Origin of the sequence: Pseudoalteromonas sp. ND6B (genome assembly GCF_000764215.1) — a bacterium.
GTDB lineage: Bacteria > Pseudomonadota > Gammaproteobacteria > Enterobacterales > Alteromonadaceae > Pseudoalteromonas > Pseudoalteromonas tetraodonis.
This window is the reverse complement of the sequence record NZ_JQFL01000053.1, coordinates 57,672-111,079: the sequence shown is the minus strand read 5'-3', so window position 1 is coordinate 111,079 and position 53,408 is coordinate 57,672. Positions and strand designations below refer to the sequence as shown.

Here is a 53,408-nt window from a genome sequence, read left to right as displayed (position 1 = left end):
GAGGGGTTGCTCCTAGTACGAGAGGACCGGAGTGAACGAACCGCTGGTGTTCGGGTTGTCATGCCAATGGCATTGCCCGGTAGCTACGTTCGGAACTGATAAGCGCTGAAAGCATCTAAGCGCGAAGCAGGCCTCGAGATGAGTTCTCACTAGACTTTTAAAGTCTCTGAAGGGCCGTTGAAGACTACAACGTTGATAGGCAAGATGTGGAAGTGGTGTGAGCCATTAAGCTAACTTGTACTAATTACCCGTGAGGCTTAACCATACAACGCCAAACGCGTTTTATGTGATAGTTTAAGCGCAGAAGTTAATAGAACTAAAGTAGATTACTTGATTACTCTTTATTATCAGAAATTCCAAATTTTAGTAAGCTTGATAAAATCGACCTTACACCAAATTTGCTTGGTGACAATAGCGTTTTGGACCCACCTGACCCCATGCCGAACTCAGTAGTGAAACGAAACAGCGCCGATGATAGTGTAGCATTTGCTATGTGAAAGTAGGACATTACCAGGCTCCAAATTAAAGAAAGCCCGACTAGAAATAGTCGGGCTTTTTTACGTCTGTAGGAAAGTAAAAATATTAGCTATCAGCCGTCAGCTATCAGTTGCACAGTGTCAACCTGTACTTCGTAGCGTGGGTTGAGTATTACGAAACTCATGGGTAAAAGAACGCACCGACTACCTCAGAGTCCAATTCATCCCATTAAAAAACATAAGTGTACCTTGCTGTGTGGCTCTAGAGCGCTGTAGGCACTACGATATTACCATGGCTCCAAATTTAGAAAGCCCGGCTACTGCGTTGTCGCTAAGAATAACGTATCGGTATCAGGTAGCAAATCCATATAATACCAATCCGCAATAATACTCAATCATTTTGCGGGGCTAAACGTGCCGCTACCTGTGTTAAAAAATTCTCATTTAGAACAACTAAATAGCGAATTTTTTGCCTAGCTATCACCCCGTTTTTCCTGCCTCAAAATAGACAGCTTAATTAAGCGAATTGGTATAAATTGGTAATAAATACTCAAATAAGGGGGTTGCGCCCTTATTCTTGATTGATACATTTCTGATCTTACTTGAAAAAAAACCAATGAGCCCAAAGTCTACTTAATCAACACTTATTTTAATAGAGCCTATCATGTCGTTATTACCTTCATCTTCCAACGTTAAGCAATTCGTATATTTAGCACAGCAAATAAGAGAGCATGAGGGTAATGCTGCAAAAGCCAGTGGTTGTGATCTGTTTACCCTAATGGAACGAGCGGGGCATGCCGCCTTTTTAAATTGGAAATCATTCAATGCACAGCAGACTCTAGTACTCGTAGGGAGTGGCAATAACGCAGGAGATGGCTATATTGCGGCTAGCCTTATTAAGCAAGCAGATAGACATGTAGTGGTATGTGCCGTTGATGAAAATAAAGAATTAACCGACGATGCTGCAAAAGCACAAAAGCGCTGGATTGATGCCGGTGGTGAAATTTGTAACTTTAGCGCTGATGCACTCGATGAGTGTGATGTAATCATTGATGCATTACTGGGCACTGGTCTTGAAAATACGGTACGCGATAATGTTGCCACTATAATTAAAGCGGCTAATGAAAGCACTAAACCAATACTCAGTATTGATGTGCCATCAGGTATAAATGCTGATACAGGCCAACCTTTAGGCATTGCAATTAAAGCCACTAAAACAATTACTTTTGTAGGGGTAAAACAAGGGTTAACAACGGCTGCAGGTAAAGAGTATGTTGGTGAGCTTATCTTTGATGACTTGGCTATTGGTGAGCCATTCGTAGAATTAGCGAGCCCATCGGGTAAGCTTATTAATATCAATAGTTTTAAAGGCTTAGGCCCACGTGCTCTGAATAGTCATAAAGGTAGTTATGGAAAATTACTGTGTATTGGTGGGAATCAAGGAACGGCAGGTGCTATCAGATTAACAAGCGAGGCAGCGCTTAGAGCTGGTGCTGGAATGGTCAGAGTGTATACCCATGAAAGCTCAATTATGCCAGTCAGTTTTGGCCGACCAGAGCTTATGGTAAGTAGTAATAACTTGCAACACGCATTGGAGTGGGCAAGCTGTGCTGTTATTGGCCCAGGCCTTGGACAAGACGAATGGGCGCAAAATACCTTTAATCAAGTCATTGAGTATTGTACACATAATAATATGCCTTTAGTTATTGATGCTGATGCACTTAATTTACTCGCTAAACAAGCTTCACCGAAAATGCCCACGCGGCGTGTACTTACCCCGCATCCGGGCGAAGCCTCTCGATTATTAAAGGTGTCGACTGGGGAGATAGAGTCTGATCGGTTCAGCTATGTTCAACAATGTGCTAAACGTTACTCAGCAGTTTGTGTTTTAAAAGGCGCAGGAACTTTAATAGCCGATGGTAAGCATACTTGGGTTTGTGAAGAAGGAAGCCCTGCGCTTGCTGTTGGCGGTAGCGGTGATGTTCTTACTGGTATTGTAGGGGCATTACTTGCTCAAGGGTTAGATTGTGCTGAGGCGACTTGCTATGGTGTTACACTGCATGCTAAAGCAGGTGATATTGCTGGGCAAAAAAATGGAGAGCGAGGTATGCTACCTAGCGATCTGTTTTGTATAGTGAGGCGGTTAATTAATAATATAAAACCATAAGATAAAAGCATTCATATTAATTTTGTTCTTTTTTTGATAAATCCATTAACCTTCTTATACTTAGTTAACGCTGTTTGGTTGTAACTGAGGTTAAAAATGTTAATACAGAAAAAAATGTATGCGGGAAGCTTATTACTTATCGTTTTCTCTTTGCTCGTTTTAACCGTAATTATGCAATGGGTGATAACGCCAATTATAAAAAATGAAGCTATTTCTGCAGCTAAGTTACAGGCTAAAGTAATCGGAGAATCATTTGCTAAGGATTTAGGAAAAAGTGCAGCATTAACTAAAAGCTTATCTGTTGTTGCTCAAACACTTCCCCTTGATAAAGATCAATTTATTAAAAATTTGGCACCGTTAATTGCTAGTGGTTCAGGCATTGCCGGTGGTGGAATATGGCCAGAGCCAAATATGTTAGATGCATCAGCACAAAGGGCATCTTTGTTTTGGGCTAAGGGCGATAATGGTCAATACACTTTATTAGATGACTACAACCAAGCTGATAGCAGTCCATATCAACAAGAAAGCTGGTATACAAGTGCTGCTAACGCTCAACCAGGCGTATGTGTATGGTCTGAGGCTTATGTTGATGCAGTTTCGAATGTGCCTATGGTAACTTGTTCCGTTAAAATTGAGCGTAATAATCAGTTTTGGGGAGTCGCTACTTTAGATATAGAGCTTTCTCATATTGAAAAGTCACTCCTTGCTGAAAACCAAGCAACCGGTACCTACAGTTTTATTATTGATAGTGCGCAGCAGTTTGTTTCTATTCCTGCATTTAGAGATACGAACTTAGCCATGCTAAATTTTTCACAAGTTGTGAGTAAAGATAGCTCTTTACAGCCTCTAGTTAACGCCTTGAAAAATAAAGATAGACTCGTAGCAGAGTTTAGTTCAGGTGTCATAAAGGGGGATAGCTCAATTCTAGTGACATTTTCACTGCCGGAGCAAAAGTGGCGATCTGGCGTGATAATTCCAACAGCGATTGCAAAAAAAGCAGCTAATACGCTGACATATTATTTGTATGGTTCATTCATTGTGCTCATTGTTATATTTATATCGGCATTATTAGTCTTTGGTAAGCGATTAGTTGAGCAAATAGAGCAGACTTCGGCGCAAGTTAGGTCATTAATGCAAGGGCAAACAGATTCTAAATTACCAATATCAGGGGATGATGAAATGAGTCATCTTTGCGAAGCTATTAATGATTACGGTGATCATCTTATTAAAATTCTTGGGCTGATTAAAGAAGAGGCGGCCTCAGTAAAAAACAATGCTGAATCTATTGATAACTTGAGTAGTAATAGTCAGCAACGCGCACATGAACTAATGCAAGAAAATGAACTGTTAGCCACGGCTATCAATGAAATGTCGATAGCGGCTTCATCGGCATCAGAAGATATTGGTGGCGTTGCAGATATTACCGCTAAGTCATCAGATCTTGTAAACTCTGGATTTAATGTTATTGAACAAAACGCAGAATCTATCCAGCTGTTGTTCAATAAACTAACTGAGTCGTCCAATGCAATATCACAAATCTCTGAAGATTCACAGCAGGTTGGTTCGGTATTAGATGTGATTATGAATATCTCTGAGCAAACTAATTTGCTTGCGCTTAATGCTGCTATTGAGGCTGCTCGTGCTGGTGATTCTGGAAGGGGGTTTGCGGTCGTTGCTGATGAAGTTAGAACACTGGCACAAAGAACGCAACAATCAGCTGGTGAGATTGAAACCATGATAAGTCAGTTACAACAAGCGGCTGCAAAAGGAGTCAGTGTTATTCAAGAATGCCGAGAGTTCTCAGAAGTGGTCAATGATCGTTCAAATACAACACGCACGCAATATGAAAATATAGTTGATGCATTTAACGACATTAAAGGGCGCTCAGCAAGTATTGCCGTAGCCACAGAAGAACAGGCTCAAGTAACCGTCAATGTTAAAAAACTAGCGGAACGGATCCGAGAAATATCAGGACAAAATGCCGCCGATGCCGAAGACTTTAGAGAAGTAAGTAAAGCCTCTAATAGTCAAGCACAAAGGCTATACGACATTAGTCAGCAGTAACTCAATATAAAAAATCCAAGCCTTGCTTGGATTTTTTATATAAATTTGTTTATTAATTTAAAATTATGAGGATTTAAAAGTCTATCTATGAAGCTCGCCAGCTCTTTCTGGTTGATAAGTTACCTCTTTAATAGTTACTGTTATTAACCCACCGCCTGGCTTTGGCCATTCAATTTGATCTCCCTGTGAAAGGCCAAGTAATGCACTACCAACAGGGGCTAAGATTGATATTTTGTTGCCACTTGAGTCAATATTCTTCGGGTAAACAAGCGTTAAAGTAAACTCCTCACCTGTAGATTCAACAACAAAGTTCACTGTTGAATTCATGGTTACCACGGTTGAGGGAACTTCGTGTGGCTCCACTATGTTAGCCCTACCAAGTTCTTTTTCACCCGCAAAACTGTTCGCAGGTAATGATTCCATTAGCGCATACAATCGATCTGCATCCAGTGATGAGATGATTATTTCAGGTTTAGTATTCAACTTAATATCCTTAATCATGTTAAATAAAATTTACTCTGGGTATAGCTTGCAGGAACTCAGTTGCATTGGAATACACTGAGATAATTTTATTGTTGTCTTAGTGAATTTATTTTATCTATATTGCTAAAAACCCAGCCGAAGCTGGGTTTTTATTTGAGCTAGGTGTGTGAGGGGATGATTACATCATGCCGCCCATACCACCCATGCCGCCCATGCCACCCATATCAGGAGCGCCTGCTTCTTCTTTAGGGATTTCAGCGACCATTGCTTCTGTGGTGATCATTAGACCGGCAATCGATCCTGCAAATTGTAATGCAGAACGGGTTACTTTCGTTGGATCTAGGATACCCATTTCAATCATGTCGTTGTATTCGCCAGTGGCTGCGTTGTAACCGTAGTTACCTTCACCGCCTTTCACTGCATTAATAACAACAGATGCTTCGTCGCCTGCGTTTGTAACGATTTGACGAAGTGGTGCTTCCATCGCGCGAAGTGCCACTTTAATACCGTGGTTTTGGTCTTCGTTATCGCCTAGTAAGTCTGCTAATTTGCTAGCAGCACGCACTAATGCAACACCACCACCTGGTACTACGCCTTCTTCAACCGCTGCGCGAGTTGCATGTAATGCATCTTCAACACGATCTTTTTTCTCTTTCATTTCAATTTCAGTAGCGGCACCTACTTTGATTACTGCAACACCGCCAGCTAATTTAGCCATGCGCTCCTGTAGCTTTTCTTTATCGTAGTCTGAAGTCGCTTCTTCAATTTGTGCTTTGATTTGTGCAACACGGCCGTTAATGCCGTCTTCTTCACCAGCACCATCAATGATTGTTGTGTCGTCTTTAGTGATTACTACGCGTTTAGCTGTCCCTAAGTCTTCAACTGTTGCTTTTTCAAGCTCAAGGCCGATTTCTTCAGAAATCACAGTACCGCCAGTTAATACCGCGATATCTTGTAGCATTGCTTTACGGCGATCGCCAAAACCAGGTGCTTTAACCGCTGATACTTTTACAATACCACGCATGTTATTCACTACTAGTGTCGCTAACGCTTCACCTTCAAGGTCTTCTGCGATGATGAGCAGAGGTTTACTTGCTTTAGCAACCGCTTCTAATGTTGGTAATAATTCACGGATGTTAGATATTTTTTTATCTACAAGTAAGATAAATGGGTTATCTAGCTCAACCGCGCCTTTTTCAGCGTTGTTGATAAAGTATGGAGATAAGTAACCACGGTCAAACTGCATGCCTTCTACAACATCTAATTCGTTTTCAAGTGATTGCCCTTCTTCAACCGTAATAACACCTGTGTTACGGCCTACTTTTTCCATTGCATCAGCAATGATTTCACCAATTTCTTTATCAGAGTTAGCTGAAATAGTACCTACTTGTGCAATCGCTTTAGTATCAGCACATGGAACAGAAAGCGCTTTAAGTTCTGCAACTGCAGCAATGATTGCTTTATCAATACCGCGCTTAAGATCCATTGGGTTCATACCCGCAGCAACCGCTTTAAGACCTTCGTTTACAATAGACTGAGCAAGCACAGTTGCGGTAGTGGTACCGTCACCAGCAGCATCATTTGCTTTAGACGCTACTTCTTTAACCATTTGTGCGCCCATATTTTCAAACTTGTCTTCAAGTTCGATTTCTTTTGCTACAGATACACCATCTTTGGTGATCACAGGAGAGCCAAATGATTTGTCTAATACAACGTTACGACCTTTAGGGCCTAATGTTACTTTTACTGCATTTGCTAGAATATTTACGCCAGTTAGCATTTTTGCACGTGCGTCGCCTGCAAACAGTACTTCTTTTGCTGCCATGTTTAATTTCCTCTAAATTCTTAAAATGTGTGTTAAACGAAAAGTAGGTTTAGCCTACAATGCCTAAAATATTGTCTTCACGCATGATCAGGTACTCTTGACCTTCGATCTTTTCTGTTTTTTCAACATATGAGCCAAATAACACAGTGTCACCGGCTTTCACTTCTAATGCTCGAACGTCACCGTTTTCTAAAACGCGACCATTACCTACGGCAACAACTTCTCCGCGAGTTGATTTTTCAGCTGCAGAGCCAGTTAATACAATACCGCCAGCAGACTTGGTTTCTTCTTCTAGACGCTTGATGATTACGCGATCTTGTAAAGGACGAATGTTCATGTTTTTAGTTCTCCTAACAGTTTCTGAACAGTACAGAAAAAAGTGTATCTAATTTGCTTTCATTAATGGGGGTGGAGTGAAAAATTCCAAGAGAAAAAATGATAAATTTTTAATCTTTTCGCTCGTATTCACCATCTATGGTCTTAGGGCGGTTTTCATCTTGCTCGTGATGCATTGATTGATGAGTTTGCGAAAACCCTGAAGTGCCAGTTTGATGCATGCTGGCGCTCATTCTTACAGTTGCTTGACTAGCAAGTCCTGCAGCTAATTTGTTTCGAATAGCAGGGGTAAGGAGTAGTAAGCCAAATACATCTGTCATAATGCCGGGTGTTAATAAAAGTACCCCTGCAATAATTACGCAAATACCGGTAAACAATTCTTTAGCAGGCATTTGCCCTTGAGCCATTTGCATTTGTACGTTTTGTAGTGCGCCCATTCCTTGCTGTTTCACCATTTTTGCACCCACAATGGCGGTTAGTACCACTAAAGCGATTGTTGCAAAGCCACCTATCACGTCACTAACCTGAATTAGTAAGGCAATTTCAATAATAGGGATGATGATAAACAGCAAAAATAAAATTCTAAACATAAGACTCTCTAAAAAAATGACACTTATTAAGGTGCTAATGAAATATAAGTGAGGGTTGTCGGGTCTATTTTCAAGCTAATAAGAGTAAGTAATAAACGTTAATGTTAGTAAAGTTATAGGTAGCGGGTCTAAATCAATTTACTGCAAAGACCCAAAATGTAGACAGAGTTCGTGTCTACACATTATACCCGCTATCAGCTACTATGGGGCTAGACCCCCGTAAACAAGTAAAGGTTCACTATGACAACGCAATTTAAACTTATTTTTACCACTTGCAAAGATAACGATGAAGCCCGTTTATTGGCTATGGCGCTAATTGAAAAGAAATTAGCTGCTTGTGTAAATATTTTACCGGCCATGACTTCTATTTACATATGGGAAGGTGAAGTAGCTGAAGCAACTGAAGTAAAGCTGCTAATTAAAACTAAGGCTGACAAAATGAACGATGTATTTTTAACCTTAAAAGATCTTCACAGCTACGAAGTACCAGAAATACAAGTTGTTGATGTGGCAACGGGTAACTTGGCTTACTTTAATTGGATGGACGAGGTGCTTCATTAATGCGCTTTATTTTATTTTTTTTATTAAGCGTATTAATGGCGCCTGCTTGGGCGGCACAAAATACCCTTGATGATTTTCTAAAACCGACTCAGCACACATTTTTACCGGTAAATGAAGCGTTTGTATTTGATTTTGACCAGCAAGGAAGTACGTTATTTGTTGGTTGGGATATCGCTGATGACTATTACCTATATAAAGATAAAATAGAAATTATTGCCAAAGGTGCCAGCATTGACGTGCCTGAGTTGGGCGCTGGTGAAATAATTGAAGATGAGTTTTTTGGCAAAACTGAGGTGTTTTTTAATTCTCTTAGCGTTATCAGCAAACTAAGTAATGTGAGTGAAGATGGCGTTGTTAAGGTGCGTTATCAAGGCTGTGCAAAAGCAGGGCTGTGTTATCCACCTGAAATCATCAGCATTCCATTAAGTGTACTGGCAAGTGAAACTAATACTAATGACAATACCGCAGCAAGCAGTGCATTTGCAGCACTTAGCCAATCTGCAGAAAAACCAGCAACTGGATCAACACCTGATAAAGAGCTCACATTTACAGAGCAGTTAGCCAGCCAAAGCTTAATGGTTAACTTAGCTATTTTCTTTGCCGTGGGTGTGGGTTTGGCATTTACACCGTGTGTATTTCCGATGTTCCCTATTTTATCTAGCTTAATTGCGGGTCAAAAGAACCTATCTACCAAAAAAGCATTTGCCCTATCATTTGTTTATGTTCAAGGCATGGCGGTTACCTATGCAGCATTAGGGCTTGTGGTTGCTGCGTTAGGCGGGCAAGTGCAAGGCTATTTACAGCATCCATATGTATTAATTAGCTTTAGCTTATTGTTTGTACTGCTGGCTATGTCGATGTTTGGTTGGTACGAAATAAAGTTACCCAGCGGTATGATGAATAAACTAACCCAAGTGAGCAACAACCAAAAAGGCGGTAACTATATTGGGGTGTTCTTGATGGGGGTTTTATCAGGGCTTATTGCATCACCTTGCACTACAGCGCCTTTATCAGCCGCATTATTATTTGTGGCACAAAGCGGCGATTACCTAGTCGGCGGGCTAACACTTTACGTACTGAGTTTAGGTATGGGGCTACCGCTGTTATTATTAGGTACATCGGGAGGTAAGCTATTACCGAAAGCTGGCGGCTGGATGGAACAAGTCAAAACCTTATTTGGTTTTATTATGTTAGTTGTGCCACTTATTTTGCTAGAGCGCATTATAGATATTGAAATTATTATGCTTATGGCAGGCTTATTAGCTATCGCCACAGCGCTTTATTTCCATTATTGGCAAAGCGCTCAAGCACAAGGTAAATTAAAAACCTTATTGTGGTTTATGGCTGTTTTATTAGTGCTTACCGGCTTTAATTTAACCAAAAACTATTTTTGGCCAACACAAGCCGTGAGTTTACAAACAACCTCGCAAAACAATGAGTTTAAACATGTTGCCAATTTAGCTGAGCTTAAACAAGCCGTATCACAAGCAAATAGCGAAGGGCGCATGGTTATGGTGGACTTATACGCTGACTGGTGTGTAGCGTGTAAAGAGTTTGAGCATTACACCTTTCCCGACCCGCAAGTACAAAGTGAGTTTAGCCATTACCAACTGATTCAAATTGACTTAACCCAAAGCGATAATGAAACAATTGAGCTAATGGAAGCATATTCAGTGTTTGGTTTACCGAGTATTTTATTCTTCAATACTCAAGGTGAAGAGCTAAGTGCACAACGTGTTACTGGCTTTTTAAATGCGGATGATTTCGCTAAGCACCTTGCTGCAGTGCGTGCCAGCGCTGAATAACCATTCTATATGGCACAACATGATTGTTAATGTTGTGCCATTATTCCCCCTCAAGATTCGTCCCCAAAATAGAGATTAGACCAGTATTTTGCTGCTATTTACTTCGAAATCACTATAATAGTTGGTTAACGTGAGAAATTGTTGCTATCTTACTTTTTTCAGCTTACTTTTTAGTGAAAAATTAGTTAGTAACCGCTTAACTCATTACTTATAGGATATATCGCGTATTATGGCTGCAAAATTAAAGATTTTAGTTATAAATGGCCCAAATTTAAACATGCTAGGAAAGCGTGAGCCCGATAAGTACGGTTCGCACTCTTTAGAGCATATTATGAGCGAGTTAAACAGCGCTGCTAATAGTTTAGATGTGGCGTTAACGCATTTTCAAAGTAATAGTGAGCAAGCGCTCATTGAACGCATTCATGATGCTTGGCAAGCGGTTGATTACATCATTATTAACCCTGCAGCATTTACGCACACAAGCGTCGCATTACGTGATGCATTGCTAAGCGTTGATATTCCGTTTTTTGAAGTGCACTTAAGTAATGTGCATGCACGTGAAACGTTTCGCCATCATTCTTATTTTTCTGATGTGGCGCAAGGCGTTATTTGTGGATTAGGTGCAATGGGCTATCACGCTGCTTTACATGCAGCGGTGAGCCGATTGCAAAACTCAAACTAAATTTAAACTAACAAACTAATAGGCGGGTCGTTTATGGATATTCGCAAGATCAAAAAACTAATTGAATTAGTAGAAGAATCAGGTATTGCAGAACTAGAAATCACTGAAGGTGAAGAATCAGTACGTATTAACCGTAACAACATGAGTGCCGGTCCTGCATACGCGCAATTTGCTCCACAGCAATATGCTCCAGCACCCGCTCCTGCGGCTGCACCAGCAGCACCTGTAGCAGAGTCTGAAGCACCAGCGGCAGGTCCTACAGGACACCAAGTTAAATCACCTATGGTAGGTTCTTTTTACGCAGCAGCTTCTCCAGAAGCGCCAGCATATGTTGAAGTCGGTTCACAGGTTAAAGTTGGCGACACATTATGTATCGTTGAAGCAATGAAAATGATGAACCAAATTGAGTCAGATAAAGCCGGTACAGTAAAAGCTATTTTAGTAGAAAACGGCGAGCCAGTAGAATTTGATCAACCTTTATTCATCATTGAATAATAGCGCAACGTAAAAGGCCAACTCTCATGTTAGATAAAGTAGTCATTGCAAACCGAGGTGAAATTGCACTTCGTATATTGCGCGCCTGCAAAGAGCTTGGGATCAAAACGGTTGCTGTGCATTCAACGGCGGATCGCGATCTTAAGCACGTATTACTAGCAGATGAAACCATCTGTATTGGTAAACCAGCAGCAACTGAAAGTTACTTAGACATTCCACGCATTATTGCCGCAGCTGAAATAACTGATGCGGTCGCTATTCACCCAGGTTATGGTTTTCTTGCTGAAAATGCCGACTTTGCCGACCAAGTTGAGCAAAGTGGCTTTGTATTTATTGGTCCTCGTGGCGACACTATTCGCCTAATGGGCGACAAAGTATCAGCTATCGAAGCGATGCGTAAAGCCGGTGTTCCATGTGTGCCAGGTTCTGATGGTCCGGTATCGGATGATAAAGAACGCAACATGCAAATTGCTAAGCGTATTGGTTACCCGGTAATTATTAAAGCAGCTGGCGGCGGCGGTGGTCGTGGTATGCGTGTTGTACGCAACGAGGCTGAGTTAATTAACTCGATTGCGCTTACGCAGCAAGAAGCTAAGCAGTTCTTTGGCAACAGCATGGTTTACATGGAAAAATTCCTTGAAAACCCACGCCACATTGAAGTGCAAGTATTGGCCGATGGTCAAGGTAACGCGGTTCATCTAGGTGAGCGTGATTGTTCAATGCAACGTCGCCACCAAAAAGTAGTGGAAGAGGCGCCAGCACCAGGGATTACTGCAGAAGTACGTAAGTTCATTGGTGAGCGTTGTACACGTGCGTGTATCGAAATTGGTTATCGTGGTGCAGGTACGTTTGAGTTTTTATACGAAAACGGCGAGTTTTACTTCATTGAAATGAATACCCGTATTCAGGTTGAACACCCAGTGACTGAAATGGTTACCGGTGTGGATTTAATCAAAGAGCAGCTAAAAATTGCCGCTGGTCAGCCATTATCATTCACTCAAGACGACGTTGTTATTCGTGGCCACGCTATTGAGTGTCGTATTAATGCTGAAGACCCTGAAACCTTTATTCCATCACCAGGTAAAATTACTCGCTTTCATCCAGCTGGTGGTTTAGGTATTCGTTGGGACAGCCATATTTATGCTGATTACACGGTACCGCCACATTACGATTCTATGATTGGTAAGCTGATCACTTACGGTGAAAACCGTGATGTTGCTATTGCTCGCGCTCGTAATGCATTGAATGAGTTGGTAATCGACGGTATTAAAACCAATACGCCATTGCATAAACGCATTCTTGCAGATGAAAACTTCAAAAACGGTGGTACAAATATCCACTACCTTGAGAAGAAATTAGGGCTGTAAAGTCTATGCTAATTAAAAACCGGCTCAGGCCGGTTTTTTTATCTTTAAAAAAGAGGCAGTATCACCTTAAATAAATAATCTGGTATGATTAACAAATATGCGCTTTTCGTAAATTTTGAGGTAATCATGTCGTGTAGTTTTGATTTTCATTTAGTCGATGAAAATGCCACTGTTGCTATGGGTAATAAATTAGCTGCCATAATAGAGCAGGGCGCAGTTATTTATTTGCATGGTGATTTGGGGGCCGGTAAAACGACATTTACTCGCGGTATAGTGCAAGGTTTTGGTCATACAGGTAAGGTTAAAAGTCCCACTTATACACTTGTTGAACCTTACGAGCTTGTGCGTGGCAATGTCTATCATTTTGACTTATACCGATTAGGTGACCCAGAAGAGCTTGAATTTATGGGAATTCGTGATTATTTTTCAGAAACGGCAACTTGTATTGTTGAGTGGCCGGAAAAAGGCGGAGAATTTATTCCTGTTCCCGATCTAAATGCTACGCTAAGTTATGTAGGTGATGAGCGTAAAATTGTTATTAACAGTGCTAGTGAGCGTGGTGTAGCAATTGTCGAAAAACTAAATAATAGATAATAAAATAGTTAAGGCAGTGATTATCAAAATGAGTCGTGGTTTAGTTAAACTTTTTATTTACCTCATGGTTTTTACAGTGAGCTTGCCATTGTGGGCGCAAAACACTATTAATAGTGTGCGTGTCTGGCCATCCCCTGATAGCACCCGGGTGGTGTTTGATCTCGACGATAAACCCGATTTCAGCTACTTTATGCTAAAAAATCCAAGCCGTTTAGTGGTTGATTTAGAAAACACTGATGAGTTGAAAACATTGCCAGGTGTGCCACCAAAACACCAAATTGTTAGTAAGTTACGTTACTCAAAACCTAAAAATAAACACAGCGTGCGTTTAGTGTTTGAATTAAATGGGCCAGTTAAACCGGTTATATTTGCACTAGCCCCCACAGGCCCTTATAAAAATAGATTGGTGGTCGATTTATACGATAAAAGCCAAGCTAAAGGTGCAATTACCCCTGCGCAAACGGCGGCTAAAAAACGCCAATTAAGCCAAGAGCGCGATATTGTAATTGCTATTGATGCAGGGCATGGCGGTGAAGACCCTGGCTCCATTGGCCCTTCAGGTACTTACGAAAAAGACATCACTTTACAAATAGCCAAGCGTTTAGAGCGGATGATTGATGCTGAGCGCGGTATGATTTCGCGTATGGTTCGCAGTGGCGATTACTTTGTAAAACTCAATACACGTACCAACCGCGCACGTCAGAAAAAAGCAGACTTTTTTGTTTCTATTCATGCAGATGCGTTTACCAGCCCTGGGCCAAATGGTGCTTCTGTATGGGTGTTGTCGCTGCGACGTGCCAATTCAGAAATTGGTAAATGGATTGAGGATAAAGAAAAACACTCTGAGTTACTTGGCGGTGCTGCCGATGTAATTAAAGATGCTGCAAATGAAAAGTACTTAGCGCAAGCCTTACTTGATATGTCGATGGATCACTCCATGAAAACCGGCTTAAACGTGGCTGAGGAAGTAGTTAAAGAGCTACGAAAGGTGGCTAAACTTCATAAAAAAGAGCCGCAACATGCCAGCCTTGCAGTATTAAAGTCGCCAGATATTCCGTCTATTTTGGTTGAAACTGGGTTTATCTCTAATCCACGTGAAGAGCGACTGCTTAAAAGTGCCAATCATCAAGAGCGCTTAGCTAAAGCCATGTTTACCTCAATTAAAAATTACTATTTACGTAACCCGCCTGACGACTCACTGTTTGCGTCATTAAAGTCTCAATACCCAACAAAACATAAAGTACGTCCTGGTGAGTCACTGAGCATGTTGGCAGGTCGATATGGCGTGAGTATCAGTAAAATAAAACAAGTTAATAAGCTCAGTTCAAATACGCTATTTATTGGTCAGGAACTTGATATTCCTCAGAGTTAATTTTAAAAGCGCACACATTTAAGGTTGTTATGAGTATTGAAATATTACCTGCGCGCTTAGCAAACCAAATTGCGGCGGGTGAAGTTGTTGAGCGTCCCGCATCGGTGGTTAAAGAGTTAGTAGAAAACAGCCTTGATGCAGGCGCGACACGTATTCAAATAGATATTGAACGCGGGGGCCACAAGTTAATTCGTATTCGCGACAATGGAGCGGGTATTGCAAAGGATGAGCTCACATTAGCGCTCTCTCGCCATGCAACCAGTAAACTAAAGTCCTTAGACGACCTAGAAAATATTTGTTCTCTTGGTTTTAGGGGGGAAGCCTTAGCATCTATTAGTTCGGTATCTCGCTTAACCTTAAGCTCTAAACCCGAAAATCAAGAAGCTGCGTGGCAAGCCTTTGCACAAGGCCGAGATATGGCCGTAGAGGTAAAGCCGGTTGCTCACCCAAGCGGTACCACAATTGAAGTTAAAGATTTATTTTTTAACACCCCAGCGAGACGAAAGTTTTTACGCACTGAAAAAACCGAATTTAGTCATATTGATGAGCTTATTAAGCGTATTGCGCTGAGCCGTTTTGATGTATCAATTACATTAACCCATAATGAAAAAGTGGTGCGCCAGTATCGCGCTAAAACTGATCCCGCTCAAGCGATTACGCGAGTCGCACAAGTGGCGGGTAAAGCGTTTGCTGAGCAAGGATTGCATATTCAATCGGGTGAGACTGGGTTGCAACTACACGGTTGGGTATTGCCAGTTGGATCGGCTAATACTACTCAGTATACCTATGTAAATAATCGTATGATGCGCGACAAACTTATTCTGCATGCTATTCGTCAAGCATTTGAAGAGGTCAGTGGCGAGCAAGAACTTCCCGGATTTGTGATTTACATTGATATAGACCCACGCCAAGTGGATGTTAACGTGCACCCGGCAAAGCATGAGGTACGTTTTCATCAAGGTCGTTTGGTACATGACTTTATTTTACAAGCTATCAAACAAGTTGTGGTGCCACTTCAAGCTGAGTTTGTTAATTCGCCAGCCGCTCACACGCATCAATCACCGGTTACATCGTTTAATCAAGAACACACGACCAATAGTGAACTTTTTGATTATCCTAAGTCGTCATTACAACCAAGTCATTCGCCATCTACAAGTAGTGCCTCTTATGGTGGCAGTCGTCAAGGTGCGGGTAGACAGGTGCGTACTGAAAGCCAAAATTACCATGATGTGAATGCGTTTTATCAGGGCGTGAATGAGCAACAAGCGCAGCACTTTGATACTGCGGCAGCATTTGTACAATCTAATGAGACGCAAGTATCAGATACAGCACTGCGCACTGTCGATATAATAAGCATTGAACAGGGCGTTTGCGTGTTCAATGATGAAAATCAACTTTATTGTTCACACTTTAAATACGCATTAGCGGATGATTGGCATACACAAATAAAAGAGCACGGCAGCCTTGAAGGTAAAGCACTCCTATTGCCAGTGCGTGTTAACGTATCAAAACAAGACACGGCGCTTCTTGCTGCTCAGCAGTCTTGGTTTACCTTACTAGGTTTTGAGTTATTAATAGAAAAGCAGTTTGTTATGGTAAAGAAGCTGCCTACAAGTCTGTACTTATTAGATGTAAGTGCTGCAATAGATGCATTGCTTGAGGGATGTAAGGCTCAGTTAGCAAGTATTGATGAATGGCTACAATGGCAGGTAAATATAATTCCCGCACGGTTCTATGCGAGCAATGCCTTTTTAGAGCAGCAAACGCGCTTACAAAATAATCCGCAAACAATTGAACGCTTGCGAGAAAAAGCAGTTAAAATAGATCTAAACTCTTATCTAACGCAATTTAATTAAGGTATTCGTGTTGAGTAATTTACCGGTCATATTTTTAATGGGCCCAACCGCTGCTGGTAAAACAGCATTGGCAATTTCACTGTGTGAGTATTTAAATACTGAGATTATTAGCGTTGATTCTGCGCTTGTTTATAAAGGTATGGATATTGGTACGGCTAAGCCTGATGCCGACGAATTAGCTCGTGCCCCACATCATTTAATTGACTTACTTGATCCGAGTGAAACGTATTCGGTTGCTGATTTTAGACGTGATGCTATAGAAAAAATTGATAAATTTCATCAACAAGGTAAAGTGCCTGTATTGGTTGGAGGTACAATGATGTACTTCAAAGCGCTAATTGATGGGTTGTCGCCATTACCTGAAGCCGATGCAAACGTTAGAGCCGAACTAGAAACACAAGCTAAAGAGCATGGCTGGCCTTATTTATACAAAGAGCTGGTTAAAGTTGATCCGCAAGCCGCACAAAAGATGAGTGAAAATGATTCGCAGCGAATTAATCGTGCTTTGGAAGTTTACCGTATAACAGGTAAAACGATGACTGAATTGCAAAAGCAAAAGCAGCCAGCATTACCCTATACTTTTCATCAATTTGCAATTGCACCCGATGATCGCAGTGAATTACATCATCGAATTGAAGAAAGGTTTAAAATAATGATTGAACAGGGGTTTGAAAAAGAAGTTTCGACCCTATATCTACGTGAGGATTTACATCCCAATATGCCTTCTATTCGTTGTGTAGGTTATAGACAGATGTGGGATTACCTTGCGGGTGAAATTGATCATGATGAAATGATTTTTCGCGGCATTGCAGCCACACGTCAATTGGCTAAACGTCAATTAACGTGGTTAAGAAGCTGGCCTGATGTTACATGGTTAACAACAGGTGATGAAGAAAACTTGCATCGTGTAGTAAGTTCGCTAAGCTAGTAGTAGTTGGACAAAATTTATCTTTGTTAAATCAGTTCAGCCACTTAATTATAATAACACCTAGAACGAAGGAATAATAACATGGCAAAAGGCCAATCGTTACAAGACCCATTTTTAAATGCACTACGCCGTGAGCGCATTCCAGTATCAATTTTTTTGGTAAATGGCATAAAATTACAAGGTAAAATCCAGTCATTTGACCAATTTGTAATTTTACTGGAAAACACTGTTAACCAAATGGTGTATAAACATGCAATTTCTACAGTTGTACCTGCACGCGCAGTCAACTTCCAAGGTGTTCAGGGAAATGAAGACACTGAAGAACCTGAAGCTGGAAACTTTTAAATTAGGAGCGTAATGCTTGTTTGACCGCTATGAATCTGGCGAACAGGCAATTTTAGTCCATATCGACTTACCTAAAGAGGGGGATCGTGAAGATCTCCACGAATTAGAAATGTTGGTATCTTCTGCTGGTGTTAGTAGTTTGGCGGTTGTGCAAGGCAGCCGTCAAGCACCACATCCGAAGCTATTTGTCGGTACCGGCAAAGCAGAAGAAATAGCTGAAATTGTCAAAATCCACAATGCCGATGTTGTCATTTTTAACCATCAGTTAAGTCCGTCTCAAGAACGTAATTTAGAGCGTGTTTGCCAATGTCGGGTGCTTGATAGAACCACACTTATCCTCGATATTTTTGCTCAGCGCGCACGTACTCACGAAGGTAAACTTCAAGTTGAGTTAGCGCAGCTTCGTCATATGTCGACTCGTTTAATCCGAGGTTGGACCCACCTTGAACGCCAAAAAGGCGGTATTGGTTTACGTGGTCCTGGTGAAACGCAGTTAGAAACCGATCGACGTTTATTACGTGCACGTATTAAAAATATACGCGCCCGTTTGGCTAAAGTTGGCGTACAACGTGAGCAAGGTAGACGAGCACGTACTCGTAATGAAATCCCAACGGTTTCTTTAGTGGGCTATACTAATGCGGGTAAATCAACCTTATTTAACCGTATTACAAATTCTGATGTGTATGCCGCTGATCAGTTGTTTGCAACACTAGACCCAACCTTACGCAAATTAGATATTGGCGATGTTGGTTCGGTTATTTTAGCCGATACTGTAGGGTTTATTCGCCACTTACCGCATGACTTAGTGGCTGCATTTAAAGCAACGCTGACAGAAACGCGAGAGGCTGATTTACAATTACACGTGATAGATGTAGCCGACCCTCGTCGAAAAGAAAATATTGAACAGGTACAAGAAGTACTCAAAGAAATTGAAGCTGATGATGTACCGCAATTACTTGTATACAACAAAATTGATGCGCTGGATGATGTAACCCCACGTATTGATCGCGATGACGAAGGCCAACCTATAAGGGTATGGTTATCAGCAAAAACAGGTGAAGGTTGCGAGCTGCTAAGTGAGGCTATTAGTGACCTACTAGCTAAAAAGATGTTGAGTGAAACTTTAATACTGGCTCCTCAGTATGGACGTTTAAGAGCATCTTTATTTAACTTAAGTGCAGTACATAACGAACGTTTTGATGAGCAAGGTAATTGGTTGCTAGATGTGCGATTACCTATGATTGAGTGGAATCGTTTGATTAAAGATTTTGGCCCAGAGATTGAAAGTTTTATTAGCTGCGACTAAAAACTGAAAGATTAATGTCGGTTTTAGTATAAGAAATGCATAAGATTTGTTAGATTTAACACAATTTCCGAATTTATTTAGATAACAATGGAGTATAGCTATGGCCTGGAATGAACCGGGTAATAATGGCAATGACAAAGATCCGTGGAATAACAAAGGCGGACGTGATCAAGGCCCACCTGATTTAGACGAGGTGTTCCGTAAATTCAGTAACAAGTTTAACGGCTTATTTGGCGGTAAAAAATCCGGCAATGGTAGCGGCGGTGGACTTGGCGGAGCCGGTATTTCATTTGTACTTATTATCGCTGCCATTGTGTGGGCGTTAAGCGGTATTTATACGGTGAAAGAAGCTGAGCGCGGTGTCGTTCTTCAATTTGGTAAGTTTGACCGAATTGCAGATCCAGGCTTGCGTTGGAAAATGACCTTTGTTGAGACGGTTATTCCAGTCGATATCGAAGCTGTTCGTTCGTTATCAGCATCAGGTTTTATGCTAACTGAAGATGAAAACGTAGTAAGCGTTGAGTTTGAAGTACAGTATCGAGTAATCGACCCATACTTATACAAGTTTAGTGTCACTAACGCTGACAGCAGCCTTGAAGAAGCATTAGATAGTGCGCTGCGTTATGTTGTTGGCCATTCAAAAATGGACCAAGTACTGACTAACGGCCGTGAAGTTGTGCGTCAAAATACCTGGGATGAGCTAAATCAAATCATTGAACCTTATAATTTAGGTTTAATCGTAACTGACGTTAACTTCAAGGATTCACGTCCGCCAATGGAAGTTAAAGATGCGTTTGATGATGCAATTGCAGCCCAAGAGGATGAACAACGCTTTATTCGTGAAGCCGAAGCGTATGCCCGTGAAATTGAACCGCGTGCGCGTGGTCAAGTAACGCGTATGACGCAAGAGGCTGAAGGTTACCAAGAGCGTATTACTTTAGAAGCGCAAGGTGAAGTGGCTCGTTTTGAGAAATTACTTCCAGAATACCAAGCAGCTAAAGAAGTAACACGCGAGCGTTTATACATAGACGCAATGCAAGAAGTATTAGGTAATAGCTCTAAAATATTGGTTGACGTTAAGGGCGGTAACAACATGATGTATTTACCACTTGATAAAATCATGGAAAAACAGGGTTCATCAACACGCGTTGCTTTACCTAGCTCAAGCGATATTAACGATTTACGTAACAAGGTAAATACGTCACGTAACAGCACTGTTAATAGTGGTAATGATCGCTTTAACAATGATCGCTTCAACGACGGGAGATAAGCATAATGAAAAACTTTAGTTTAGTAATCCTATTAGCTGCCATTGTAATGTGTTTCTCGTCAGTATTTGTGGTTTCTGAAGGCCAAAAGGCGATTGTACTTTTATTTAGTAAAGTACAAAAAGACAGCGATGATCAAGCGGTAGTTTATGGTCCAGGTCTACATCTAAAAGTGCCATTTTTTAGCCAAGTGCGCCGCATTGATGCGCGTATTCAAACGCTAGATGGCACACCGGATCGCTTTGTAACTAGCGAGAAAAAAGACTTAATTGTTGATTCGTTTGTAAAATGGCGTGTTAACGACTTTAGCTCTTTTTACCTGCGTGCACGTGGTGATAAGCAATACGCTGAAACACTGCTTAAGCAAAAAGTAAATAATGGCCTACGTACTAACTTTGGTACTCGTACTATTCGTGAAATTGTATCGGGTGAACGTAGCGAGCTGATGGAAGAAGCGTTAGTACAAGCCTCTGAAAGTGCTAGTGAGCTGGGTATTGAAGTACTTGATGTACGTGTTAAGCAAATTAACTTACCTCAAGAGGTGAGTAGCTCTATTTACCAACGTATGCGTGCTGAGCGTACTGCCGTTGCTAAAGAGCACCGCTCTGAAGGTCAGGAAAAAGCAGAAACGATTCGTGCAGGTGTTGACCGCCGTGTAACAGTAATGCTTGCTGATGCAGAACGTAATGCGCGTTCTGTTCGTGGTCAAGGCGATGCTGATGCTGCTGCGATTTACGCTAGTGCTTATAATAAAGACCCTGAGTTCTTTAGCTTTGTTCGCTCTTTAGAAGCTTACAAGCAAACTTTCAAAGGAAAGCAAGACGTGATGGTGTTATCACCGGATAGCGATTTCTTCCAATACATGAAAGGCGCGAAAGCTCAGTAATCACAGCTTTAGTTAAATTTAAAAAGCCCTGCAATTGCAGGGCTTTTTGTTATCTGAATTTTAATCTTATAAATCACTGTTATTTATGTGATTATTAGCTAAACACTGATGTTTACTAAGGGCACGAGGAAAAAATAAGCTAAACGGGGTGAACTTTGCTTTAGTTTTCTGGTAAAATCTCGTCCTAATTTTCTCTAAGTGAATTTGCAATGGGTAAAAACGTTGTTGTACTAGGCACCCAATGGGGTGACGAAGGTAAGGGTAAGGTAGTTGACCTCCTTACAGATAAAGCATCTTTAGTAGTTCGTTATCAAGGTGGTCATAACGCTGGCCATACCTTAGTGATCGACGGTGAAAAGACAGTTCTACACCTTATTCCATCGGGTGTATTACGTGACAATGTTAAATGTGTGATTGGTAATGGTGTTGTTTTATCACCAGAAGCGCTAATGAAAGAAATTGGCATGCTTGAAGAGCGTGGCGTACCAGTACGCGAACGTCTTTTAATCAGTGAAGCATGTCCGCTAATATTGCCTTTCCATGTTGCATTAGATGTAGCTCGCGAAACAGCGCGTGGCGATAAACCAATCGGTACAACGGGTCGTGGTATCGGTCCAGCGTATGAAGATAAAGTAGCACGTCGTGGTTTACGTGTTGGCGATTTATTCAATCCTGAATTATTTGCTACTAAGTTAAAAGAAGTATTGGAATACCACAACTTCACATTAGTGAACTACTACAAAGTAGATGCAGTAGATTTTCAAAAAACGTTTGATGACGCAATGGCTGTTGCTGACATCTTAAAAGCAATGGTAGTTGATGTAACTGAGCTTTTAGATCAAACGCGTAAAGCCGGTGACAACATCTTATTTGAAGGTGCACAAGGTACATTACTTGATATCGATCACGGTACTTATCCTTATGTTACATCTTCAAACACTACTGCTGGTGGCGTTGCTACAGGTGCGGGTTTTGGCCCATTACACCTTGATTATGTACTAGGTATCATTAAAGCGTACACAACACGTGTAGGTTCAGGTCCTTTTCCTACAGAGCTTTACGACGGTCTTGATAAGCAAGACCCAGTAGGTAAGCATTTAGGTGACAAAGGTCATGAGTTTGGTGCTACTACTGGTCGTTTACGTCGTACTGGCTGGTTAGATGCAGTGGCTATGCGCCGTGCAGTTCAAATTAACAGCATTTCAGGTTTTTGTTTAACTAAACTTGACGTTCTAGACGGTTTAGAAACACTTAAAATCTGTACTGGTTATAAGCTTGAAGATGGTACTGTGACTAACGTTACGCCATTAGCGGCTGAAGGTTACGATAAAGTAACACCAGTATACGAAGAAATGCCTGGTTGGTCTGAAAATACCGTGGGTGTAACATCGCTTGAAGGTTTACCTAAAGCAGCAATTGATTACATTAAACGTATTGAAGAAATCACGGGCGTCCCTGTTGATATTATCTCTACAGGTCCAGATCGTGTTGAAACCATGATACTTCGTAGCCCATTTGCATAATTGGGTTTATGTTGAAAAGAAGCTGCCATGTGCAGCTTTTTTTATGCCTATAAAAAAGCACACCTATTAATAGTGGAACGATCTTTGTATATTATTTGGTAAGTTTATTTTTAAAGTGGTTAATATGCATTTATCTTCTCGTTGCTCAGTGTGGTCATTATCACTACTTACACTTTCTTTATTTAATATAAGCAATAGCTTAGCTGAAGAAAGCCCTGCAGCTGTGCCGCTGTATACCGAATCTGAGTTAATAGCTTTAATTAATGAGAACACTCATCTAGCCCGCGTGAAGGCAGATAATTGCCAGTTAGTGCAAGATATAGAAGCACGAGCCAATAAAATGGCATTGCCGTCGTATCAATTTTTATACGGTGATATGCTTGCCTACAAGGTGTGTGTTGAGCGTGATGTAGCTCTAGGTGTGTATTACATGAAAAAAGCGGCTGAGCAGGGCTTAGCGGCAGCATTAGAGCAACTAGGTCGCTACTACGATGTTGGGCAGTTAGTCCAAAAAGACAAAGCCATGGCAATAACCTACCTCCGTGAGGCCTCAGCGCAAGGTAACTTAAAAGCGCAATTACGATTAGTGGGCTTGTTTAATCAAGGCTATGGTAGTCCAAGAGACTTTGAAGATGCTTATCGTTGGCTGTTTAACACCACGGTAGCCGATAAAGCGACACATAAAAAAATAGAGCGAGCATTAACTAAACTTGCTGAAAAAATGCCAGCTAGTGTCGTTACCCGCGCGCGCTTACCTATGTAACCTAAACTCTGGCTAGAGAAAATAAACCTAATTATGACTATGATTTAATATGTTAGTAAATCTTTTAATCAGAGTTCAGGTTTGTAAATAAAAAAGCGAGAGTGCTTTTTTAGCACTCTCGCTTTTTAGTTATTACTCGTCTTTTTTATTGTCTTTGGCTTTGTTATTGGCCGGATCTTTTAATAGCGATATTTTAGGCGGTTGCAATGCAACTACTCGTTCACCCTCTTGTGGTGGCTTTTCCATATCACTGGTAAAAGGCCTCATTTTCACTGGTGCGTCTTCATCACTGTCTTTATCCCCTTTGAGAATAAACAGTGGGATCGCTTCAGGATTCATTTCTAAATACTGCTGCCAGCTAAACTCTTCAGATATACGTGTTGCACTCACTTTACCGCCTTTGGCAATAACACTGCTTAAGCGTGCATATGCGCCGTTTTCACCAAACAGAATTTGTCGTGATAAAAACGTCGCACTGTCTTTATTTGCTTTAGCATGTGATGAAGAGGAACGTAGTGAAAATACATTTTTTTCATTTAATAAATGAGAGAAGTACTGCACCCCTAATGCGTTGTGGTGGCGATTAGGTGAAAGCGCTAAAACACTGCGAATCGTGGTTAAAGGTAAATAACGTTCAGCATGCTCCGATTGCGGGTTACCGTAATAACAAGGAAGGCCATCCATGCGCGCCATTCTACAGTTCTCCCAAGCAGGATCTGATAGATGAACAGGAATATTTTGCTCTTTTAAGCCACGTGCAATTGCACGCGATACATGGTTTGCACCAATGATTAAAATAGTATTAGGGGATGGTTGACGCACTCCAAGTAGTTTCGCAACAGGGATAGCCGTTAAGCTTTGCAATACCACAGTAACAATAATAACAGTAAATATGAGTGGCACCATTTTTTCGGCATCGGCCACTCCCGCTTCCATCATACTCAGCGCAAATACTGAACCAACGGCTGCTGCAACAATACCGCGAGGTGCAATCCAAGCAAGTACTAGGCGCGATTTCATCGGTAAGTCTGTACCAAAGGTTGAAATAGCAATACACAATGGGCGGGCGATAAATAGCACAATAGCTAAAAATATAAATACGTCGCTGTCGAGCATCATTAAATCAGAGAGTTGTAGTCTTGCGGCCAATAAAATAAATAAAGTCGAGATTAAAATCATTGACAAATCTTCTTTAAACTCGAGTACCGAATCTATTTCCAAGTCATCTTGATTAGCTAACCAAATGCCAAACACCGTCACAGCCAGTAAGCCTGACTCATGGCTTATGTGGTTTGAAATAGAAAAGCTAATTAACACTAACGCTAAAATACCAAACTTATGTAGCTCAAATGGCAGCCATTCTCGGCGCATTAGTTGCGTCGTGATCCAACCCGAAACCACACCAATACTTAAACCAACGCCAACGGTTTTAACCAGTGCAACGATAGTGTGGCTAAGTACTTCACCCTGACCAACCAGCATTACGGCTTCAAACACTAACACTGCAAATAAAGCGCCAATGGGGTCTATTACTATGCCTTCCCAGCGTAAAATACGATCGATATCCTGGGTAGGTCGCATCGAGTTAAGTAATGGAGCAATAACGGTTGGTCCCGTAACAACAAGCACTGCGCCAAGTACTGCAGCAACTCGCCAATTTAACTCGAGTAACCAATAGGCGCTAAAACTAATAACAATACAAGTTGTAAGCATACCAATAGAGCAGAGGTTTCTGACGACTTTACTGATCCCTTTAAGTTCTCGAAAATGTAAAGTTAAGGACCCTTCAAATAAAATCACAGCGACACTCAAAGAGACCACAGGAAAAAGTAAATCACCTAATAATGCATCAGGGTCTAATACGCCACTAAATGGCCCTAATAAAAGCCCTGTAAGCAATAAAAACAGAATAGCGGGTACTCTAAACGCCCAAGCGACCCATTGGGCTAACACTGAACACAGTGCAATACCGGCTATATAAATTGCTGACATAGAGTAAAAACTCCTTAATTTTAATAATGTTTAAAAGTATAACGGTTACCAACCAGTAATACAGTGGGTATACACGTGTAAATTAAATTTAGCTAATAAATAATGTTTATTTATTTAGTGTTAACGTCTTTTGTGAGAGTGTTATCAAAGTTATAGTCTCTATAATTACTATTTATAGTAGTCTAACTTTATGATATCTATTGCAAAATGTGCATGCCTTGTCTGTTATGACCTATTTAGCTTTAATTTTAGCCTTGATCTAAGCGGCTATTTTAACGTATTATACTTCGTGTTCGAATAATTAGTTATCTAATAAAGTTTGTTGTTTAAGTAAGTAAACGTGTTAGATATAAATATCTTAAGTCTCTTAGTGATTGTTTCAGCGATGTTTTATAATGTTCGAACATAAAATATCATTTACCGAACTCTTTGGTATAGTTTTGCTCAAGGTGTTTATTTGCTTAACGCATATAAATTAAAGTTTGAGTTGAATTATTACCTTTCAATATTTAATCCCCATCGTGGCGGTTAAATCTCGGTCCTTAAGTCATCACCCTATCTGTTGGTGTACCAGACTTAAGAGGCTCTATGTATGTTGTTAATAAAAAAGCCGCACACAGCTTTTTACAGCGATACATAAACAACACTTTATATTTTTTTAGTTAGTACAATCCAATTTTATTGGGTTAATACTATTTATTTTTTGCATCTCAATTTAAAACAATGGTTTTAGAGACGGTGTACGCGTGTGTAAAAAAAGTGTGGGCAATGATAAACAAATTCGACGTTATGTTTTAAACATAGCGACCTGGTTTCATTCATCAGTGTGATGAATACAAATAAAATGGAAAGTTGAGCATTTATGCAAAAGTTAAATTGGCGACGTATCGTACTTAAAGTTGGCAGTGCCTTAATTGCACCCGATCAAAATGGCTGTCGTTCACGCTACTTGTTAACCATCGCACAGTTTATCGTTCACTGTCGCGCACGTGGTATAGAGGTTATTTTAGTGTCATCAGGCTCTGTAGCGGCAGGCTCGCATTTATTTCCATCAGAGAAGCCGCGCTCAGTTGTTATGAAAAAAGCCATGGCAGCAGCAGGGCAAACAGAAATGATGGCCATGTGGGATCGTTTCTTTGATTTTCCTTCGGCGCAGCTACTATTAACTCATGGTGACCTACGTGACCGTGAGCGCTATCAAAGTATTCGTGAAACTGTATTTACCTTGTTAGAACACGGCGTGCTACCTATCATTAATGAAAATGATGCGGTGACAACAGATGATTTAAAAGTGGGTGATAACGATAACTTATCAGCGATGGTGGCAGCTGCCGCTGACGCTGACGCATTAATGATTTTTTCAGATGTAGATGGGCTGTACGACAAAAACCCAAATCTGCATGACGATGCCGTATTATTGCCTGAAATAAAATCAATTGATGATTCTATTTATGCTATGGCAGGATGTGCTACCAGTGCAGTAGGCACCGGTGGTATGAAAACCAAGATTGAAGCGGCAGAAAAAGCCACATCACATGGTATTGCAACGTATATTATTAACGGCTTTAAAGAAGAAACCTTTACTCGTTTATTAGCGGGCGAAAATCCAGGTAGTGTGTTCTTGCCTTATGAAAAACCAATGCAAGACTCTATTCACTGGATGACACATACCGCAAATGAACAAGGTGAAGTGGTTGTCGATGGGTCATTTGATGATTCGCTAGAAGGCGAAGACGGCTGTTTACGAGGCGATGAGATCAAGGAAGTACATGGCGAGTTTGCTGTGGGCGATACTATCTTAGTTCGCAGTGAAGATGGTACGCGTTTAGCTAAAGCCACAGCAAATTACAGTAGCTGCTTGTTAAACTTTATTGCAGACAACGAGCAGAGTGAATTCAGCGAAAAAATGCAGGATTCAATTGGACCAATTATTTCAGAAAAAGATATCGCATTATTGGAGAAGTCATGAGTTTAATTACGGATATATCACGCCAAGCAGCAAAAGCTGCACATACACTTGCTTTACTCGATACCGAGACTAAAAACAACGTGTTAACCGATATGGCAGCGGCATTAAGAGATCAAAAAGAATTTATAATCAAAGAAAACGAAAGTGACCTAAGCGCTGCGCGTGACAATAATTTAGCAGCGTCAATGATAGACCGTTTAACATTGAATGATGAGCGCATTGAAGCGATGGCTGAAGGTATCGAAGTGATTGTTTCACTTGATGATCCGGTTGGCCAGTTACGTGATATCACTGAACGTCCAAATGGCATTAAAATTCGAAAAATGCGTGTACCACTGGGCGTGGTATGTATGATTTACGAAGCACGACCTAATGTAACGGCTGACGCGGGTGCATTGTGCTTTAAGTCGGGTAATGGTGTTATTTTGCGCGGTGGTAAAGAAGCGCTTAAAAGCTCACAAGCCATTGCTAGTGTAATGCACAGCGTGCTTACTAAACATGGTTTGCCAACGGCGCTAATTTCAGTTATTCCAGATCCTGACCGTGCTTTACTAATGGAATTAATGCAGCAACGCGACAGTATTGATTTAATTATCCCACGTGGCGGTGAAGGGCTTATTAACTATGTAACAGAAAACAGTACAATTCCTGTTATTCAGCACTTTAAAGGCGTGTGTCATTTATACGTAGATAAAGATGCAGACTTAGAAGTGGCACTTAATCTACTACTTAACGGTAAAACTCAACGTACTGGCGTATGTAATGCCTTAGAAGGGTTAGTAGTACACCAAGATGTTGCTGATGAGTTTTTAAACCTGTGCGCGGTAGTGCTTCGCCAAGAAGGCGTAAAAATAAATGCCGATGCCAAAGCGGCTGAGTATTTTGATAATGCCACTGTGCTTGCAGATAACGAATTTGGTGAAGAATATTTAGATTTAGAAATTGCTATTCGTATAGTGCCAAGCTTTGATGCAGCCGTTGAGCACATTGCTCAATTTGGCTCAAATCATACCGAAGTTATCTGTACTAAAAACGATGCTGCGGCAGAGTTATTCCAACGTAGTGTGGATGCATCGGTTGTTATGGTTAATGCGTCATCACGTTTCTCTGATGGCTCACAACTAGGCTTAGGTGCAGAGATTGGTATTGCAACGACTAAGCTACATGCTTATGGTCCTATGGGGCTTGAGTCATTAACCACTGAAAAATATTTAGTTAATGGTGTTGGTCAAGTTCGCGAATAACTTACCCAACCTAATAAACGATAAAAATGCCGGGCTTTTGCTCGGCATTTTTGATCTCGATTTAGCAAAATCAAACAACTAAGCAAACATAAAGATTAAAACAGGGCAAAAAATTATTAACAGAGGAATTTATTTAGAATATAAAAATAAGGATATTACTTAGGGGAGAGAGTAGGAAAGTGGTGGAGCTAAGCAGGATCGAACTGCTGACCTCCTGCGTGCAAGGCAGGCGCTCTCCCAGCTGAGCTATAGCCCCACATTCCTAATTTACATACAATGTAAATGCTTAAGTGCTGAGTCTCAAGCGGGGTGAACTTTAAATATTTTTACGTTTTTGGTCAAGTATTTTTTCACAAATTTTTCCGTTTTAACTAATTTTTGTTAAACTCGAGCTAAATATTTACTAAAACGACAATACATAATGAAAAAATACGCGTTAGTTTTCATGATTTTCCTTTTTGGTTGTGCCAGTTCAGTAGATGAACCGCCCTACGAAATTAATAATAAACAATTTTATGACACCCTTGATGAGCAAGGTAACAAGCTTTTTGCTTATGTGGTTTCTGTAAAGGCTAAAAGTCGTGAGCAAATTAATATTAATAAAAAACTAACCCGCAGTGATGTTCAGCGTTTTGCTGAGCAAGAGCATTTTGAAGAGTCGAGTGTTTTAAAATTACAATTAGAAGATCAAGCGGTAGAGTTTCTTAATAAAGAACTAGCACAGCGTAACTATTGTGCAGATAAGCATGAAATAAACGAAGTACTATGGCGTGATTTAAGTGTGCAATTAAGAGGGCGTTGTTTGTAATATGTTAGCGGATAAACAAAAACTAGCGGCAGTGTTAACCCAACTAAATATAGAATATGACGTAATAGAACATCCAGCGCTACATGGCAGTTTAGATGCCGATGAACTGATGGTAAATCGCCCAGGAACACGCTTAAAAAACCTATTTTTGCGAGACAATGAAGGTAAGCGTCATTTTTTAGTGATCACCGCGCATGATAAACAGTTGGATTTAAAGTCACTTGCCAAACAGCAAGGGCTATCGCGCTTAGGCTTTGCCTCTAATGAGCGCTTGGCTAAGTACTTAAAGGTTGCACCGGGTTGCGTGTCAATGCTCAGCTTAATGAACGACAAACAGCGTGATGTAACGCTTTGGCTTGATCAAGATATTTGGTTTGGCGATTTATTTCATTGCCACCCGTTTGAAAATACCCAAACATGGTTATTAACTAAGCCTGATTTACTGCGTTTTTTTGACTTTACTGAGCATCAGCCGCGGGTGATGTTTTTGCCATCGCGTTGAGCCCACAAAATAAGCCCCAGTCCACACAAACATACAGCGAGTAATGTTGCCATAAACGCCGTTTGTCCATGAGTTTGATAAACCACCCCTGGTAATAACGAGCCCAGTGCGCCGCCGCTGTAATAAAATGATACATAGCACCCGTTGGTAACGCTTGGCGGTGCGTGACTGATTTTATTAACCAGTGGTGCCGCTGTGGAATGAATCACAAACATAGCGCCGCAAAAGAGTGTGAATGCAATTAAAAACAACAACAGTGAATGACTCATTAATAACACAATACTGAGGTTATAAAACACGAATACCGCGGCCAACAATCGCCAGGCTGAAGTCATTTTTTTTAATAGCCAAGGAGTGAAAATAGAAGCCAAAGCACCCACCAAATAGCCACTATAAACAAAGCCAATGTCGCGCGTGTTATTAATTAAAAAGGTATTTTTTAAAATAAAAGGCAAGTAGTTTAATAATGCTGCAAAGCAAAAAAACATACAAAAAATGGCACCATAGAGCTTAAGTGCAGAGCCCTCTTTAAGTTGTTTTATATAATCTAATGGTGATAAAACCTCGGTTGATTTAACGAGATTAAAACGTTTATGGGGAATACTTAACGCTAGAATAATCAGCATGGCTGCTATTAGGTAATAAAAACTCTGCCACGACCAAACATCGCTAAAGAGCGCAGCCAATACACGACCAAAATAACCACCGACAATCGTACTACCTATATATAGCGTCATATTTTTTTGTAATGTATCGGCTTGATAGCTCATACCAATAAAGCTGGTCATGGCAGTCAATGCGGCAGGTAAAGTCAGTCCTTGTAAAAACCTTACCAGTAGAAGTAATTCAAAACTCGGGGCATAAATAAATAAGATACAACCCACACCCAGTAACAACATAGCGAAGCGTAATATCAATAAAGGGTTTCGCTTAGCTAAAAACAGTCCATACACCAAAGGGGCAATAGCTAAAGGCAACATAGTGGCCGTCATTAAGCTGCCTGCAACAGCAGGAGCAACATTAAATTCAGTAGCAAATAAACTTAATAATGGCTGTGGTGCGTATAAAACAAAAAAAATGAAAACTGAACAGATGAGTAGGTGAGGTAAGCGCATTAACTGCCATATACATTGCTTATTAGTTGAGCTGCATTATATACAAAACTGCTAGGGTTTTCATAAATTAACCTTTATTGCGCTAAATCATGCTTTGTTTTCAGTAGTTTGTTAGATTAATACCAATAGCGCTGTTATTTACGCTCGTTGGTGATTAAAATAGCATTAATATTCGTTTTTAGTGGGAACACGCCATGGGGTCACTACAAGAGCAATTGCTCCAAGCTGGTTTAACAACATCACATAAAGCTAAAGTTGCTAAATCAGAAAAGCGCAAGCAACAGAAAAAGCAAAAGAAGGGAGCGACGAGCAACCCGAACGATTTACAAAAGCATATTCAGCAAACTAAGTTGGAGCAGCAGCAAAAAGCTGAAGAGCTCAATAAAGCGCGCCAAGAAGAATTAAAGCAGCGCGAACAAGTCGCGCGTGTGAAGCAAATTTTAGAGCATCATAATCAAGAGTCAATTCGCGGTGAGCGTACCTTTAACTTCACTTATGAAAATAAAGTGAAAGGGCTTGATGTGAATGAGCAAACGCAAAAGGCGCTCTCGGGCGGGCGTTTAGCTATTTGTGTGTTAGAAGGTCAGTTTTACGTATTAGAAGATGAGCCTGCGCGTAAAGTGGCTGAGGTGGATGAAAAGTATATTGTGTTTCATGTTGAGCCTGAAAATAAAGCCAAAGATGAAGACGATCCGTATGCTGATTTTGAAGTGCCAGACGATCTTATTTGGTAAGCCTATTAAGTATCTGCTCAGTTAAAGCAAGCTAGTATGTGTTTTATGAGGGATACACGTATTTGTTCTGATTGATCGTCAAACCTTACCAAGGACGTATGCTTTTTAAAGATTTATTGACTACAATAATCACAACCGTTTTTTTAACCGTAAAAAGAAGAGTAAATACAATGAGCAAGATAAAAACACTTTTATTAGGCGCGGGTATTGGTTTAGCCGCAAGTTTTTCATTTTCAGCAGCCGCTGCAGATGGCGCTGCACTTTACACAGCTAAAAATTGTCAAACATGTCATGGTGCAGAAGGTAAAGCACCTATTATGGCGATGTACCCTAAACTAAATGGTCAAAACAAAGAATATTTAGTAGCGCAAATGAAAGACATCAAGTCAGGCGCTCGTAACAACGGTATGTCTATGGCGATGAAAGCGATGGTTGCGACTGTGACTGATGAAGAATTTGAAGCGATTGCCGATTACCTATCAAAAGTACAATAACCGTTAACGCTAATTAAAAAGAGCCACACCTATGTGTGGCTTTTTTATTTGGTGATTGCCATCATGCTAATACTCATTTAGACTTCTAAACATCTACAATCACTAGCGCTATGCTGTGTTTTAAAAGGCTTGTTATGTTTGATTTACCCCAGCTCAATTTAAAAAATAAAGTATCAGAACAAGAGTGGCAACTACGTGTTGATTTAGCCGCATGTTATCGATTAGTTGACCATTTTCGTTGGGGGGATTTAATTTATACGCACCTTTCTGCTCGCCTACCGGGCACTGATCATTATTTAGTGAATGCCTTTGGCTTAACGTTTGATGAGATCACTGCATCTAACTTAGTCAAAGTAGATTTAAATGGCCGCATTATTGACGATACACCCTTTAATATTAACCCTGCAGGGTTCACTATTCACAGTGCCATTCACGAAGTACGTGAGGATGCTCATTGCGTTATACACCTGCACACCAAAGAAACGATTGCAGTTGCAACACAAAAAGAAGGGCTGTTACCGCTAAGTCAGTATTCGATGTTTTCATTGCCGTCTCTGTCTTACCATGGCTATGAAGGTTTAGCGGTGAATGACGATGAACGTAAACGCCTGCAAACAGATTTAGGCACCACCAATCATATGCTATTGGTCAACCACGGCGGTTTAACAGTAGGCCCGACGGTAGGCGATGCGTTTATGCGCTTTTATGACCTTCAGCGTGCCTGTGAAATACAGTTAGCCATTCAATCAAGTGCGCAAGAAGCGACTGCTGTGCCTCAAGCTATTATTGATAACATTTATAACCAAGCGAACGTCGTTCACAGCGGCAGTACAGGGGGCCAGCTAGCATGGCCTGCCATGTTACGAAAAGCGTATCGTCTTGATCCTAGTTTTGCAAAATAACCCACTGAAGGTTAATAAGGAATTTTTATGAAAGTAAATCGCGTTGAAGTCTTTGATATTCATTGCCCTGATCGTCCTGCATGGACGCCGGTATTTGTTCGAATTCATACCGATGAAGGTATTAGCGGTGTGGGTGAAGCAGGTCTTGCGTACGATTTAGGACACAGTGCCGCTGCTGCGATGATCAAAGAAATGGCCGATGCCTTTTTAATTGGCCATGACCCGTTTCAAACTGAAAAACTATGGTCGCGTATGTTGCGTGAAAGTTTTTGGGGTCTAGGTGGTGGGCCGGTGGTTTACGCAGCAATGAGTGCGATTGATACGGCACTTTGGGATATAAAAGGTAAAGCATTAGGTTTACCGGTTTATCAGTTGCTTGGCGGTAAAGTTAACGACAAGCTGCGTACTTATGCATCACAGCTGCAGTTTGACTGGGACAGTGAATTTAAAGCGCTGGTACAGCCACAAGAATATGCAGAAGCGGCACTAAAAGCGGTGGCGGAAGGTTACGATGCGGTGAAAGTCGATCCAATTCAATACGATAAAGACGGTAACACCTATTACGACCGCACAAATATTATTTCTCGCCCAGAGATGAAACTATACCGCGCACGTATGCAGGCTATTCGAGAGGCCGTGGGTGACGAAGTAGATATTATTTTTGAATGCCACAGTTTACCGGGTGCGACATCGGCAATTCAAATTGGTGAGATTGCAGAAGAATTTGACTGTATGTATTTTGAAGAGCCGGTGAATTACCTAAACCATTCATTACATGCAAAAGTGGCTGACAAAGTGGCTGTGCCTATTGCAGGCGGCGAGCGCTTGTATAACCGCTGGGGTGTACGTCCTTATTTAGAAGATCAAAGTATTGATGTACTACAGCCAGATATCGGCTTATGTGGTGGCTTTACCGAAACTAAAAAAGTATGTGATTACGCTGATATTTTTGATGTGCGTATTCAGGCACACGTATGTGGAGGGCCGGTTGCAACGGCGGCATCATTGCACTTAGAAACAGCGATCCCTAACTTTTTAATTCACGAGCATCATACTTACGCGATTAAAAAGTGGAATAGAGAGCTATGCTTACAAGATCCACAACCTAAAAATGGTTTTTTTGAAGTATCTGAAGAACCAGGTCTTGGGATTGAGCTTAACGATGAAATTGTAATGCGCTCACAACGCGTAGAAATAAAATAGTTTACTCTGTTGAGAAATAGCCGGTAAGTGAGTTGTCACTTACCGGCTTTTTTATCGCTGTGGGTTTATTTTACAAAGTACTTGTTTTAGTTCAATGGTTGCTTTGCTATCAAGGTGGCGAACAAAACAGCGCTCTCCCTTAGTCACGAGCTCAAATTGATCTGGCATATTAAGTTGCTTGCCCAAAATAGGGTTGCCCTGAGGATCTTTATGATTAAGTTGCTCAAGGGTAACCGTGCTTGAGGTGACAAAAACATCGTCTGCTAATTGAACCTGCGAGCTATGCAGCAGCTGCGCAATTGCGTCGGCTACTTTAGCGCTATTAGGCTCAATTAGTAACGCATGTTGCAATTTAGGTGTGGGCTCTGAGCTTTGTGCTAAGCACCCACTTAAAAATAGCGAAATTGCAGTTATTGCTAATAAAATCTTCATTGCTTATCTCATGTTATCGCTAAGAATAATATTCTGTTTAAGTACAGTCTGAATTCGCGCGTCTTTTACTTCAGGCATATCGGTGGCGATAGTGGGCGCAAAACCGAGAACACTATTTATTGAGCTTGGGGCTGGGCAGCTGCCGGTTGCTCTATAACTAAGTGCGGTATTAAGTAAGCCTTCACTTGCATCACCTAAGCGTTTGCTAAAGTCATCGGCAACAGCACAGCCAGCAATAAGTACGGGCTGGCGCGCATTATCAATGGTATTTTGCGGTGCAAAGCCATCTGAATATTCACCAAAACCTTTGTTATTTTCGCCAGTAAATTGAATGGTAAAATAAGTAGTGTCGCAGTTATCGGTTGGGTAAAAGCCATACGGTTTACCACAGGTGCCAGCCCCTATCTGAATGATTTCAACATCGGCTCCGCGCAGCCCGTTAATTATAGCCTCACTGGCTGAGCAGGTACTGCTGGTGGTGAGTACAAATACCCGATCTAAATTTAACGTTGGTAATGGGGTGCCTGCAGCTATTGCAGGGTTATTTTCAAACCCGACAAAACGATTTGTAAAGGGCATGGGGGTCAGTGTTTGCCCTGTGATAGGGTTGGTATTGGGATATTTATCGTTAAAAATAGTGCGTTCAAATATTTTGCCTTGGGTATTGCTACCTGCCACCATGTAGCCTACTTGGCTGGCCATTTGTAACAAACCACCGCCGTTATAGCGCACATCAATGACTAAATCTTTAATGCTGCTGGCAGCGAGTTGGTTAAAGGCGTTGTAAAGCTGCGTTTCGGCTATCGCGTTGTGGCTATTAAATTGAAAGTAACCCACATCGCCGTTTGCTAAATCAGTACGTACGTTCATTACTGGTTGCGACTCGATATTTTGAGATGTGAGCGTAACAATGCGATTTTCATTAGTGCTGATATCCCTAAATACAAATTCGGTAACTTTACCTGTTTGTTCTGGGAATAAACCTGCGTTAATAATAGCTACCTCGCTTGATGAGGTCGTGTTAATAAAATCAACACCATCAACTTCTAAAAGCTCAAAGCCCCTAATAATATTTTGATTACTAGCAGGGGTATTTGGCTCGGTATAGCTAACAATTGCTTGGCGCGGCGCACTACCAGCGATTATTTTTATATTAAAGCCATAACCAAAGCTTAGGCCTGATTGATTTTGTCTTTGCCACTCATCGGTTGGCAAACTAAAGTGAAAGTTATCTTTTTTCGCACCCGACTCAGTCAGTTGCTCCGTTTTTAAAGTATTAAAGTAATCAATGACGCCTGACGTTAATGCCGGATTAGTATCAATAATTTCGTCGTACCATAAGTAGGTTTCGTTACTCCAAGAGCGTAGCCAGTTTTTTTCATTAATTGCTTGGCATTGACCTTTAAATTGCCCTGAGCTAGCAAATACACCAGAAGCCCAGCCGCTATTGTCTGTTGTTGGGTTAGTCGCATTGTCGCTACTTCCACCGCCACAACCTGTTAATAAAGCGGCTAGCGAAAAAGGGAGTAATGTGTATTTGAGAGAAGATGAATTAAGAATGGCCATACGCATGCTCGTTTTTTAAACTGTTGAGCTAAATATAGCGGTTTTTATTTAGAGTTGATAGAGGCGCGCTGCATTTTTGTAACTCAAGTGTTGCCATGTAAGATCATCGCTACATAGGCTTCGATAATGATGCCATAACTCATTGTAGTTAATGTTAATTTGGCACACGGGGAAGTTGCTGGCAAACATCACTCTTTGCATACCAAAATGCTTTAAAATATGTGTTAAACACTGCCTTTGCTGCTCGCTATTAAGCATAAGCAATTCAAAGCCTGAAAACTTCATCGCAACATTAGGCTGTTTTGCAAGTAGTTCAATTGCAGTTGCCCAGTTTGTAAGGTTGTGTGCAAGCCCTGCGTGATTAATGATTATTTGTAAGTCACTAACTTGGTTGGCATAAGAAATAAGTTGCTCGGTGATGTTGAAGTTTTCTATTTCAAATTGCGCTTCAAAATGCAGTTTTAAGTGGCACAAGTGGCGCAGGTTATCGAGACAATGAGGGTTCAATAAGCGCGTGGCATCATGACCTTCAGTGATATCTCTAATGCCGACAAGGGATGAATGTTTTAGATGTTTAAGTGCTAGTTTAAATGCGTTATTTGGCTGGTTAATTGTTGCAAAGCTAATCGCTTTGTAAGGTAGCCTTTTTATATGCTTTGCTAACCAGTTTAATTCATTAATAGGTTGCTCATTATCAAAGCCAGCTTCTATATGCACTAAACCAACGAGTTCAAAGTCCGTACTTTTGATTAGTTTAGCAACGCTAATCGGTTGTTTTATTTTATCTAAGTTAGGCCAAGCGGGTGGGTTAGCACCTTGCAGCCAGGTGTATTGACCCTCCAGCAAATTAAAAAAATGCACATGCGGGTCAATAATTTTAGTACTCATTGCGCTGTGTAACCGCCATCAATGCGTTGCAAACTGCCGGTAATAAAGCTGGCTTCTGGACTTACTAAAAAGTTTACCAGTGCTGCAACTTCATCGGCTTGGCCTAAACGATTAAGGGGTTGTAAAGCAGCTTCTTCGGCAACAATATCTGCCTTATTTGCGCCACTTTTTTTGCAGTATGCATCAATCGCATTATGAAATAACGGTGTTTCTATGGTGCCAGGACACACGGCATTAGTGCGAATATTAAAGCTTGCGTAATCTAAGGCGGTGGTTTTAGCCATCGAAGCCAGTGCATGTTTAGTCAGGTTATAAGCAAATGAGTTTTGTTTGCCAATAATGGCCTGATCTGAGGCAATTAACACAATAGCGCCATCTTGTTGTGCTTTCATGGCTGGTAATACGCTTTGTATAGCCGCGTACGCACCTTTAACATTCAGTGCCATTAACGCATCGAATGTCGCTTCATCGGTTTGCTCAATTGTGGCACTTAGGTGCTTGCCAGCATTTGAAACAAGTACATCAATGCGTTGTGTTTTTTCAATAATAGCCTGTATACACTGGCGTACGGCGGTTACATTACTAACATCACATTGATGAAAAACACCACTCTCACTGGGTTCAATATCTAGGTTATGAACCTGATAGCCGCTCGTTAATAATCGCTGAACCACAGCAAAGCCAATGCCTTTAGAGCCACCGGTTACTATTGCAACTTTTGACATACTTGTTCCTTTAATTAGCAATTAATGTGCGTGGCCGCAACCACCTTCAGCATGAACATGGCCGTGAGAAATCTCTTCGTTTGTTGCTTCTCGAACTGAGACAACCTCAACATCAAAAGTCAGCGTTTTACCAGCAAATGGGTGGTTTAAATCACAATCAGCATTAAAGCGGCCTACTTTTACAATGGTTACTTGGTGGCGACCTTGGTTTGATTGCACCATAGCAGTCATGCCTGGTTTCCATACTTTTACATCACCTTGAAGGTGCTTAAGCGGAATGCGCTGAATTAAGTCATCAACACGCTCACCGTATGATTCACTTGGAGATAACGTAACGCTAAATTTATCACCAGCGGCTTTACCTTCAAGTGCGGTTTCTAAACCTGGAAGCATGCCTTCGCTGCCGTGAATATAACTTAATGGCGCGTCGTTTAGGCTGCTTTCGATTTGTTCACCCGCTTCGCTTAGGGTGTAATGAAATTCAACGGCCGAATTTTTACTGATTTGCATGCTTGTCTCTTTGAGTTTTAAATTAATTAAAGGCAATTTTACGCGAAATACTGCGCTTTAGAAACTTAACGTGGATGATTTAATGTATTTTGTAAGTCGAGTAACAGGTCTTTTTTCGCCGGTGTAGTTTTTGGCGTAGCGGCTTGAGGTATAAATAAAACCAACTGAGTACCAGGTTTTAATACGCTTGAGGCAGATAATTTATTCCAACGCGCTAAATCGCTATGAGCAACGCCGTATAACTGACTTATATTCCAAAGGTTGTCACCGGGTTTTACGTGGTAATCTACCTCGATGGTTGGAATGATTTGCTCTTTTTGTTCTAGATAAGGGCTTATTTTATAGTTAATAGTGAGTGACTCAGGCAAAGTTTGCGGCTCCCCTAAAATAAGCTTTTCGCCAACGCCAATAAAGTTATTTTGCTTATTATTGAGCTGTTTTAATACTTCTAAAGGCAGGCCAAAATGCCTAGCAATACTGTACAGCGTGTCATTTTTTTTAACGATGTATTCGCCTGCAAAATTGGCTTTAAAAAAGCGGTTTTTTAATAAAGCTTGTTGCTCTATAGGTAATAACAGAGTGTGTGGTCCATGGGGAGAGCTTTGATTTTTTAAATAACCCCGATTAAGGGCATGCAGTTGTTTGGCGCCCATGCCAGAGAGCTTGGCCATAACTGAAAAATCAAACTGTTTTGCCACATTTAGCGAGGTAGTCAGTGCTTTATAAGGAAGCTTTGGCCGTTTAAATTTTGCCTTAGGGTGTTTCACTAAATAGCTCAGTGCTAATAGTTTTGGTACATAGTCAGCGGTTTCTTTTGGCAGTGTTAGTGCCCAAAAGTCAGTTGATTTACCTCGTTTTTGGTTGCGTTTTATAGCGCGCTTAACTCGGCCTTCACCGGTGTTATAGGCCGCAAGAGCATGCAGCCAATTACCATCAAAACGTTTATGTAAATAGCTCAAGTAATCAAGTGCCGCATCGGTTGAGGCTAATACATCCTGGCGTCCGTCGTACCATTGATCTGATTTAACCCCAAAATGATGCGCGGTTGCTGCAACGAGTTGCCACACACCCACAGCGTGTTCGCTTGAGCGTGCGGTAGGTCTAAAGCCACTTTCTACAAACGGTAACAAGGCGAGCTCCATCGGCAAGCTCTTTTGCTCAACTTTTTTTACAATATGGTATAAAAAAGGCTCTGCACGTCGAGACACTATTTTTAAATAATTAGGCTGTTTTAAATACCAGTTAATGCGTTTTTTTAACGCCTGATTTTGCTCAACCGGTAAATGTAAGTTATCAGCAATATGTGCCCATAACTCTGTGGGTTGAGCTATTTCAGAGGCTTTGGCTGTGGCTTTTTTATTAATGACTTTGTGAGTGTTTTTAGAGGTCGGCGTATTTGATAATGCCGGTTTTGACTCTACAGGTGTGGGAACTGCAGGCGCAATGATCTCTGGCTGAGTGGTTTTACAGCTGCATAGCAATACAATGGCAAAGCATAAGATCAAGTGACGCATTTTGTTCCTTTTTAAAAAATATATTTCCATATTTTAACACAATCCATTGTGTTCAGTTATTGACTGTTTTAGCGCGAAGTAATCCCGATTGCAAAAATAAGTGACTTGATTTTATATCAAGTGGTTCTTGTTGATAAGGTTTTAGTGCCTCAATAGGGAAGTTTTTTTGTAATTGCTCAATACTAGCTTCAGGGTTGTTTTTAGCATGCTCCGTAATCGCTTCTAAAAACGTGAGTGACTGTTTTAGTTTAACTTTATCGACTAAATCGCCATGCCCAGGAATAAAAAGTGACAGCGTATTATTATTTATATATTTTTTTAATAACCGTTGCCATTGCTTAAGCTCGCCATGCCCAGGGTAGGGTAACCAATCGATGATATCACCACCAATTAAGGTTTTACCTTTGTCGGCAAGTAGTGTTAAATCGCCATTAGTATGTGCCTGGTGCGGGTTTATAGTGAGTGTATAGCCACCTAAATCTAACGTTTTAGATTCACTAATACTCATTTTTGGTGGTGTTAATTGATAGTCTTGCCAGCGAAATAAGCGCTTTTTAGCGCGGGTAAGCTTTTCTCGCCATTGAACTTGCTCAGCATCGGGTAAGGTGGCTAATCGTTGATAGCTCAGCTCAATGCTTTTCTCGAATCCCTCTAGCTTGTCTGTTAAAGCTTGCTGGTAAAGCGAAAAGTCGTTAGCGACTTGTTGGTGAGTAATAAGTTTTGCGTCTGGGAAGTAATGCTGCATAACCGCCATCCCCAGTAAGTGATCGTCATGAAAGTGGGTTGCAACTAAATAACACAAAGGCGTCTTTAGACGTTGTTTTAGCTCAGTTACCAGTTGTTCTACCGCCGCAAAGTTACCACTGGCATCAACGAGTAATGCACATTCACTGCCTTCAATTAATACTTGGTTAGAGTCGTAAAAACGAAGTCTTTCAGGTTGCTTAAGAAATTGAATATTAGCTGACAACGGTTGCCACTCAATTGCTGCCTCGCTTTTTGTTTGCATAAACAAGCAAATTAAAGGCAGTAAGCACTTACCTATTTTTTGAGCTTTACTTAAAAATGGTTGCATCTTTATCTCTAGCTGTATTTTTGACGGTAAAAACAATAAAAGCGCAAAATGCGCTTTTATTTAGTGTGCTCAGAGTTCGAGCTTAAGTACTGACTCAATTTATCAATGAGTTGATCTTGATATTCAAGCTCAACTGATTTTTGAGTTTTCGCTTCAAGCAATTCGTGGCTTAAATTTAAGGCAGCCATAAGTAATGCTTTTTGATCGTTTCTGACTGTTGAACGTTGTTTCATTTGTTCAACTAAATCATTCAGATTTTTGGCGGCCGCTTTTAGTGCCTCTTCTTGCCCCGCAGGACAAGCAAATTGCTGCTCTTTACCAAGCAATTCAACAGTGACTCGCTGGTTTTGCAGCTCAGACATTAGCTTGCCTGTTGCGCGCTTTGTAATTTATCTAACAATGATGACAAGGTGGTACTTGCATCTTTTTGTTTTTCTTCATTTTCAAGGGCTTCTAACTGCAATAACTCATTTTCATCAAGTAGCTTGCTATTTTGCTCTTTAAGCTCTGAAATATCAGTTTGTAACTGATTATTACGGGTAATTAGTTGGTCGATCAGTTGTTCGAGTTGTTGAAGAGTGTTGTTGTTCATAAATGCGCTCATATAACTGTAATTAATGTCATGCAAATGTAAAGCAAAGTGTGTTTATTTGCCAGCATTTACGCTGGTTTTAGGTGATTTTTATTCTATGTTAAGGGATAATTCACGCTATTGGCTTTTTCATTCAGAAGCGGTTCACGTAAACCCCCGCTTTTGCTGGTATCGATTGTCAAAGTAGTGTGCTTATGGTTCACTGATTTTATTAAATAGCGTATGGTGAAAATAAATAATGCTTAGTTACAGACACTCCTTTCATGCGGGTAACCCTGCCGATGTACTTAAACATTTAGTGTTAGCGCAAGTACTGGGTTATCAAACAATTAAAGATAAGCCGCTTGACTATATTGATACGCATTCGGGGGCTGGTTTTTTTGAGCTTGCTGCACCTGACGCGCAAAAAACCCAAGAGTACCAAGATGGCATTGAAAAACTGTGGCAACATACTAGCCAACACAGTGCCTTAAATGACTATATTGAGCTAATAAAATCATTTAATGAGAGCGCATCGCTGGCGTTTTACCCGGGCTCACCAAAAATAGCCGAGCACTTTTTACGCCGTCAAGATAAGGGCTGGTTTTTTGAGCTGCATCCGCGAGATTTAGTCTTACTTGAAGAAAACATGCAAGGTAAGCGTTCTATTCGGGTACGCGGCGAAAATGGGTTTGCAGGCTTAATTGGTTTGTTACCGCCAGCTTCGCGCAGAGCCTGTGTGTTAATAGACCCACCTTATGAAATAAAAGACGATTACAATACGGTAGTACAAACCATTGTTAAAGCACATCAACGCTTTGCAACAGGGACTTACATGATCTGGTATCCGGTTGTGGACAGAGAACGTATTGATAATATGGAGCAGGGTTTAATTGACGCGGGCATTAAAAATATTCAATTATTTGAATTAGGTACTGAAGCAGATACAGAAGTACATGGTATGACCGCCTCTGGAATGATAGTGATAAATCCACCCTGGAAATTAAAACAAGTAATGGATGACGTGTTACCTGAACTAGTAAGCTTGTTGAGTAAGCCAAGTGGCTTTTATCGCAGCGAGCAGTTAGTTGCCGAATAAAAATAAATAAGCCTAGGGTCTGTTGACCTTTGCGGATTAAAATTTGTTCAAACTAGGGGCGGTTTAATCGCGGCGCGAGGTTTGTAACCTAGTGGGCTAAGTAAAAACCGAGCAAAGCTTCCGCGCCCTGCTCACGCCCTTACCTACATCCATGTAGGCAACAAAGAGTAAATCGCCCTTAGGCAGAACTCTTCGGGCAGCGCCTGTTTGGCATTGATGCTGCGTTATCGCCTATTTATGGGGAATAACCACACCACATAGGCTCTGCCTTGCCTAAATACCAAACAGACTGCTGCAAATTTAACCTTGAAAGATCAACAGACCCTAGTTTAACTGGGCTTTATACTGTTCTGCTTAGATGCGGGGTATTGTTACGCTTAATTAAAAGTAAACAGCGTTAAAGGTTGCAAGTTGCTTGCCTGCCTCATTTTGTAATACTAATTTTTCACCGTTAATTTGCCATTGCGTTGCTGCTTGCAGCACACCCGCCATGGCGCTTTCTTGTTCCATATTGTCATGACACATTTTTTGCGTGGTTGCTAACTGCGTAAAAGTAACCGTTTGCTTCGATACTTCATAACCGCCATTAAAGTTATTGCACCCTAAAAAACCGTGCACAGTGTTGTCACTATTAAATTGAATAAATGGCTCTTTAGTATTCACTTCAACGGGATTGCCGTCGATTGAAACGGCTTTGAAGTAGGTATTTACTAAGTCAACGTCTGGCTTTGGCGCTACTTTTGAAACAATAATTTCTAAAGGCTCTGATGAGGCCGTATTAGCAAAAGGCGAGTTACTTGTTGTGCTGGTGTATAGTAAGTTTCCTTGATTATTAATGGTTGCGCGCACGCTGTAGCGATGGGCTGGATCAATTTTTTCAAGGTTGTATTCAAGCTCTACTTTATACGGAGGTGCGCCTACTAAATCAATTACCTGCTCAGAAATAACGGTTGCTGCTACATCCATTTTTGACACATCAACCAAGGTAACGGTTAGCTGTGAATTAGGCGCTAATAGGCTGCGATCTAGGTAGCTAACTTGTACTGGTAGAGAGGCTGTTGTTTGTTTCACAGCGCTATTTTGCTGTGCGGTGTCATCGTTACATGCGCTAAGCATAAGTGTGCCACTTGCTAAAAAACATAGGCCTGCAACCGACTTTAAGATTGAGTTTGGCTTTGGTGAGAACATAACAGTTCCTAGATATAATTACGGATATAAACAGTAGCATACGGCTAAGTTACTTAATCATCGCTTAACTTGTAAATACAGCCAATACAGAAAGTTGAGATATAAAAAAAGACGCTAGGCGCCTTGATTCGTTACTTATTTTTTAACGTATTTAGTTAAAATTACAATACGTTGTCCATCAACACGCCCTTCAATATGTTCTGGGTTGCTGGTTAAGCCAATATTACGCACAGCAGTACCGCGTTTTGCAGTTAAGCTACTACCTTTCACATCTAGATCTTTTATTAACGTAACGGTGTCGCCAGCTTGTAGCACTACGCCATTACTATCAATGTGTTTAATATCATCATCTTCAGCAAGCGCTTGCTGAGCCCATGTTAATGTGTCTTCTTCAAGGTAAATCATATCAAGTGCGTCTTGTGCCCAGCCATTATCGGCTGCTAGTCGTGTCAGCATGCGATAAGCAACAACTTGTACCGCAGGTGTTTGACTCCACATACTGTCATTTAAGCAATGCCAATGGGTCGGGGTTAAATCGCTATTGCCTTCAATTTGATCTTTACATGTTTGACAGGTGTAGATACATTTATCTGAATGAGCTTCGGTAACAGGAGGAACTTCGTATACAGTTAGGTCGTCTGTTGCTGCGCAGAGTTCACATTGGTTACTGCTACGTTCTATTAAGGCTTGTTCAATGCTCATATAAGGGACTCTTTTTTGTGAGTTTATAAAAAATTAATAATCGCATTATACCTTATAACCATAACCTTTGGGTATGCTTAGAGCAGTTGTAAACTCAAAAACCCTATAAAAAATGAGGATACTAATAATTCTGCTCTAGGGTTATAAATTTAGTCTTATTTGTCTGTTTTTAATCTAATTAAAATTGCAGCAAGTCTTTAAAGTTTCACTATACTGGTTAAATAATAAAAAATAATGATGACATCACTGTTAAGTAGGAAGATTAATGCCAAATAATCTAGAGGTAAAAAATTCATCTATTTTGGTTACTCAATATATTGCTAGGCAACCAATTTTTGACGGTGATAAAAGTATTTTTGCTTATGAGTTGCTCTATCGCGATTCAGTTAATAATGCTTTTCCTGTAGGAACAACTGACGGGCAAGCCACTGGGCGACTTTTTTTTAATGCGTTAATGCTGGTTGGGGTGGAAAAGCTGGCGCTTAATCAGACCGTGTTTATAAACCTATCTAGCGAAGGGCTTTTAGAGGATTTACCTACATTATTGCAGCCTGAAAATACTGTAATTGAAATTGTTGAGCGTACTGAAAATATCGAGCTTGTTACTCAACGAGTAACTGAGCTAAAAAAAGCAGGGTATGTATTTGCGTTAGATGATTATGACGCGCATGAAAAATGGCAACCTTTGCTCAGTTTGGTTGATTATATAAAGCTTGAAGTAGAAGAGCCTATAATAAAAACCACCATGCTACTTAAAAAGCTCAAACGCAATCACCCTGAGGTTAAAATAGTGGTAGAGCGAATCGAAAACTATGACGAATTTAGGCAGCTTAAAGAAGCTGGATGCGATTACTTTCAAGGATTCTTTTTTGCACGGCCAGAAATGCTCAGTTACGGTAATGTTGAGCCGTTAAAAATGGCGGTTTTTGATTTATTGCGCTGCACATCTCGTCCTGACTTGGATTTTAATGAAATTAATCAACGTATTTCTAAAGATGTGGGTTTAACCGCACGTGTTCTCAAACTAGTTAATGCTCGCTCTGCTAATAAAAATTTAGTGATTACGTCAATTCCACAAGCGGTTGTGTATTTAGGGGAAGATTCTATTAGAAAGTTTGTACGAGTACTGGCGCTGAGCGAGCTTGGCTCAGACAAGCCTAGTGAACTTACTCGTTTAGGTTTATGTAGAGCGCAGTTTATGCAATTGATTTTAGAGCCCGGCGGAAAGATTATTGCAGAGCAAGGCTATTTAGTCGGCTTGATGTCGGTGCTTGATGCTATTTTAGATATGGAACTGGAAGCTATTGCCAAAGAGTTTAGTTTAGGGGCTGAGTTATCTGGTGCACTTTTAAGTTTTGATGGCATGATGGGGAACTCATTACATTTAATAAAAGCAGTAGAAGAAGATAACTGGCAATTGGCTAAAAAGTTGCTAGAGACTATTCGCCCTGCATCAGACATAGAGCTGGTGTATACAGCCATGTTAGATGCGCGCCAATATGCGGATGAGTTATTAGCCACCATTATTGAACAAGACTAACGCAAAACGTTTGGGTATGATTGGCACATATTGATTTTACTTAGTATTACACCATGCGTTTACTTTTACCTATCACGACTATTTTAATTGCCTTAGCTTTATTGATCCCCGGGGTGACACAGCCGGTGTTGAGTATGGAAGGCAAAATTGATAAATCTAAACTTGCTCAAGCCGGTATTGAAATGCTGGCAGATGAAGGAAATCAAAACACCCGTAATATGCTAATGATGGTCTCGAGTATGTTGGGATTAGACAAACTTGAAGGTGAGATCAGCGCTTATCAAAAAACGCGTAGTATTTGGGGCACCGTTAACGAACTGGCCAATAACAAAAACTACTTAGTGGCGATATTAGTGGCGTTTTTTTCAATAGTGATCCCAACTATTAAGCTGCTGCTTCAATTGTTTTATTGTGCACTGAAGGAGACTTCGTTTAAGTACAAGCTTGGTAAAGTGATAATTGGCTTAAGTAAATGGAGTATGGTGGATGTGTTTGTTATTGCATTAATCGTGGCTTACATGGCTGGTAATGCAAACGCGAACTCAGAAGACTTACTTAATATGCATGCTGAGTTTGGTACTGGTTTTTGGTATTTTACCGGCTATTGCCTGTTCGCCATTGCGGCTAGTAGCTTGATAAAGCCAGTGGTAAAAACCAGTTAATGATTGAGTTTTAAACGCAGTTACCATAAACTTTAAATGTCTATTTATTATTAGGTTAATTCATTGCAACGTATTTACTGTATTTTACTCACGCTAACTTTGTTACTCACTTTTGTGGGTCAAGCCGTTGCGTCTGTATCTATGGTATGTGATGTGCCGCATATGAACATGGCAACCCATGCATCGATGCAGCATAGTGAAATGGCAATGAGTGACGACGCTGATACAACAACCATGTCTATGGATTGCTGTAGTGAGCAAAGCACGTTAACCCAAGATTGCAGTTGCCCGATGAGTGCTTGTAATTCGCATTCGGCCTTGCATGTAAACTCGCTATTTATAGCTTCCAAATTACCCTCTGAAAAAGTGCACCTTGCTGTCATGCAGCGCCAACCTAATTTTGCACGATCTCTTTATCGTCCTCCTATGCCTGCATAACCGCAGGATAGGTGTATTCAAAATCTAGCCATTTAGCTTTTTGTCATCTATCTGCTTAAAAATTTAATCGTTTTTTATTTTTTAAATTTAAGTGGAGCAAGTGATGAGTCACTTCGCAGTATTAAAAGCCGTTTGTGTGAGCAGCTTATTGAGCATTAGTGTCTCTGTACACAGTGCTGAACTGAGTTTAAATGGGGCAATTAACTATGCCTTAAACCATGAGCCTTGGCTTAAAGCCAGCAAACAAAAACAAGCATCAATTGAAGCAAAAAGTATTGCCGCAGGTACCTTACCTGATCCGGTACTCACGCTAGGGTTAATGAACTTACCCACTAATGGTTTTGCTTTTGATCAAGAAAATATGACCCAATTTAAAGTAGGAATTAGCCAATCGTTAAGCCGAGGCGATAGTTTAGCACTTCAACAAAAGGCACTGTCTCAGTCGGCTGCGGCAGAGCCTTGGCTTCGTAAAGATAGACTCGCGCAGGTAAAAACCACAGTGACCGAGTCATGGCTCAATGCGTTCAGAGCGCAGCGAACTATTGCACTTATTGAGCAGGACAAAGCCTTGTTTACTCAGCTAATCGATATTACCGAATCAAGTTATGTAAGCTCGGTGGGTAAAACACGCCAACAAGATATTATTCGTGCGCAATTAGAGCTAACCCGCCTTGAAGATAAACTAATGCAACTTGATCAACAGCTACAAGGTGCTAAAAAGCGGTTAGCACAATGGTTGCCCATCGACATGCTAAGCCAGCCTGTTGGTGAGGACTTTTCACAGGTTTCAGCGTTAAAAAACTACACGGAGTTAGAGTTTCAGCAATTAATGGCATTGCTATTAAAGCACCCCGCTATTATGGCGATTGATGATGCAATAGAGGCAAAGCAAACTCAAATCAGTGTGGCTGAGCAAGGCTATAAACCGCAAATTGGTGTGAATATGGGATATGGTTATCGTGATGATATGCCAATGGGGGGCTCGCGAGCAGACCTTTTCTCTGTGGGAGTGAGTATCGATTTACCGCTATTTACCGATAATCGCCAAGATCAACTCGTTAATGCCGCGATTGCTGATAGCGAAGAGGCAAAAACACAAAAATTAATTGCTCTTAAAAAGCTGCAAGGAATGTACTTTAAGGAAGTTAGCCAACTAACACGGTTAAGTCAGCGAGCAGCGCTCTATAAAACTAAATTATTGCCGCAAATGGCCGAGCAATCCCAAGCGACCCTGAATGCTTATACCCGCGATGATGGTAATTTTTCGGATGTGATGCAAGCGCGGATCAGCGAATTAAATGCCAAAATAGACGCACTGAATATTCACGTTGATCAAAAAATTATTATTGCACGGTTAAATTATTACGCCAGTGCTGATGACGCCAGCTTAAAGAACTTAACACAGCAGGAGCTAACCTATGAATACTAATTTAAAATTGTCATTGGTGGCTATATGCAGTGCAGCGCTGACGGCCGGGGTGTTATTGAGCTTGCCAGCTGAGCACACTATGCCAAGCAATGACAAAACCAGTAGTAAAAAAGAGCCGCTTTATTGGGTGGCACCAATGGACAGTAATTATCGTCGTGATGAACCGGGTTTATCACCTATGGGTATGGATTTAGTGCCTGTTTATGAAGAGTCAGACAGTGATGCAAATGAAGGCCCCGGCAGTGTTAAAATTTCACCTACCGTGATTAATAACTTAGGTGTACGCACGGCATCGGTGGAGTTTGCAGCGCTGGAAAATGAAGTCAACACGGTAGGCTATGTACAGTATAACCAAGACCAGCTCATTCATATTCATCCGCGGGTAGAGGGCTGGGTAGAGACATTATATGTGAAGGCAGCAGGCGATCAGGTTAAACAAGATGAGCCACTTTATACCTTGTATTCACCGCAATTAGTCAATGCCCAAGAAGAGTTTGTTTTAGCGTTAAAGCGCAATAATCCGGTGTTAATTCGGGCGGCTAAAGCACGTTTAAAATCGCTTAATGTGTCTGAGGGTTTTATTTCACGCTTACAAAAAAGTCAGCAAGTGCTACAAAATATTACTTTTTATTCTCGCCAAGGTGGCGTTGTTGATGAGCTTAATATTCGTGAAGGGTTTTACGTTAAACCAGATACATCAATGATGAGTATTGCTCAGCTTGACGAAGTGTGGGTTGAGGCTGAGGTATTTGAACGCCAAGCTGAGCTGATCCGTGTTGGCTTACCGGTAACCATGACACTCGATTATTTAAGTGGTCAACGTTGGCAAGGGCAAGTGGATTATATTTACCCTACTTTAGATGCTAAAAATCGTACTTTACGAGTGCGTTTGCGCTTTAATAACGAAGGTCATCAGTTAAAACCAAATATGTTTGCGCAAGTGAGTATTCATAGCCAAAAAGCTGAAAAGCAGTTAATTGTGCCTAAAGAGGCGGTTATTCGCACTGGTAGCCAAAACCGCATTGTAATTGCGCTTGGTGAGGGGCGTTTTAAATCGGTTGAAGTAACCTTAGGGCGAAGCGATGCGACTCATACTGAGATTTTATCGGGTGTTATGGCTGAAGATGAAGTGGTTACTTCAGCACAGTTTTTAATTGATTCAGAGTCGAGTAAAAGCTCTGACTTTAAGCGTATGCAAGCACCTTCGCACAGCACAATGGCAATGAGTGATAGTGACCCAAGCATGGCTACTGTGAATGGGATTATCAACAGCATTGACCCTAGCACGCGGGTTATGAATATTAGCCGTGAAGCGATTGAAAAGTGGGGGCGCGGACCTGCAACTATGGACTTTGTGTTAGCAAAAAATGTAACCATTGAGACGTTTAAGCTAAATGATGAAGTTACATTTACCTTTAGTATTGAGCAAGGTGAGTTTGTGATCCATACAATGACTTCTGTGCATGCTATGCACAGTCAGCACGAGTAGGAGTGGTTATGATTACTGCAATTATTCGCTGGTCTGTTGTTAATCGTTTTTTTGTACTGTTACTGACCGCAATACTTATTGGTGGCGGCTTGTATGCTGTAAAAAACACCCCAGTAGATGCCTTACCCGATTTATCTGATGTACAGGTTATTGTTAAAACATCTTACCCTGGGCAAGCGCCGCAAGTAGTGCAAGATCAGGTCACATTTCCTATAACCACGGCGATGTTATCGGTACCAGGGGCGCAAACAGTACGCGGTTTTTCGTTTTTTGGTGACTCCTACGTGTACGTTATTTTTGACGAAGACACCGATTTATATTGGGCGCGAAGTCGTGTTCAAGAATATTTAAGTCAAGTATCTGCGCGTTTACCCAATACGGCAATTGCAGAGCTAGGCCCCGATGCCACAGGAGTTGGTTGGGTGTATTTATATGCACTCACTGATACCACAGGTAAGCATGACATAAGCCAACTACGCAGTTTACAAGATTGGTTTTTAAAGTTTGAACTGCAAACTGTGCCCGGTGTATCCGAAGTAGCATCGGTAGGTGGCATGGTGAAACAATACCAAGTTAACGTACAGCCCGATAAGTTACGTGCCTATGGTATTCCGCTAAGCCTTATTCAAACTGCCATTAAGCAAGGCAACCAAGAAATGGGGGCATCAGTTGTTGAAATGGCAGAAGCCGAATACATGGTTACCAGCACTGGCTATGTAAAAAGTGTGGCTGATTTAGAAGCGATTCCTCTAGGTATAAACGCTAACGGTACTGCACTGCAGTTACGTGATGTTGCTAATGTGCGTTTAGGTCCGCAAATGCGCCGTGGTGTTGCCGAGCTTAACGGCGAAGGCGAGGTGGCTGGTGGCGTAGTGGTTATGCGCTTTGGTGAAAACGCGCAAAAAACTATAGAGCTCGTCAAAGCTAAATTGGAGTCACTTAAAAAAGGCCTGCCTGAGGGGGTTGAAATTGTACCTGTGTACGATCGCTCTCACTTAATAAAAGACGCAGTTGATAACCTCACCTCTAAATTGACGGAAGAACTGATTGTAGTGGCTTTAGTGTGTGTGGTGTTTTTATTCCATGTACGCTCATCGCTGGTGGCTATTATTACCTTGCCCTTAGGCATACTCACCGCCTTTATTATTATGTATTGGCAAGGGATTAATGCCAACATTATGTCGTTAGGGGGCATTGCTATAGCGATAGGTGCCATGACCGATGGTGCGATTGTGATGATTGAAAACATGCATAAACACATGGAGAAAAAACCGCTGACCGATGAAAATCGTTGGCAAGTGGTGATTGATTCTGCCAGTGAAGTAGGGCCTGCATTATTTTTTAGCTTATTAATCATTACAGTTAGCTTTATGCCGGTGTTTATTTTAGAAGCTCAAGAAGGGCGAATGTTTGCGCCATTAGCTTACACAAAAACCTATGCAATGGCGGCATCTGCCGGCTTAGCAATTACCTTAGTACCCGTACTGATGGGGTACTTTATTCGCGGTAAGGTGATATCTGAAAATAAAAATCCGGTAAACCGTTTATTGGTAAATAGTTATAAGCCACTGTTAAACACAGTCTTAAAATTCCCCAAAAGCACCTTGTTAGTGGCACTGATTATTACTTTAGTGGGCTTTTATCCGGTAAATAAAATAGGCAGTGAGTTTATTCCACCTCTTGATGAGGGGGATTTAATGTATATGCCAACCACTTACCCTGGGATTTCTATTGGTAAAGCGCGCGAGCTATTACAGCAAACCGATAAGCTGATTGCCACTGTGCCCGAGGTAAAAACCGTATTTGGTAAAATTGGACGAGCGGAAACGGCAACCGATCCGGCACCACTGACCATGATTGAAACCTTTATACAGTTTAAGCCTAAAGAACAGTGGCGCGAAGGCATGACCACCGAAAAGCTCAAACAAGAGCTGGATGCTTTAGTAAAATTTCCAGGACTCACAAACGCTTGGGTAATGCCTATCAAAACGCGAATAGATATGCTGGCTACAGGGATTAAAACCCCAGTGGGTATAAAAGTCGCGGGGCCGAATTTGAGTGAAATTCAAAAAATTGGCCAACAAATAGAAGTGCTGCTTAAAGATCTTCCTGGTACGGCGTCGGTTTACTCAGAGCGAGTGGCAGGTGGGCGTTATATTAAGGTCGATATTAACCGCGAAAAAGCAGCGCGTTATAGTTTAAATATTGCAGATGTGCAGCAAGTGGTCGCAACCGCTATTGGCGGGATGAACGTGACTGAAACGGTTGAGGGTCAAGAGCGCTACCCGGTTAATATTCGTTATCCGCAAGCGTATCGTGACTCCCCAGAGGAGTTAATGCTACTGCCTATTGTAACCCCTGCTGGGCAACGCATTGCACTTGCCGACGTGGCTGATGTATACATTAGCGATGGCCCTCCTGGCATAAAAAGTGAAAATGCCCGTTTAAATGGTTGGAGCTTTATTGACATTAAAGATACTGACATTGGCAGCTACGTAGAAAGTGCTCAGCAGTTACTAAACGAGCAGCTAATTTTACCCGCAGGGTATTCTATAACTTGGGCAGGGCAATATGAATACATGGAGCGTGCCAAAGCCAAACTGAGTTATGTGTTGCCGCTTACCTTAGCCATTATTGTGGTACTGCTTTACCTGAATTTTAGAAGCTTCACTGAAGTATTTATTATTATGGCGACATTACCACTGGCGATGATAGGGGGTATTTGGCTCATGTACTTAGAAGGCTTTAATTTCTCTGTTGCTGTGGGGGTCGGCTTTATTGCCCTTGCTGGGGTGGCCGTAGAAATAGGCGTTATTATGTTGGTGTATTTAAATCAAGCGTATAAAGCGCAGGTACAGGCCGCCGCTCAATTAGGAAAAAGCATCAGTATTGAGCAGCTTAAACAGGCGATATTAGAGGGCGCTG

General features: G+C 41.1%; 49 protein-coding genes, 1 tRNA gene and 2 rRNA genes (1 of these 52 only partly in view). 34 read left to right on the top strand and 18 right to left on the bottom strand.

Annotation, left to right across the window (positions count from 1 at the left end; all coding sequences use genetic code 11):
* The 4 genes from ND6B_RS0119330 to ND6B_RS06965 all read left to right on the top strand — a co-directional run.
* Nucleotides 1–265 (top strand): 23S ribosomal RNA (locus tag ND6B_RS0119330); the annotation flags it as partial.
* Nucleotides 266–401: 136 nt separating this feature from the next.
* Nucleotides 402–516 (top strand): 5S ribosomal RNA (gene rrf, locus ND6B_RS06955).
* Nucleotides 517–1,140: 624 nt separating this feature from the next.
* Nucleotides 1,141–2,643 (top strand): bifunctional ADP-dependent NAD(P)H-hydrate dehydratase/NAD(P)H-hydrate epimerase, encoded by a 1,503-nt coding sequence (locus ND6B_RS06960; protein ID WP_033103748.1) that lies wholly within the window; start codon nt 1,141–1,143, stop codon nt 2,641–2,643.
* A 96-nt stretch (nt 2,644–2,739) separates the two neighbouring features.
* A complete protein-coding gene (locus tag ND6B_RS06965) occupies nt 2,740–4,707 on the top strand; it encodes a methyl-accepting chemotaxis protein (RefSeq protein ID WP_033103747.1) in 1,968 nt (655 codons plus the stop codon).
* Between the two features lie 81 nt (nt 4,708–4,788).
* Here the strand turns inward: ND6B_RS06965 and rnk are convergent, their stop codons facing one another.
* The 4 genes from rnk to ND6B_RS06985 all read right to left on the bottom strand — a co-directional run bounded on the left by rnk (nt 4,789) and on the right by ND6B_RS06985 (nt 7,941).
* Complete coding sequence (gene rnk / locus ND6B_RS06970; RefSeq protein ID WP_033103746.1) at nt 4,789–5,190, bottom strand: nucleoside diphosphate kinase regulator; 402 nt, start codon at nt 5,188–5,190, stop codon at nt 4,789–4,791.
* A gap of 178 nt (nt 5,191–5,368) precedes the next feature.
* Nucleotides 5,369–7,015 (bottom strand): chaperonin GroEL, encoded by a 1,647-nt coding sequence (gene groL / locus ND6B_RS06975; protein WP_013466037.1) that lies wholly within the window; start codon nt 7,013–7,015, stop codon nt 5,369–5,371.
* Between the two features lie 49 nt (nt 7,016–7,064).
* The gene (locus ND6B_RS06980) at nt 7,065–7,352 is read right to left on the bottom strand and encodes a co-chaperone GroES (RefSeq protein ID WP_008113511.1); all 288 of its coding nucleotides are present in this window, start codon (nt 7,350–7,352) and stop codon (nt 7,065–7,067) included.
* A gap of 109 nt (nt 7,353–7,461) precedes the next feature.
* The gene (locus tag ND6B_RS06985; RefSeq protein WP_013466036.1) at nt 7,462–7,941 is read right to left on the bottom strand and encodes an FxsA family protein; all 480 of its coding nucleotides are present in this window, start codon (nt 7,939–7,941) and stop codon (nt 7,462–7,464) included.
* 240 nt (nt 7,942–8,181) lie between these two features.
* Between ND6B_RS06985 and cutA the strand changes: the two genes are divergently transcribed.
* The 15 genes from cutA to ND6B_RS07055 all read left to right on the top strand — a co-directional run bounded on the left by cutA (nt 8,182) and on the right by ND6B_RS07055 (nt 23,692).
* Nucleotides 8,182–8,502: a divalent-cation tolerance protein CutA gene (gene cutA, locus ND6B_RS06990; RefSeq protein WP_013466035.1), complete on the top strand. Its 321-nt coding sequence runs from the start codon at nt 8,182–8,184 to the stop codon at nt 8,500–8,502.
* On the top strand, nt 8,502–10,307 hold the full coding sequence (locus ND6B_RS06995) for a protein-disulfide reductase DsbD (protein ID WP_033103745.1): 1,806 nt from the start codon (nt 8,502–8,504) through the stop codon (nt 10,305–10,307). Before cutA ends, ND6B_RS06995 begins: the two co-directional genes overlap by 1 nt.
* Nucleotides 10,308–10,536: 229 nt before the next feature.
* Nucleotides 10,537–10,989: a type II 3-dehydroquinate dehydratase gene (gene aroQ / locus ND6B_RS07000; RefSeq protein ID WP_013466033.1), complete on the top strand. Its 453-nt coding sequence runs from the start codon at nt 10,537–10,539 to the stop codon at nt 10,987–10,989.
* Nucleotides 10,990–11,022: 33 nt separating this feature from the next.
* Nucleotides 11,023–11,484, top strand: coding sequence for an acetyl-CoA carboxylase biotin carboxyl carrier protein (gene accB, locus ND6B_RS07005; protein ID WP_024601932.1), 462 nt, complete (start codon nt 11,023–11,025; stop codon nt 11,482–11,484).
* A gap of 26 nt (nt 11,485–11,510) precedes the next feature.
* Complete coding sequence (accC, locus tag ND6B_RS07010; RefSeq protein ID WP_013466031.1) at nt 11,511–12,851, top strand: acetyl-CoA carboxylase biotin carboxylase subunit; 1,341 nt, start codon at nt 11,511–11,513, stop codon at nt 12,849–12,851.
* Between the two features lie 126 nt (nt 12,852–12,977).
* Nucleotides 12,978–13,445 carry a tRNA (adenosine(37)-N6)-threonylcarbamoyltransferase complex ATPase subunit type 1 TsaE gene (gene tsaE, locus ND6B_RS07015; RefSeq protein ID WP_013466030.1) on the top strand — a complete coding sequence of 156 codons (468 nt, stop codon included), beginning with the start codon at nt 12,978–12,980 and terminating at the stop codon, nt 13,443–13,445.
* 28 nt (nt 13,446–13,473) lie between these two features.
* Nucleotides 13,474–14,817: an N-acetylmuramoyl-L-alanine amidase gene (locus ND6B_RS0119325; RefSeq protein ID WP_024601933.1), complete on the top strand. Its 1,344-nt coding sequence runs from the start codon at nt 13,474–13,476 to the stop codon at nt 14,815–14,817.
* 29 nt (nt 14,818–14,846) lie between these two features.
* Entirely contained in the window at nt 14,847–16,673 is a 1,827-nt protein-coding gene (gene mutL, locus ND6B_RS07020; RefSeq protein WP_033103744.1) for a DNA mismatch repair endonuclease MutL, read from the top strand.
* 10 nt (nt 16,674–16,683) lie between these two features.
* Entirely contained in the window at nt 16,684–17,601 is a 918-nt protein-coding gene (miaA, locus tag ND6B_RS07025; protein ID WP_028835550.1) for a tRNA (adenosine(37)-N6)-dimethylallyltransferase MiaA, read from the top strand.
* An 81-nt stretch (nt 17,602–17,682) separates the two neighbouring features.
* Entirely contained in the window at nt 17,683–17,946 is a 264-nt protein-coding gene (gene hfq / locus ND6B_RS07030) for an RNA chaperone Hfq (RefSeq protein WP_013466026.1), read from the top strand.
* 16 nt (nt 17,947–17,962) lie between these two features.
* Entirely contained in the window at nt 17,963–19,252 is a 1,290-nt protein-coding gene (hflX, locus tag ND6B_RS07035) for a ribosome rescue GTPase HflX (RefSeq protein ID WP_013466025.1), read from the top strand.
* A 100-nt stretch (nt 19,253–19,352) separates the two neighbouring features.
* Nucleotides 19,353–20,522, top strand: coding sequence for an FtsH protease activity modulator HflK (hflK, locus tag ND6B_RS07040; protein WP_013466024.1), 1,170 nt, complete (start codon nt 19,353–19,355; stop codon nt 20,520–20,522).
* A 5-nt stretch (nt 20,523–20,527) separates the two neighbouring features.
* On the top strand, nt 20,528–21,406 hold the full coding sequence (gene hflC, locus ND6B_RS07045) for a protease modulator HflC (RefSeq protein ID WP_013466023.1): 879 nt from the start codon (nt 20,528–20,530) through the stop codon (nt 21,404–21,406).
* Between the two features lie 209 nt (nt 21,407–21,615).
* Entirely contained in the window at nt 21,616–22,929 is a 1,314-nt protein-coding gene (locus ND6B_RS07050; protein WP_033103743.1) for an adenylosuccinate synthase, read from the top strand.
* Between the two features lie 124 nt (nt 22,930–23,053).
* Nucleotides 23,054–23,692 carry a tetratricopeptide repeat protein gene (locus ND6B_RS07055; protein WP_033103742.1) on the top strand — a complete coding sequence of 213 codons (639 nt, stop codon included), beginning with the start codon at nt 23,054–23,056 and terminating at the stop codon, nt 23,690–23,692.
* Nucleotides 23,693–23,824: 132 nt separating this feature from the next.
* On the opposite strand, the gene ND6B_RS07060 is transcribed toward ND6B_RS07055, so the two are convergent.
* Nucleotides 23,825–25,684 (bottom strand): cation:proton antiporter, encoded by a 1,860-nt coding sequence (locus ND6B_RS07060; RefSeq protein ID WP_013466020.1) that lies wholly within the window; start codon nt 25,682–25,684, stop codon nt 23,825–23,827.
* 862 nt (nt 25,685–26,546) lie between these two features.
* Between ND6B_RS07060 and proB the strand changes: the two genes are divergently transcribed.
* On the top strand, nt 26,547–27,653 hold the full coding sequence (gene proB, locus ND6B_RS07065) for a glutamate 5-kinase (RefSeq protein ID WP_033103741.1): 1,107 nt from the start codon (nt 26,547–26,549) through the stop codon (nt 27,651–27,653).
* Nucleotides 27,650–28,897: a glutamate-5-semialdehyde dehydrogenase gene (locus ND6B_RS07070; RefSeq protein ID WP_024601938.1), complete on the top strand. Its 1,248-nt coding sequence runs from the start codon at nt 27,650–27,652 to the stop codon at nt 28,895–28,897. Before proB ends, ND6B_RS07070 begins: the two co-directional genes overlap by 4 nt.
* Before the next feature lie 180 nt (nt 28,898–29,077).
* On the opposite strand, the gene ND6B_RS07075 is transcribed toward ND6B_RS07070, so the two are convergent.
* Nucleotides 29,078–29,153: transfer RNA gene (locus ND6B_RS07075), tRNA-Ala, on the bottom strand.
* A 165-nt stretch (nt 29,154–29,318) separates the two neighbouring features.
* Here ND6B_RS07075 and ND6B_RS07080 point away from each other — a divergent pair.
* Both ND6B_RS07080 and ND6B_RS07085 read left to right on the top strand, forming a co-directional pair.
* A complete protein-coding gene (locus tag ND6B_RS07080) occupies nt 29,319–29,705 on the top strand; it encodes a hypothetical protein (RefSeq protein WP_013466017.1) in 387 nt (128 codons plus the stop codon).
* Between the two features lies 1 nt (nt 29,706).
* Complete coding sequence (locus ND6B_RS07085; RefSeq protein ID WP_013466016.1) at nt 29,707–30,207, top strand: prolyl-tRNA synthetase associated domain-containing protein; 501 nt, start codon at nt 29,707–29,709, stop codon at nt 30,205–30,207.
* Here ND6B_RS07085 and ND6B_RS07090 read toward each other — a convergent pair.
* Nucleotides 30,174–31,322, bottom strand: coding sequence for an MFS transporter (locus tag ND6B_RS07090; protein ID WP_010391697.1), 1,149 nt, complete (start codon nt 31,320–31,322; stop codon nt 30,174–30,176). The two genes, ND6B_RS07085 and ND6B_RS07090, sit on opposite strands and share 34 nt — an antisense overlap.
* Before the next feature lie 194 nt (nt 31,323–31,516).
* Here ND6B_RS07090 and ND6B_RS07095 point away from each other — a divergent pair, with 194 nt between their 5' ends.
* The 4 genes from ND6B_RS07095 (at nt 31,517) to ND6B_RS07110 (ending at nt 34,655) form a co-directional block, all read left to right on the top strand.
* Nucleotides 31,517–32,056, top strand: a complete 540-nt coding sequence (locus tag ND6B_RS07095) for a DUF2058 domain-containing protein (RefSeq protein ID WP_010391699.1) — start codon at nt 31,517–31,519, stop codon at nt 32,054–32,056.
* Nucleotides 32,057–32,226: 170 nt separating this feature from the next.
* A complete protein-coding gene (locus tag ND6B_RS07100; protein WP_010391700.1) occupies nt 32,227–32,550 on the top strand; it encodes a c-type cytochrome in 324 nt (107 codons plus the stop codon).
* A gap of 134 nt (nt 32,551–32,684) precedes the next feature.
* A complete protein-coding gene (locus ND6B_RS07105; protein WP_033103740.1) occupies nt 32,685–33,452 on the top strand; it encodes a class II aldolase/adducin family protein in 768 nt (255 codons plus the stop codon).
* Nucleotides 33,453–33,479: 27 nt separating this feature from the next.
* Nucleotides 33,480–34,655 carry a mandelate racemase/muconate lactonizing enzyme family protein gene (locus ND6B_RS07110; RefSeq protein WP_010391702.1) on the top strand — a complete coding sequence of 392 codons (1,176 nt, stop codon included), beginning with the start codon at nt 33,480–33,482 and terminating at the stop codon, nt 34,653–34,655.
* Between the two features lie 51 nt (nt 34,656–34,706).
* On the opposite strand, the gene ND6B_RS07115 is transcribed toward ND6B_RS07110, so the two are convergent.
* The 9 genes from ND6B_RS07115 to ND6B_RS07155 form a co-directional block, all read right to left on the bottom strand.
* Nucleotides 34,707–35,087, bottom strand: coding sequence for a hypothetical protein (locus tag ND6B_RS07115; RefSeq protein WP_013466013.1), 381 nt, complete (start codon nt 35,085–35,087; stop codon nt 34,707–34,709).
* A 3-nt stretch (nt 35,088–35,090) separates the two neighbouring features.
* Nucleotides 35,091–36,653: a S41 family peptidase gene (locus ND6B_RS07120; protein WP_033103739.1), complete on the bottom strand. Its 1,563-nt coding sequence runs from the start codon at nt 36,651–36,653 to the stop codon at nt 35,091–35,093.
* A 48-nt stretch (nt 36,654–36,701) separates the two neighbouring features.
* Nucleotides 36,702–37,541 (bottom strand): amidohydrolase family protein, encoded by an 840-nt coding sequence (locus tag ND6B_RS07125; RefSeq protein WP_033103738.1) that lies wholly within the window; start codon nt 37,539–37,541, stop codon nt 36,702–36,704.
* Nucleotides 37,538–38,266 carry an SDR family NAD(P)-dependent oxidoreductase gene (locus tag ND6B_RS07130; protein WP_013466010.1) on the bottom strand — a complete coding sequence of 243 codons (729 nt, stop codon included), beginning with the start codon at nt 38,264–38,266 and terminating at the stop codon, nt 37,538–37,540. Before ND6B_RS07130 ends, ND6B_RS07125 begins: the two co-directional genes overlap by 4 nt.
* A gap of 21 nt (nt 38,267–38,287) precedes the next feature.
* On the bottom strand, nt 38,288–38,776 hold the full coding sequence (locus tag ND6B_RS07135; RefSeq protein WP_008466307.1) for an FKBP-type peptidyl-prolyl cis-trans isomerase: 489 nt from the start codon (nt 38,774–38,776) through the stop codon (nt 38,288–38,290).
* Nucleotides 38,777–38,841: 65 nt separating this feature from the next.
* Nucleotides 38,842–40,290 (bottom strand): transglycosylase SLT domain-containing protein, encoded by a 1,449-nt coding sequence (locus ND6B_RS07140; RefSeq protein ID WP_033103737.1) that lies wholly within the window; start codon nt 40,288–40,290, stop codon nt 38,842–38,844.
* A 52-nt stretch (nt 40,291–40,342) separates the two neighbouring features.
* The gene (locus ND6B_RS07145) at nt 40,343–41,365 is read right to left on the bottom strand and encodes an MBL fold metallo-hydrolase (RefSeq protein WP_033103736.1); all 1,023 of its coding nucleotides are present in this window, start codon (nt 41,363–41,365) and stop codon (nt 40,343–40,345) included.
* A 56-nt stretch (nt 41,366–41,421) separates the two neighbouring features.
* Complete coding sequence (locus tag ND6B_RS07150; RefSeq protein ID WP_013466007.1) at nt 41,422–41,727, bottom strand: cell division protein ZapA; 306 nt, start codon at nt 41,725–41,727, stop codon at nt 41,422–41,424.
* On the bottom strand, nt 41,727–41,957 hold the full coding sequence (locus ND6B_RS07155; protein ID WP_008466311.1) for a hypothetical protein: 231 nt from the start codon (nt 41,955–41,957) through the stop codon (nt 41,727–41,729). The genes ND6B_RS07150 and ND6B_RS07155 overlap by 1 nt, the downstream gene beginning before the upstream one ends.
* Before the next feature lie 238 nt (nt 41,958–42,195).
* On the opposite strand from ND6B_RS07155, the gene ND6B_RS07160 reads away from it, so the two are divergent.
* Nucleotides 42,196–43,035, top strand: coding sequence for a 23S rRNA (adenine(2030)-N(6))-methyltransferase RlmJ (locus ND6B_RS07160; RefSeq protein WP_033103735.1), 840 nt, complete (start codon nt 42,196–42,198; stop codon nt 43,033–43,035).
* A gap of 381 nt (nt 43,036–43,416) precedes the next feature.
* Here ND6B_RS07160 and ND6B_RS07165 read toward each other — a convergent pair whose 3' ends face one another.
* Nucleotides 43,417–44,223: an META domain-containing protein gene (locus tag ND6B_RS07165; RefSeq protein ID WP_028835562.1), complete on the bottom strand. Its 807-nt coding sequence runs from the start codon at nt 44,221–44,223 to the stop codon at nt 43,417–43,419.
* 135 nt (nt 44,224–44,358) lie between these two features.
* The gene (locus ND6B_RS07170; protein ID WP_033103734.1) at nt 44,359–44,925 is read right to left on the bottom strand and encodes a PhnA domain-containing protein; all 567 of its coding nucleotides are present in this window, start codon (nt 44,923–44,925) and stop codon (nt 44,359–44,361) included.
* Nucleotides 44,926–45,190: 265 nt separating this feature from the next.
* Here ND6B_RS07170 and ND6B_RS07175 point away from each other — a divergent pair, with 265 nt between their 5' ends.
* The 6 genes from ND6B_RS07175 to ND6B_RS07200 form a co-directional block, all read left to right on the top strand.
* Nucleotides 45,191–46,465 (top strand): EAL and HDOD domain-containing protein, encoded by a 1,275-nt coding sequence (locus ND6B_RS07175; protein ID WP_033103733.1) that lies wholly within the window; start codon nt 45,191–45,193, stop codon nt 46,463–46,465.
* A 53-nt stretch (nt 46,466–46,518) separates the two neighbouring features.
* Nucleotides 46,519–47,127: a paraquat-inducible protein A gene (locus tag ND6B_RS07180; RefSeq protein ID WP_033103732.1), complete on the top strand. Its 609-nt coding sequence runs from the start codon at nt 46,519–46,521 to the stop codon at nt 47,125–47,127.
* 63 nt (nt 47,128–47,190) lie between these two features.
* Nucleotides 47,191–47,565: a hypothetical protein gene (locus ND6B_RS07185; RefSeq protein ID WP_013466001.1), complete on the top strand. Its 375-nt coding sequence runs from the start codon at nt 47,191–47,193 to the stop codon at nt 47,563–47,565.
* 103 nt (nt 47,566–47,668) lie between these two features.
* Nucleotides 47,669–48,994, top strand: a complete 1,326-nt coding sequence (locus ND6B_RS07190; RefSeq protein ID WP_033103731.1) for a TolC family protein — start codon at nt 47,669–47,671, stop codon at nt 48,992–48,994.
* Complete coding sequence (locus tag ND6B_RS07195; RefSeq protein WP_033103730.1) at nt 48,984–50,483, top strand: efflux RND transporter periplasmic adaptor subunit; 1,500 nt, start codon at nt 48,984–48,986, stop codon at nt 50,481–50,483. Before ND6B_RS07190 ends, ND6B_RS07195 begins: the two co-directional genes overlap by 11 nt.
* Before the next feature lie 8 nt (nt 50,484–50,491).
* Nucleotides 50,492–53,408, top strand: partial view of an efflux RND transporter permease subunit gene (locus ND6B_RS07200; RefSeq protein WP_033103729.1) — the 5' portion only. It continues 200 nt past the right edge of the window; 2,917 of the gene's 3,117 nt are visible here — the first part of the coding sequence; its start codon is at nt 50,492–50,494; its stop codon lies beyond the right edge, outside the window.

Excerpts from the sequence above, each read along its gene's own strand:
- ND6B_RS07055 (WP_033103742.1), top strand. The coding sequence starts at position 23,054 with ATGCATTTATCTTCTCGTTGCTCAGTGTGGTCATTATCACTACTTACA.
- ND6B_RS07150 (WP_013466007.1), bottom strand. The coding sequence starts at position 41,727 with ATGTCTGAGCTGCAAAACCAGCGAGTCACTGTTGAATTGCTTGGTAAA.
- hflK (WP_013466024.1), top strand. The coding sequence starts at position 19,353 with ATGGCCTGGAATGAACCGGGTAATAATGGCAATGACAAAGATCCGTGG.
- cutA (WP_013466035.1), top strand. The coding sequence starts at position 8,182 with ATGACAACGCAATTTAAACTTATTTTTACCACTTGCAAAGATAACGAT.
- ND6B_RS07130 (WP_013466010.1), bottom strand. The coding sequence starts at position 38,266 with ATGTCAAAAGTTGCAATAGTAACCGGTGGCTCTAAAGGCATTGGCTTT.
- ND6B_RS07100 (WP_010391700.1), top strand. The coding sequence starts at position 32,227 with ATGAGCAAGATAAAAACACTTTTATTAGGCGCGGGTATTGGTTTAGCC.
- ND6B_RS0119325 (WP_024601933.1), top strand. The coding sequence starts at position 13,474 with ATGAGTCGTGGTTTAGTTAAACTTTTTATTTACCTCATGGTTTTTACA.
- ND6B_RS07155 (WP_008466311.1), bottom strand. The coding sequence starts at position 41,957 with ATGAACAACAACACTCTTCAACAACTCGAACAACTGATCGACCAACTA.
- ND6B_RS07060 (WP_013466020.1), bottom strand. The coding sequence starts at position 25,684 with ATGTCAGCAATTTATATAGCCGGTATTGCACTGTGTTCAGTGTTAGCC.
- ND6B_RS07080 (WP_013466017.1), top strand. The coding sequence starts at position 29,319 with ATGAAAAAATACGCGTTAGTTTTCATGATTTTCCTTTTTGGTTGTGCC.
- ND6B_RS06995 (WP_033103745.1), top strand. The coding sequence starts at position 8,502 with ATGCGCTTTATTTTATTTTTTTTATTAAGCGTATTAATGGCGCCTGCT.
- ND6B_RS07175 (WP_033103733.1), top strand. The coding sequence starts at position 45,191 with ATGCCAAATAATCTAGAGGTAAAAAATTCATCTATTTTGGTTACTCAA.
- ND6B_RS06965 (WP_033103747.1), top strand. The coding sequence starts at position 2,740 with ATGTTAATACAGAAAAAAATGTATGCGGGAAGCTTATTACTTATCGTT.
- ND6B_RS07115 (WP_013466013.1), bottom strand. The coding sequence starts at position 35,087 with ATGAAGATTTTATTAGCAATAACTGCAATTTCGCTATTTTTAAGTGGG.
- ND6B_RS07160 (WP_033103735.1), top strand. The coding sequence starts at position 42,196 with ATGCTTAGTTACAGACACTCCTTTCATGCGGGTAACCCTGCCGATGTA.
- ND6B_RS07145 (WP_033103736.1), bottom strand. The coding sequence starts at position 41,365 with ATGCAACCATTTTTAAGTAAAGCTCAAAAAATAGGTAAGTGCTTACTG.
- ND6B_RS07095 (WP_010391699.1), top strand. The coding sequence starts at position 31,517 with ATGGGGTCACTACAAGAGCAATTGCTCCAAGCTGGTTTAACAACATCA.
- ND6B_RS07180 (WP_033103732.1), top strand. The coding sequence starts at position 46,519 with ATGCGTTTACTTTTACCTATCACGACTATTTTAATTGCCTTAGCTTTA.
- hflC (WP_013466023.1), top strand. The coding sequence starts at position 20,528 with ATGAAAAACTTTAGTTTAGTAATCCTATTAGCTGCCATTGTAATGTGT.
- ND6B_RS06960 (WP_033103748.1), top strand. The coding sequence starts at position 1,141 with ATGTCGTTATTACCTTCATCTTCCAACGTTAAGCAATTCGTATATTTA.
- ND6B_RS07090 (WP_010391697.1), bottom strand. The coding sequence starts at position 31,322 with ATGCGCTTACCTCACCTACTCATCTGTTCAGTTTTCATTTTTTTTGTT.
- ND6B_RS07170 (WP_033103734.1), bottom strand. The coding sequence starts at position 44,925 with ATGAGCATTGAACAAGCCTTAATAGAACGTAGCAGTAACCAATGTGAA.
- ND6B_RS07140 (WP_033103737.1), bottom strand. The coding sequence starts at position 40,290 with ATGCGTCACTTGATCTTATGCTTTGCCATTGTATTGCTATGCAGCTGT.
- ND6B_RS07105 (WP_033103740.1), top strand. The coding sequence starts at position 32,685 with ATGTTTGATTTACCCCAGCTCAATTTAAAAAATAAAGTATCAGAACAA.
- ND6B_RS07190 (WP_033103731.1), top strand. The coding sequence starts at position 47,669 with ATGAGTCACTTCGCAGTATTAAAAGCCGTTTGTGTGAGCAGCTTATTG.
- ND6B_RS07085 (WP_013466016.1), top strand. The coding sequence starts at position 29,707 with ATGTTAGCGGATAAACAAAAACTAGCGGCAGTGTTAACCCAACTAAAT.
- ND6B_RS07110 (WP_010391702.1), top strand. The coding sequence starts at position 33,480 with ATGAAAGTAAATCGCGTTGAAGTCTTTGATATTCATTGCCCTGATCGT.
- groL (WP_013466037.1), bottom strand. The coding sequence starts at position 7,015 with ATGGCAGCAAAAGAAGTACTGTTTGCAGGCGACGCACGTGCAAAAATG.
- accC (WP_013466031.1), top strand. The coding sequence starts at position 11,511 with ATGTTAGATAAAGTAGTCATTGCAAACCGAGGTGAAATTGCACTTCGT.
- ND6B_RS07120 (WP_033103739.1), bottom strand. The coding sequence starts at position 36,653 with ATGGCCATTCTTAATTCATCTTCTCTCAAATACACATTACTCCCTTTT.
- ND6B_RS07070 (WP_024601938.1), top strand. The coding sequence starts at position 27,650 with ATGAGTTTAATTACGGATATATCACGCCAAGCAGCAAAAGCTGCACAT.
- mutL (WP_033103744.1), top strand. The coding sequence starts at position 14,847 with ATGAGTATTGAAATATTACCTGCGCGCTTAGCAAACCAAATTGCGGCG.
- hfq (WP_013466026.1), top strand. The coding sequence starts at position 17,683 with ATGGCAAAAGGCCAATCGTTACAAGACCCATTTTTAAATGCACTACGC.
- accB (WP_024601932.1), top strand. The coding sequence starts at position 11,023 with ATGGATATTCGCAAGATCAAAAAACTAATTGAATTAGTAGAAGAATCA.
- ND6B_RS07135 (WP_008466307.1), bottom strand. The coding sequence starts at position 38,776 with ATGCAAATCAGTAAAAATTCGGCCGTTGAATTTCATTACACCCTAAGC.
- ND6B_RS06985 (WP_013466036.1), bottom strand. The coding sequence starts at position 7,941 with ATGTTTAGAATTTTATTTTTGCTGTTTATCATCATCCCTATTATTGAA.
- ND6B_RS07165 (WP_028835562.1), bottom strand. The coding sequence starts at position 44,223 with ATGTTCTCACCAAAGCCAAACTCAATCTTAAAGTCGGTTGCAGGCCTA.
- ND6B_RS06980 (WP_008113511.1), bottom strand. The coding sequence starts at position 7,352 with ATGAACATTCGTCCTTTACAAGATCGCGTAATCATCAAGCGTCTAGAA.
- tsaE (WP_013466030.1), top strand. The coding sequence starts at position 12,978 with ATGTCGTGTAGTTTTGATTTTCATTTAGTCGATGAAAATGCCACTGTT.
- ND6B_RS07125 (WP_033103738.1), bottom strand. The coding sequence starts at position 37,541 with ATGAGTACTAAAATTATTGACCCGCATGTGCATTTTTTTAATTTGCTG.
- ND6B_RS07050 (WP_033103743.1), top strand. The coding sequence starts at position 21,616 with ATGGGTAAAAACGTTGTTGTACTAGGCACCCAATGGGGTGACGAAGGT.
- ND6B_RS07195 (WP_033103730.1), top strand. The coding sequence starts at position 48,984 with ATGAATACTAATTTAAAATTGTCATTGGTGGCTATATGCAGTGCAGCG.
- proB (WP_033103741.1), top strand. The coding sequence starts at position 26,547 with ATGCAAAAGTTAAATTGGCGACGTATCGTACTTAAAGTTGGCAGTGCC.
- aroQ (WP_013466033.1), top strand. The coding sequence starts at position 10,537 with ATGGCTGCAAAATTAAAGATTTTAGTTATAAATGGCCCAAATTTAAAC.